The organism is Bradyrhizobium sp. STM 3843, assembly GCF_000239815.1.
Classification (GTDB): domain Bacteria; phylum Pseudomonadota; class Alphaproteobacteria; order Rhizobiales; family Xanthobacteraceae; genus Bradyrhizobium.
This window is the reverse complement of the sequence record NZ_CAFK01000007.1, coordinates 1-46,669: the sequence shown is the minus strand read 5'-3', so window position 1 is coordinate 46,669 and position 46,669 is coordinate 1. Positions and strand designations below refer to the sequence as shown.

General features: G+C 65.2%; 37 protein-coding genes and 1 pseudogene. 19 read left to right on the top strand and 19 right to left on the bottom strand.

What is annotated here, in order from left to right:
• From BRAS3843_RS01135 to BRAS3843_RS01100, 8 genes are all read left to right on the top strand, one after another.
• Positions 1 to 1,807: methyl-accepting chemotaxis protein (locus tag BRAS3843_RS01135; RefSeq protein WP_035980504.1), on the top strand; the 1,807-nt coding region annotated here is incomplete at its 5' end.
• Between the two features lie 79 nt (positions 1,808 to 1,886).
• Positions 1,887 to 2,378 carry a chemotaxis protein CheW gene (locus BRAS3843_RS01130; protein ID WP_008966836.1) on the top strand — a complete coding sequence of 164 codons (492 nt, stop codon included), beginning with the start codon at positions 1,887 to 1,889 and terminating at the stop codon, positions 2,376 to 2,378.
• A gap of 1 nt (position 2,379) precedes the next feature.
• A complete protein-coding gene (locus BRAS3843_RS01125; RefSeq protein WP_008966835.1) occupies positions 2,380 to 3,219 on the top strand; it encodes a protein-glutamate O-methyltransferase in 840 nt (279 codons plus the stop codon).
• A 13-nt stretch (positions 3,220 to 3,232) separates the two neighbouring features.
• Positions 3,233 to 4,327, top strand: a complete 1,095-nt coding sequence (locus BRAS3843_RS01120; RefSeq protein ID WP_035980510.1) for a chemotaxis response regulator protein-glutamate methylesterase — start codon at positions 3,233 to 3,235, stop codon at positions 4,325 to 4,327.
• Between the two features lie 4 nt (positions 4,328 to 4,331).
• Entirely contained in the window at positions 4,332 to 6,059 is a 1,728-nt protein-coding gene (locus BRAS3843_RS01115; protein WP_008966833.1) for a hypothetical protein, read from the top strand.
• Between the two features lie 132 nt (positions 6,060 to 6,191).
• Complete coding sequence (gene uraH, locus BRAS3843_RS01110; RefSeq protein WP_008966832.1) at positions 6,192 to 6,548, top strand: hydroxyisourate hydrolase; 357 nt, start codon at positions 6,192 to 6,194, stop codon at positions 6,546 to 6,548.
• 5 nt (positions 6,549 to 6,553) lie between these two features.
• The gene (puuE, locus tag BRAS3843_RS01105) at positions 6,554 to 8,002 is read left to right on the top strand and encodes an allantoinase PuuE (protein ID WP_008966831.1); all 1,449 of its coding nucleotides are present in this window, start codon (positions 6,554 to 6,556) and stop codon (positions 8,000 to 8,002) included.
• Positions 8,002 to 8,346 carry a hydroxyisourate hydrolase gene (locus BRAS3843_RS01100; RefSeq protein WP_008966830.1) on the top strand — a complete coding sequence of 115 codons (345 nt, stop codon included), beginning with the start codon at positions 8,002 to 8,004 and terminating at the stop codon, positions 8,344 to 8,346. The genes puuE and BRAS3843_RS01100 overlap by 1 nt, the downstream gene beginning before the upstream one ends.
• Before the next feature lie 7 nt (positions 8,347 to 8,353).
• Here BRAS3843_RS01100 and BRAS3843_RS01095 read toward each other — a convergent pair whose 3' ends face one another.
• The 5 genes from BRAS3843_RS01095 to BRAS3843_RS01075 all read right to left on the bottom strand — a co-directional run bounded on the left by BRAS3843_RS01095 (position 8,354) and on the right by BRAS3843_RS01075 (position 13,810).
• Positions 8,354 to 9,169, bottom strand: coding sequence for an ABC transporter permease (locus tag BRAS3843_RS01095; RefSeq protein WP_008966829.1), 816 nt, complete (start codon positions 9,167 to 9,169; stop codon positions 8,354 to 8,356).
• Positions 9,166 to 10,035 carry an ABC transporter permease gene (locus BRAS3843_RS01090; protein WP_008966828.1) on the bottom strand — a complete coding sequence of 290 codons (870 nt, stop codon included), beginning with the start codon at positions 10,033 to 10,035 and terminating at the stop codon, positions 9,166 to 9,168. The genes BRAS3843_RS01095 and BRAS3843_RS01090 overlap by 4 nt, the downstream gene beginning before the upstream one ends.
• 3 nt (positions 10,036 to 10,038) lie before the next feature.
• The gene (locus BRAS3843_RS01085; RefSeq protein WP_008966827.1) at positions 10,039 to 11,085 is read right to left on the bottom strand and encodes an ABC transporter substrate-binding protein; all 1,047 of its coding nucleotides are present in this window, start codon (positions 11,083 to 11,085) and stop codon (positions 10,039 to 10,041) included.
• 21 nt (positions 11,086 to 11,106) lie between these two features.
• Positions 11,107 to 12,192: an ABC transporter ATP-binding protein gene (locus BRAS3843_RS01080; protein WP_008966826.1), complete on the bottom strand. Its 1,086-nt coding sequence runs from the start codon at positions 12,190 to 12,192 to the stop codon at positions 11,107 to 11,109.
• Positions 12,193 to 12,334: 142 nt separating this feature from the next.
• Positions 12,335 to 13,810, bottom strand: a complete 1,476-nt coding sequence (locus BRAS3843_RS01075; RefSeq protein ID WP_008966825.1) for an amidase — start codon at positions 13,808 to 13,810, stop codon at positions 12,335 to 12,337.
• A 1,017-nt stretch (positions 13,811 to 14,827) separates the two neighbouring features.
• Here BRAS3843_RS01075 and thrC point away from each other — a divergent pair.
• The 4 genes from thrC to BRAS3843_RS01055 all read left to right on the top strand — a co-directional run bounded on the left by thrC (position 14,828) and on the right by BRAS3843_RS01055 (position 19,105).
• On the top strand, positions 14,828 to 16,243 hold the full coding sequence (thrC, locus tag BRAS3843_RS01070; protein ID WP_035980502.1) for a threonine synthase: 1,416 nt from the start codon (positions 14,828 to 14,830) through the stop codon (positions 16,241 to 16,243).
• Positions 16,244 to 16,246: 3 nt separating this feature from the next.
• Positions 16,247 to 17,536, top strand: coding sequence for a pitrilysin family protein (locus tag BRAS3843_RS01065; RefSeq protein ID WP_008966822.1), 1,290 nt, complete (start codon positions 16,247 to 16,249; stop codon positions 17,534 to 17,536).
• A gap of 101 nt (positions 17,537 to 17,637) precedes the next feature.
• On the top strand, positions 17,638 to 18,225 hold the full coding sequence (locus tag BRAS3843_RS01060; protein ID WP_008966821.1) for a GNAT family protein: 588 nt from the start codon (positions 17,638 to 17,640) through the stop codon (positions 18,223 to 18,225).
• Positions 18,226 to 18,484: 259 nt separating this feature from the next.
• Positions 18,485 to 19,105 (top strand): hypothetical protein, encoded by a 621-nt coding sequence (locus BRAS3843_RS01055; protein ID WP_008966820.1) that lies wholly within the window; start codon positions 18,485 to 18,487, stop codon positions 19,103 to 19,105.
• A 137-nt stretch (positions 19,106 to 19,242) separates the two neighbouring features.
• On the opposite strand, the gene BRAS3843_RS01050 is transcribed toward BRAS3843_RS01055, so the two are convergent.
• The 5 genes from BRAS3843_RS01050 to BRAS3843_RS01030 form a co-directional block, all read right to left on the bottom strand.
• On the bottom strand, positions 19,243 to 19,734 hold the full coding sequence (locus tag BRAS3843_RS01050) for a F0F1 ATP synthase subunit B (RefSeq protein ID WP_008966819.1): 492 nt from the start codon (positions 19,732 to 19,734) through the stop codon (positions 19,243 to 19,245).
• Positions 19,734 to 20,303 carry a F0F1 ATP synthase subunit B' gene (locus tag BRAS3843_RS01045; RefSeq protein ID WP_008966818.1) on the bottom strand — a complete coding sequence of 190 codons (570 nt, stop codon included), beginning with the start codon at positions 20,301 to 20,303 and terminating at the stop codon, positions 19,734 to 19,736. Before BRAS3843_RS01045 ends, BRAS3843_RS01050 begins: the two co-directional genes overlap by 1 nt.
• Before the next feature lie 27 nt (positions 20,304 to 20,330).
• Positions 20,331 to 20,558, bottom strand: a complete 228-nt coding sequence (locus BRAS3843_RS01040; RefSeq protein ID WP_006615622.1) for a F0F1 ATP synthase subunit C — start codon at positions 20,556 to 20,558, stop codon at positions 20,331 to 20,333.
• Positions 20,559 to 20,598: 40 nt separating this feature from the next.
• On the bottom strand, positions 20,599 to 21,342 hold the full coding sequence (locus BRAS3843_RS01035) for a F0F1 ATP synthase subunit A (protein ID WP_008966817.1): 744 nt from the start codon (positions 21,340 to 21,342) through the stop codon (positions 20,599 to 20,601).
• 72 nt (positions 21,343 to 21,414) lie between these two features.
• Complete coding sequence (locus tag BRAS3843_RS01030) at positions 21,415 to 21,792, bottom strand: AtpZ/AtpI family protein (RefSeq protein WP_008966816.1); 378 nt, start codon at positions 21,790 to 21,792, stop codon at positions 21,415 to 21,417.
• 390 nt (positions 21,793 to 22,182) lie between these two features.
• Between BRAS3843_RS01030 and BRAS3843_RS01025 the strand changes: the two genes are divergently transcribed.
• On the top strand, positions 22,183 to 22,752 hold the full coding sequence (locus BRAS3843_RS01025) for a hypothetical protein (RefSeq protein WP_008966815.1): 570 nt from the start codon (positions 22,183 to 22,185) through the stop codon (positions 22,750 to 22,752).
• Between the two features lie 45 nt (positions 22,753 to 22,797).
• Positions 22,798 to 23,265 carry a secondary thiamine-phosphate synthase enzyme YjbQ gene (locus BRAS3843_RS01020; RefSeq protein ID WP_008966814.1) on the top strand — a complete coding sequence of 156 codons (468 nt, stop codon included), beginning with the start codon at positions 22,798 to 22,800 and terminating at the stop codon, positions 23,263 to 23,265.
• An 83-nt stretch (positions 23,266 to 23,348) separates the two neighbouring features.
• Here the strand turns inward: BRAS3843_RS01020 and BRAS3843_RS01015 are convergent, their stop codons facing one another.
• On the bottom strand, positions 23,349 to 24,974 hold the full coding sequence (locus tag BRAS3843_RS01015) for an MFS transporter (RefSeq protein ID WP_244425087.1): 1,626 nt from the start codon (positions 24,972 to 24,974) through the stop codon (positions 23,349 to 23,351).
• Between the two features lie 401 nt (positions 24,975 to 25,375).
• Between BRAS3843_RS01015 and BRAS3843_RS01010 the strand changes: the two genes are divergently transcribed.
• From BRAS3843_RS01010 to BRAS3843_RS01000, 4 genes are all read left to right on the top strand, one after another.
• Complete coding sequence (locus tag BRAS3843_RS01010; protein WP_035980500.1) at positions 25,376 to 26,050, top strand: response regulator transcription factor; 675 nt, start codon at positions 25,376 to 25,378, stop codon at positions 26,048 to 26,050.
• A 267-nt stretch (positions 26,051 to 26,317) separates the two neighbouring features.
• Positions 26,318 to 26,635: a hypothetical protein gene (locus BRAS3843_RS40415; RefSeq protein WP_210161385.1), complete on the top strand. Its 318-nt coding sequence runs from the start codon at positions 26,318 to 26,320 to the stop codon at positions 26,633 to 26,635.
• A 115-nt stretch (positions 26,636 to 26,750) separates the two neighbouring features.
• Positions 26,751 to 27,977: an efflux RND transporter periplasmic adaptor subunit gene (locus BRAS3843_RS01005; protein WP_008966810.1), complete on the top strand. Its 1,227-nt coding sequence runs from the start codon at positions 26,751 to 26,753 to the stop codon at positions 27,975 to 27,977.
• Position 27,978: 1 nt separating this feature from the next.
• A complete protein-coding gene (locus BRAS3843_RS01000; RefSeq protein WP_008966809.1) occupies positions 27,979 to 31,212 on the top strand; it encodes a CusA/CzcA family heavy metal efflux RND transporter in 3,234 nt (1,077 codons plus the stop codon).
• Positions 31,213 to 31,267: 55 nt separating this feature from the next.
• Here the strand turns inward: BRAS3843_RS01000 and BRAS3843_RS00995 are convergent, their stop codons facing one another.
• The 6 genes from BRAS3843_RS00995 to BRAS3843_RS00970 all read right to left on the bottom strand — a co-directional run bounded on the left by BRAS3843_RS00995 (position 31,268) and on the right by BRAS3843_RS00970 (position 41,632).
• Positions 31,268 to 34,774 (bottom strand): PAS domain-containing hybrid sensor histidine kinase/response regulator, encoded by a 3,507-nt coding sequence (locus BRAS3843_RS00995; protein WP_008966808.1) that lies wholly within the window; start codon positions 34,772 to 34,774, stop codon positions 31,268 to 31,270.
• Positions 34,775 to 35,264: 490 nt separating this feature from the next.
• Complete coding sequence (gene hemA / locus BRAS3843_RS00990; RefSeq protein WP_008966807.1) at positions 35,265 to 36,494, bottom strand: 5-aminolevulinate synthase; 1,230 nt, start codon at positions 36,492 to 36,494, stop codon at positions 35,265 to 35,267.
• 225 nt (positions 36,495 to 36,719) lie between these two features.
• Entirely contained in the window at positions 36,720 to 37,781 is a 1,062-nt protein-coding gene (locus BRAS3843_RS00985) for an MBL fold metallo-hydrolase (RefSeq protein ID WP_035980498.1), read from the bottom strand.
• Between the two features lie 174 nt (positions 37,782 to 37,955).
• Positions 37,956 to 40,094 carry a methyl-accepting chemotaxis protein gene (locus BRAS3843_RS00980; RefSeq protein ID WP_008966805.1) on the bottom strand — a complete coding sequence of 713 codons (2,139 nt, stop codon included), beginning with the start codon at positions 40,092 to 40,094 and terminating at the stop codon, positions 37,956 to 37,958.
• Between the two features lie 279 nt (positions 40,095 to 40,373).
• The gene (locus BRAS3843_RS00975) at positions 40,374 to 41,108 is read right to left on the bottom strand and encodes an outer membrane beta-barrel protein (protein ID WP_008966804.1); all 735 of its coding nucleotides are present in this window, start codon (positions 41,106 to 41,108) and stop codon (positions 40,374 to 40,376) included.
• Between the two features lie 215 nt (positions 41,109 to 41,323).
• On the bottom strand, positions 41,324 to 41,632 hold the full coding sequence (locus BRAS3843_RS00970) for a hypothetical protein (RefSeq protein ID WP_008966803.1): 309 nt from the start codon (positions 41,630 to 41,632) through the stop codon (positions 41,324 to 41,326).
• Between the two features lie 281 nt (positions 41,633 to 41,913).
• On the opposite strand from BRAS3843_RS00970, the gene BRAS3843_RS00965 reads away from it, so the two are divergent.
• A complete protein-coding gene (locus BRAS3843_RS00965; protein WP_008966802.1) occupies positions 41,914 to 43,902 on the top strand; it encodes a methyl-accepting chemotaxis protein in 1,989 nt (662 codons plus the stop codon).
• 141 nt (positions 43,903 to 44,043) lie between these two features.
• Here BRAS3843_RS00965 and BRAS3843_RS00960 read toward each other — a convergent pair whose 3' ends face one another.
• Together BRAS3843_RS00960 and BRAS3843_RS00955 are read right to left on the bottom strand one after the other, a co-directional pair.
• Positions 44,044 to 46,311 (bottom strand): xanthine dehydrogenase family protein molybdopterin-binding subunit, encoded by a 2,268-nt coding sequence (locus BRAS3843_RS00960; RefSeq protein ID WP_008966801.1) that lies wholly within the window; start codon positions 46,309 to 46,311, stop codon positions 44,044 to 44,046.
• Positions 46,301 to 46,669: pseudogene (locus BRAS3843_RS00955) on the bottom strand (xanthine dehydrogenase family protein subunit M); the annotation flags it as partial. The pseudogene BRAS3843_RS00955 and the gene BRAS3843_RS00960, both read right to left, overlap by 11 nt.

Genomic DNA, 46,669 nt, shown 5'->3' with positions numbered 1-46,669 from the left:
TGTTAAAGCCAAGCTGGCGAGTGCGTTTGGCGTCGTCATTTTGTTATCGATGATTGCAGGTGCCGTTGGTTACCTCAAGCTGACCGAGATGGTCGCAACCTCCGAGAGCCTTGTCGCGCGCGCAGATCGCAGAGGCGAGGCGATCGAGATGGAAAAGGAGATGCTGTTCCAGGTTCGCGCCGAGAAGAACAGCATTCTGGCGCAAGGGGCCGAGGCCGAGCAGTACATTGCCGCGCTCGGCAAGGCGCGCGAGGAAGTCAAAGCGATCAAGGACAAGATCTACGTTGCGGCCAGCGAAGACGGCAAGAAGCTGCTCGATAGGTTTGGGTCGGCTTACGCCAAGATGAATGCGGTCGAGGACGAGACGCTCAAGCTGGCGAAAACGGACAAGGCGGCGGCAGCCGAAGCCTCGATGCATCAAGGCCTCGCGGCGACCACCGAAGCGCTCGAAGCGGCCGAGGCCTATGTCGCTATGGCAAAGAAGACCATGGCGGCGCAGGTGGTGGAGTCGAGGGAGACGGGGAGCCGCGCCGAAACGATCCTGATCACCCTGGTTCTTGCCTCTCTGTTCATTGCGGTCGCGGCGGCGGTATGGCTCGCGCTCAACATCAGCCGGGCGCTGGCGCGGGCTGTCGGGCTTGCCGATGCGGTCGCGATTGGCGATCTTAGCCAGAAGATCGACGTGACCAGCAACGATGAGATCGGTGACCTGATTAAGTCGCTGAATTCCATGACCGCCAACCTCAACGCCACCGCCGCGGTCGCCAACGAAATCGCGAACGGCAACCTCACTGTCGACGCCAAGCGGCTGTCGGAGAAGGATACGCTCGGCATCGCGCTGGAGCGGATGGTCGAGAAGCTGCGTCAGATCGTCTCGGAGGCCCTGACCGCCGCGCAGAACGTCTCCGCCGGCAGCCAGGAGCTCTCCGCGTCCGCTGAGCAGCTCTCGCAGGGCGCGACCGAGCAGGCGTCGTCTGCCGAGGAGGCCTCCTCCTCGATGGAGGAGATGGCGGCGAATGTGAAGCAGAACGCCGAGAATGCCAACCAGACCGAGAAGATTGCCGCGCAATCCGCCAAGGATGCCGAAGCGAGCGGTGCTGCGGTCGGTCGCGCGGTGCAGGCGATGCAGACCATCGCGGAGAAGATCACCATCGTGCAGGAGATCGCGCGCCAGACCGATCTGCTGGCACTGAACGCCGCGGTCGAAGCCGCGCGTGCCGGCGAGCATGGCAAGGGCTTTGCGGTGGTTGCTTCCGAGGTGCGCAAGCTTGCCGAGCGCAGCCAGGCGGCAGCGGCCGAGATCGGCCAGTTGTCCGGCGAGACCGTGAAGGTGGCGCAGGAGGCAGGCCAGATGCTTGGCAAGCTGGTGCCCGACATCAAGAAGACGGCGGAGCTGGTCGAAGAGATCACCGCCGCCTGCCGCGAGCAGGATGTCGGCTCGGCGCAGATCAACCAGGCGATCCAGCAGCTCGACAAGGTCGGCCAGCAGAATGCCAGCGCCTCCGAACAGGTCTCCTCGACTTCGGAGGAACTGGCCTCGCAGGCCGAGCAGCTGCAGGCCACGATCGCCTATTTCCGGATCGACGAGCCTGCGGCCGTGCACGCGAGAGCCACTGCCTCGGCGCCGATCGATCGCGCTGTCGGTCAGCTGCGCGTCAAGGCTGCGAGCATGGCTGCGATCGAGCGCGGGCCCAAGAAGCCGCAAAGCGCAGCGCCGCGTCGCGCCGCGAAGGCGGCCAATGGCGGCGGCTTTGCGTTCGCTCTCGAGGACAGCGGCGATGAGCGGGATGCTGATTTTCATCGCTGATGCCGATACCGGACGGTGCGGCGCGGCTTTCGGATAGTCACGCCGCATCGGGGTTTTCACAGGTGCAAGGAAGGTCACCATGGCCGCCATCTCGCAATATCTGACACTCGGCCTCGCCGGTGAGACATTCGGCATCAGCATCCGCAACGTCCGCGAGATCCTCGACATGAGGCCGATCTCGCGACTGCCGCATGCGCCGCATTTCCTGCTCGGCATGATCGATGTGCGCGGCAGCGGCTATCCGATCGTCGACCTTCGCCTGAAGCTCGATCTGCCGAGCGTGCCGCCGACCGACGCGACGCGGATCATCATCCTCGACGTGCCGATCGAGGACCGCATTGTCGGCGTCGGCTTCGTCGCGGATTGCGTCTTCGAAGTGACCGATATCGATGAGAGCACCACCGAGCCGGTGCCCTCCGTCGGCGGCCGCTGGCAGTCCGACTACATCGCGCGGATCGGCCGCAAGGGCGAGAAATTCATCATCATCTTCGATCTCGCCCGGCTGATGTCGGACGCGGAGATGCCCGCGGTCCGTCAGGGCGAGATGGAAGCGGCCAGTGTCGTATCATGAAATGATTTCCGCTGTTCCTGCGACCCAGCTATCGGACCGCCATTTCCGTTCGATTGCGCAGCTGATCGAGAGCCAGGTCGGCATCAAGCTGCCCGCGGCCAAGCGGCTGATGCTCGAAGGACGGCTGCACAAGCGCGTCCGCGCCCTGAATTTTTCCGGCATCGGCGAGTATGTCGATAACCTGTTCGAGCAGGGCCAGCTTGAGCTCGAGCTCACGCATCTGATCGATGTCGTCACCACCAACAAGACCGACTTCTTTCGCGAGCCGTCGCATTTCGTGTTCATGAAGGATGTCGCGGTGCCTGAGCTCTTGAAGGCGCGCGGACGCAAGGACCTCAAGGTCTGGAGCGCGGCCTGCTCGATGGGCATGGAAGCTTACACCGCGGCGATGGTGCTGGACGACATGACGCGCGGCAGGACATTCCAGTATCGCATCCTGGGGACCGATATTTCCACCGCGGTTCTCGCGCTCGCCAAGGCCGCGATCTACACCCGCGACGCGCTCGCGCCGGTTCCTGCGGAGTTCATCAAGCGCTATTTCCTGAGGTCGCGGGATCGGACCAGCACCGAGGTCCGCGTGGTGCCGGAGCTGCGCCGGATGACCAATTTCATGCGCATGAACCTGATGGATTCCAGCTATCCCGTCGATCGCGACGTGGACATCATCTTCTGCCGCAACGTGCTGATCTATTTCGAGCGGGAGACCCAACGCAAAGTGATCGAGCAGCTGTGCTCGCATTTGAGACCGGGTGGCTACCTGATGGTCGGCCATTCGGAATCGATGATCCACAGCGTCGTGCCGGGGCTGAAGCAGGTCCAGCCGACGATCTTTCGGGTCTAGAAGGGAGCATGTGGTGATCGAGCCAAAGATCCGGGTGCTGATCGTCGATGACTCCGCCTCGGTGCGCCAGATCCTGACGACGATCCTCAGCGAGGATCCCGATATTGAGATCATGGGCACGGCCGCGGATCCGTTTGCGGCGGCGCGCCGCCTGCAGGACGAGCTGCCCGACGTCATCCTGCTCGACATTGCGATGCCGCGGATGGACGGCATCACCTTCCTGCGCAAGATCATGGCGCAGCGCCCGATCCCCGTGATCATCTGCTCGTCGCTGACGGAAGACGGCTCGGAGCAGATGCTCGAGGCCCTGGAGGCCGGCGCGGTGGACATCGTGCCGAAACCCCGCATCGACACCAGGCAGGCCCTGTTCGAGAGCTCGGCCCGGCTGCGCGAAGCGGTGAAGGCGGCCGCGCGCGCGCGGGTGCGGCCGCGCCCGGCGCGCCGGACCCTGGTCGAGAAGAAGCTGACGGCGGATGCGATCATGCCGCCGCCGCTGGCCACCCGCTCGCGGCCGGTGACCGAGCGCATCGTCTGCATCGGCGCGTCGACCGGTGGCACCGAGGCGCTCGCCGACGTGCTCGAGGCGCTGCCGTCGCAATGTCCGGGGATCCTGATCGTGCAGCACATGCCGCAGGGTTTCACGGCCGCGTTTGCGAATCGGTTGAACGGCACCTGCCAGATCCAGGTCAAGGAAGCCGAAGACGGCGAGCTGGTGCAGTCGGGCTGCGCCTATATCGCGCCGGGCGCGCGCCACATGCTGCTGCAGCGGACCGGCGTGCGCTATCACATCGCGATCAAGGATGGTCCGCCGGTGTCGCGGCATCGCCCGTCGGTCGACGTTCTGTTCCGCTCTGCTGCGCAATATGCCGGGGCCAATGCGCTCGGCATCATCATGACCGGCATGGGCGACGACGGCGCGCGCGGGCTGTTGGAGATGCGCCGGCTCGGTGCGGCGACGCGGGCGCAGGACGAGGAAAGCTGCGTCGTGTTCGGCATGCCAAAAGAGGCGATTGCCAAGGGAGCCGCGGAGAAGGTCGTGGCGCTCCGCCAGATCCCGCGCGAGATCATGCTGTGGCAGCAGGCCGGCCAGGCCGCAGTGACGGATTGAGGCGGTGACCTCCGCGACCGACATGACGGATGCAGGCGCAGCGGCAATGGCCGCCATCGCCGACGTGTCCTCGCGAATCGAGGAGGCGTTCGCCGAGGTCGGCGATCGTCTCGGCCGCAGCCACGCGATCTTCAAGGAGCTCGAGGACGGGCTTTCGGTGCTGTCCCGCGAGCTGTCGGGCGGACGGATCGAAGGCGCCTCGCAGGCGCTGCAGGACATTGCGGACCGCCTCAATGCGGTGGCCGAGGCGTTGCCGGCCGAGGCCGCGCTGCTCGCCAGTATCGGCGAGGAGGCGAAGCAGGCCTCCGCGGTCCTCAAGCTGCTGTCCGGCCATATCCAGACCATCACCATCGTGGCGCGCAGCGCCAGGATCGAGGCCGCATCGTTCGATGGTGACCGCCAGAGCTTTCTCGATTTCACCCGCGAGGCGTTCGAGCTGGGGCAGGCCGCGCAGCGCTCCGTCGAGGCCTGCGCGCGTGACGGCATTCAGCTCGCCAAGGCTGTCGAGGCGGCGCTCGGGCGGCAGAAGGAGTTCGAGGGCCTGTATCGCAGCGAGCTGCTGTCGGTCGCGGCCGGATTGGTGGCGGCACGTTCCGACCTCATGGCGCAGCAGGCGAGCGGCGCCAGGCTGACCGAGACGGCCGCGACGGCGGCGAGCCGGATTGCATCGGCGATCACCGAAGCGGTCATGGCGCTGCAATCGGGCGATGCCACGCGCCAGCGGCTGGAGCATATTAGCGAGGCGTTGGGCCGCATGGCTCAGCCGACCCCGACGATCGCGCCGGACACGGTCGCAGCACCTGCGACCTGGCTGGTCGGCCAGCTGCAGGCCGAGCAGCTCAAGGACACCAAGCGCGCCTTCGATCAGGACCTCGCGCGCACGGTGAGCGCGTTGGGCGCCATCATCTGTGATGCCGGCGGCCTGGTCGCGCAGAGCCGCGCCATCTATGGCGGCGAGGCCGAGGACGCGTCCTCGTTCCTGACCCTGGTGAAGCAGCGATTGGCGCAGGCCTCGAAACTGATCGCGGCTTGCGAGCGATCCGGAGTCTCGGTCGACGAGGCGCTCACCGTCGTCACCGAAACGGTGAGCCGCTTCCGCGAGGCGATTTCCGGCCTCGGCGAAGCCGTCGGCGACATCATCCTGATCGGCATGAATGCGAGCCTACGGGCGGCCCGCGCGGGCGTCAAAGGCAATGCCTTCGTGGTGATCGCCAACGAGCTCAAGGCCGCAGCCGATCAGATGTCGGCCGGTGCCGTCAGGCTCAAGCCTGTGCTCGACCGGATCGAAAATTTCGTCGGCGAGCTGCGTGAGCACCGCGCCCAGGGCGATGCGGCTGAGCTTGCCCGGCTCGAGCCCGCGGTGCTGAATGCGCTGCAGGAGGCCGAGGCCGGCAATGAGCAGCTGGTCGGGCTGATGACCCGGCTGGCGCGCGAGAGCGCTGCGTTTGACGAACTGCTGGGCCGGGCGCGCGATCGCATCACCGCGCTCGACCAGGCCTCCGCCCGGCTTCCCGGCACCGCCGCTTCGATCGCCGCCGAGAATGTCGCGCCCAGGCAGGTTACGCTGCTGCCGGCCGACCAGTCGCTGCTGGACGAGCTGTTCGCCCGCTACACGATGGAGCGCGAACGCGAGGTCCACCGTGAGGTGCTGCAGCGGCTTGGGCTGGCTTCCGCGATTCCCGTCAGTGCGCCAGCGGTCGCGGAGGAAGACGACGGCGTTCTGCTGTTCTGAGGCGGACAAATCGAAAAGCCTCGAGCACGCCCACACTAGGCCAAATCCGACGATCGATATACGCTTGGTGCCGACAGGCAGCGACAGGCGTTCCGCCGGGCTGCCGGTGCGATCGGATGAGGACGGCAAGCGATGGGGCGATTGAGCACGCATGTGCTGGATACGGTGCGGGGCAAGCCCGCGGAAAATGTAGCCATCGAGCTTGATGTGCTCCGGCCCGACGGTTCGTGGCAGCGCCTGAAGCAGGTGATGACCAATGCCGACGGCCGCACCGATCAGCCGCTGCTCGCGGGCGATGAGCTGAGCGCCGGCACCTATATGCTGACCTTCCACATGGGTGCCTATTTCAAGGCCGTGGGTGTCGCCATGGCGGACCCGCCATTTCTCGACGTGGTGCCGCTGCGGTTTTCCGTCGCAGACGCCAGCGCGCATTACCACGTGCCGCTGCTCGCCACGCCCTGGAGCTATTCGACCTATCGCGGAAGCTGAACGACATGACCGCTGATATCTATCCGCGCGACCTGATCGGCTACGGCCGCACGCCGCCGCATCCGCGCTGGCCGAACGAGGCCCGCATCGCCGTGCAGTTCGTCATCAACTACGAGGAGGGAGGTGAGAACTGCATCCTGCATGGCGACGCCGCGTCGGAAGCGTTCCTGTCCGAGATCGTCGGTGCGCAGCCTTGGGCCGGCCAGCGTCACATGAACATGGAATCGATCTACGAGTTCGGCGCGCGTGCCGGCTTCTGGCGGCTGTGGCGGATGTTCACCGCGCGCAAACTGCCGGTCACGGTGTTTGCGATCGCAAGCGCCATGGCGCGCAATCCGGACGCGGTCGCAGCGATGAAAGAGGCGCAGTGGGAGATCGCGAGCCATGGCCTGAAATGGATCGACTACCGCGACTACACTGAAGAGGCCGAGCGCGCGCATGTCGAGGAGGCAATCCGGATCCACGCCGATCTGGTCGGCGAGCGGCCGCTCGGCTTCTACCAGGGCCGCACCTCGGAGCATTCGCTTGATATCGTTATGAAGGAGCAGGGCTTCCTCTACGGCGCCGATTCCTATGCCGATGAGCTACCCTACTGGGTCGAGGGTCCGCAGGGTCCGCAGCTGATCGTGCCCTATACTCTCGATGCCAACGACATGCGCTTTGCGACGCCGCAGGGCTTCAATTCCGGCGATCAGTTCTTCGCCTATCTGAAGGACAGTTTCGATGCGCTCTATGCCGAAGGCGTAGAGGCTCCGCGCATGCTGTCGGTCGGCCTGCATTGCCGGCTGGTCGGCCGTCCCGGACGCGCGGCCGCCTTGGCGCGTTTCCTCGACTACATCATGAGCCACGACAAGGTTTGGGTCGCGACACGGCTCGATATCGCGCGGCATTGGATCAGGACCCATCCGCCCGCGGGCGGCTACCGTCCGACGCATATGCCGCGCGCGCTGTTCGTAGAGCGCTTCGGCGACGTCTTCGAGCACACGCCCGAGATCGCTGAGCGCGCCCATCGCGCGGGCCTTGCGGCGCTCGACGACACGGCGGAGGGGCTGCACATCACGCTGATGGGCGTGGTCCGCGCCATGAGCCGCGACGAGAAGCTCGCTCTGATCCGCGCCCATCCCGAGCTCGCAGGACGAGAGGCCGTCGCGGGCGAGATGACGGCCGATTCGATCGGCGAGCAGGGCCGGCTCGGCTTCACTGCGCTGTCACGCGCCGAGTTCGATCGCGTGGCCGACATCAACCGCCGCTACCGCGAAAAATTCGCCATGCCCCTGATCGTGGCGCTGGCGCTGCATGATGATCGTGCCTCGGTGATCGCCGAGATGGAGCGGCGGATCGGCAATGACAGCGAGGCCGAGATCGCCAACGCGATCGACCAGATCGGCCACATCACCAAGGCAAGGCTGATCCGCAAATTCGAGGCGGCAGCGGCTTCGGACCGGAGTACCTGATGGCTGGCGGCATCTCGGTTCACGCGGTGGATGTCGCCAATGGGCGTCCAGCGCAGGGCTTGCGCGTGGAGATCTGGCGCATGACGCCGGATCGCACGTTGGTGGCCGACGGCCCGCTCGGTGCTGACGGCACCTTGTCGTCGCCGGTGGTGCAAGGCGACGGTGTCACGGCCGGTGACTACGAAGTGCTGTTTCACATCGGCGCGTTCTTCTCGGCCCACGGCGGCAACGCGACTTTTCTGACCATCGTCCCGTTCCGCTTTGGTATTCAGAACGCGGAGGAACATTTCCATCTACCGCTGAAATTCACGCCCTGGGGCTATTCGCTTTTCCGCGGAGCGTAAGCTGCCGTCAGCCGGCAAGTCGTTTCGAAAGTCCGGTCGTGCGCTCCATGAGCGCCATCAGCGCCACCGTTGCGATGATCAGGATGCTCGAGAGCGCGGCGATGGTGACGTCGAGCTTGCCCTCGAGATCCTGCCACATCCGGATCGGCAACATGTCGGTGGCCGCGTCGCGCAGGAACAGCGACACCGGCACGTTGTCGAATGAGGACATGAAGGCGATGAACGCGCCGGAGATGATGCCGGGGCGGATCAGCGGCAGCACGATGCGCCGGAACGTATAAAGACGGCTGGCACCGAGGATCGCCGAGCTTTCCAACAAGGTCGGCTCGAGCTGCGCCAGTGCCGCCACCGTGTTGCGCACCACATAAGGCACGCAGACGATGGTGTGGCCGATGATCAGCGTCAGCAGCGAGACGGGCAGTCCGATCAGCGAGAAGAACATCAGCGCGGCGAGCCCGAAGGCGAGCGCAGGCAGCACCAAAGGCGACATGAACAGCGAGTCCAGCACGCGCGCGGAAACGCTTTTGGAGCGGGAGATCGCCAGCGCCGCGGCGACGCCGAGCAGGATGGAGAGGCCGGTCGCCCAGAGCGCGACCACGAGGCTGTTGCGTGCGGCGAATTGCAGCTGCCAGGCGTTCCATAATTCGACATACCAGCGCAGTGAGTAGCCCGGCGGCGGGAATTTCAGCGAGAAGCCGGAGGTAAAGGAGACGATCACGACGACCAGGGACGGCGCGACGACCAGGGCAAGCGCGAGGACGGCGATGACCGTCATCGCGATGTGGAAGCTGAGCGCCTCGAGATTGTGCTGCTTCCGGCTCATGTGGCATCTCCATTGATGCGCGCGCGCCGGCCCAGCGTCGAGAACAAAGCGACAATGGCAAGCACCGCGACCAGGAAAATGATCGAGATCGCCGCCGCAAACGGCCAGTTCTGCAAGGTCGAGGCCTGCTGATAGAGGTACATCGGCATGAACAGCATCTGGCCGCCGCCGACCAGCGATTGGGTGATGAAGGCGGTGATGGCCGCCGCATAGGTCAGGGTGCATCCGGCGATGATGCCGGGCATCGACAGCGGCAGTATCACCCTGAAGAAGGTGCGCCAGTGGCCGGCGCCGAGCGAGGCCGACGCATCGGCCAGATTGGTGTCGATGCGGCCGATCGCGGTGATCAGCGGCAGCACCATCAAGGGCATCTGCACCTGTGCCAGGGCCACCACCAATCCGCCCTGGGTATAGAGCATCCGCAGCGGCGTGCTAATCAGCCCGAGCGACTGCAGGGTCGAATTGATGATGCCTTGACGTCCCAGGATCACGATCCAGGCGAAGGTGCGCACGACGACGCTGGTGAGTAGCGGCAACAGCACGATCAGGATGATCACCGTCTGCAGCCAGTGGCCTGCGCGCTGATGGAGCCAGGCGATGGGATAGCCGAGCACAAGGCAGAGCAAGGTCACCTCGGCGCCGAGCAGCAGCGTCGCGCCGAGCACGGACAGGCTGAACGGATCGGTCAGGAATTTGACGTATTGGCCGAGGCCCCAGACGGTCGCGACCGCATCATTGTGGAGCGACAGATAGAAGAGCTGCGCCAGTGGCGCGATGAAGAACACCGCGAACACCAGCGCGAGCGGCGCCGCAAGCCCCAACCCGTAGCGGGTCACGTCGCCCGGTGCGATCGCCGCGCTCTTCATGGACTAGATCTTGATGTCGCGGTTGAACTTCTCGATCCAGGATGCACGCTGCTGGTTGATCGTCTTCCAGTCCTGGAACACAAACTTCTTTTTCAGTTCATCGGTGTCCTTCGCCAGCACCTTCGCGATCTCGCCGGTCATCGCCACCTTGGCATTGGTCGGAACGATCAGGTAGGGCGGCTCCGTCAGCGTTGTCTGCACCTCCGGCGACAGCGCGGCCTCGATCAGCTTGAAGGCTAACTCCTTGTTCGGCGAGTTCTTGACGATGTGGATCGTGGTCTTGAACGCGATCGCGCCTTCCTTCGGCGCCACGAACTCGACCGGCACGCCGCGGGCCTTGAGGATTTGGATCGCGTTGAAATTGCCGGGAGAGATGTCGATCTGGCCCTGCTGATAGAGCGTGGCCAGCGCACCCGGATTGGCGGCGACCGCGGCGAGATTGGGCTTCAGCGCTTCGAGCGCCTTGAAGCCGGCATCGACATTGGCTTCCGAGCCGCCATGCATCCGCGCCACCTCGACCAGCCACCCGGTGCCGAGTGTCGAGTTGAGATTGGTGATGCCGACACGGCCTTTGTAATCCGGATTCCAAAGATCAGCCCAGGAGGTCGGCGGCGTCTTCACCGTATCAGGGTTGTAGGTCAGCCCGACCACCTGGAAGAACGGCGCCGGGCCGTTGGGATCCTGGGCTTCCGGAATCAGGTCCTTGTAGTAGGCGCTGTTCTCGACCGGAAACGGCTCGACCAGATCCTGGCCGATCGCGACCAGTGCCGGACCGGGATCATGGAGCATCACGTCGATCGGCGGGTTGGATTTCGCCGCATTGACCTTGGCGATCTGGTCGACCGACAGCATCGGGTCGAGCACAACTGGCGCATCGCCGCTGGCCTTGCGGAAGGCCGGCACCAGCACGGCCTTGTGTGCTTCCTCCCAGCTGCCGGTGAAGGTCGCAAACACCAGCGGTCGCGCATCCGCGTAGCTCAGTCCGGGGAAGGCGTGCATGGCGCCGAGCGTCAGTGCGCTGGTCAGAAGCCGTCGTCGATCGATCATCATGTTTCACTCCCTGTCTCAACACTATTCCGGAAAGATGGTCGCAAGCCCCGGGCCGAGCGGCGCGATGCGCACCGTTGCGCCGGCGTCACGCAGCGATGTATCGCCGGTGCGGGCTTGCGAGATCTTGATGCTCTGGCCGTCGCGCATCCTGATCTCGTGAACCACGGTCGCGCCGAGCGGCAGTGCCATGCCGATCTCGCCGGCAAAGCCGCTCTCGTCGCTGACGAAGTGCAGGTGTTCGGGACGGAGGCAGACGACGACCTTGTCGGAAGCACGCAACGGCTTTGGCGCACGGCCGATGATCTCGCCGCCGGCTTCGAGCTGCACGCGCGCGCCGGTCGGGCCGGCTGCGATCACCGTGCCCTTCATCCGGTTCGCGGTGCCGACGAATGTGTTCACGAACAGAGTCTGCGGATTGTCGTAGATCTCCGATGGCGTGCCGAACTGTTCGAGCTGGCCGTGGCTGAGCACCGCGACGCGGTCGGCCATCGACAGCGCCTCTTCCTGGTCGTGGGTCACGATCAATGTCGTGATCCCGGCCATGCGCTGCAGCCGCTTGACCTCGATCTGCATGTCGAGCCGCAGGTTCTTGTCGAGCGCGGCGAAGGGCTCGTCGAGCAACAGGATCGACGGCTTGATGGCGAGCGCGCGCGCCAGCGCGACGCGCTGCTGCTGGCCGCCGGAGAGCTGGCGCGGCAGTCGCGCGCCTAACGCGCCGAGCTGCACCATCTCCAGCAGCCGCTGCGCCTCGCCGCGGCGCGTTGCCTTGTCGACGCCGCGCGCTGCGAGGCCATAGCCGACATTCTCTGATATCGTCAGATGCGGAAACAGCGCGTAGTTCTGGAACACGATGCCGACGGCGCGACGATTGGGCGGCAGCGCATCGACAACATCCTTGCCGATGATGACGCGGCCCTCGCTCTGGCCGATGAAGCCGGCAATGATGCGCAGCAGCGTGGTCTTGCCGCAGCCGGATGGCCCGAGCAGCGCGATGATCTCGCCGCCTTTCACATCGAGGTTGATATCAGACACCGCAAGCGTGCCGCCGGCGAAGCGGTGGGTGATCCGATCCAATACCAGCGACTTGGCCTCTGCTCCGCCCGCCATGTGCTTTGTCCCGCGCAACGGCGAGAAAAAAGCAAGAAGCGTGCCGCCTTTTCAGGCACCGCATGTTGCGCGTGTACAGGCCGATCTCGGTCGTTACGGCAATGCTCCGCCTGCAATCGCAGCGCTCGGGCGCGAGCCGCGCTCAGGCCTTGGTCACATGCACCGCCGGCGTCTCGCCGGCGTTCCACCGGCCGTAGATCGCGCGTTCGATCTGGGCGGCGAGCTGCAGCAGCAGCCCGTCATCGGCCTGCTTCGCGATGGCCTGAATGCCAAGCGGCAGCCCGTGCTCGTTTTTCGCCAGCGGCAGCGAGATCGCGGGAATGCCGCACAGATTGGCGAGCGGCGTGAAGGCAAAATTGCGCCAGAGATTGCCGAACCAGTCGAGCACATCGCGATTGTCGCTGATGGTGAGATATTCTGATGTGCCGATCTTCGGCGTCGGCAGCGCGGTGATCGGGGTCAGGATGATGTCCCAATCCTCGAAGAACGCGCCGAAGCCGCGCGACGTCGTATTGAACACCGCCTGCATCGCCGCCCGTTCGGCGAAGCTGGTATCCTTGCCCGCTTCCCAGATGCGGATGTTGACCGGTTCGATCAGCCCGGCCGGCGGACGCGTGAGCCCGCGCTGGCTGAGCAGATTGTTGATGACCATCGCAAAGTTCGAAATGTAGCAGGTGGTCTGCGCCGCGAAGGCGGCCGTATAATCGATCTGCGGCTGCGCATAGGCGACCTCATGGCCGAGGCTTTCCAGGAAGCGGCCGATGCGCTCAAGCTCGGAGATGATCTGCGGCGTCGCACGATAGTCGCCCCATTGGTGCGACAGCGCGATCTTCAGACGGGTAGGATCGCGCTTGATCTGCTCGACATACGGCTCCGGCGCGGTCCAATAGGGCATGAACTCGCCCGGCGCGCCGCCGCGGCAGGCATCGACGAAGGCGGCGGTGTCGCGCACGCTGCGCGACTGACAGCCCTGGATCGAGACCAGGCCGCTAAGATCGGACAGATGCGGCGCGATCGAGAACACGCCGCGCGAGACTTTCAATCCGATATTGCCGTTGACGCCCGCCGGGATGCGGATCGAGCCGCCGCCGTCGGTTGCATGCGCGATCGGCACGGCGCCGGCCGCCACCATCGCGGCACTGCCCGCCGACGAGCCGCAGGTGGTGTAGTCGGTATTCCAGGGATTGCGCGTGACGTAGACCGCGGGATTTTCCGCCGAACTGCAAACGCCGAATTCGGGTGTCGTGGTACGGCCGATCAGATTGAGCCCGGCCTTGCGCATCCTGGTGGTCAGGAAGGTGTCGGCACTGGCGCGATTGCCGCGCATCAGCAGCGAGCCCATCTCCTGCAGGCGCCCGGCCATGGTCGGTCCGAGATCCTTCATCAGGAACGGCAGGCCGCCAAACGGGCCGTCAAGATTGGCGCCGGCTTTTGCGGGATCAGCGAGCGCATCGTCGAACAGTTCGACCACGGCTGACAAAGCGGGATCGACCTTGGCGATGGCGGCGGCGGCCTGAGCAGCCAATTCTGTCGCGGTCAGCTCGCCGCTTTTCACGCGTGCTGCGAGCGCCACGCCGTCATGCCGGGCCCATTCCTCCCAGCTCATCGCCAAAGTCATACGTCGATCCCTCTCGAAGATGCGTGCACCCTGGAGTTCGCAACACGGCAAGTCAATCAACCGCGACAGCATGCGCCGCATACGAGGCGGACATGCCGCGCCGGCTGGTCCCGTTATGAGGAACCCGAGCATGCACACATGTCCCGATCAAGCGTATCGGAGGCTCGCGCGGCGAACTCGGTGTGCTCCCTCTCCCCCTTTTTCGGCGCCGCGACGAGCTTCGCTCGCGCTGAGAGGGTTGGGTTGAGGGGCAGCGAGGTGGTTTGCCCGACAGGCTGGTTCGCGTGCTTGTGCAGCGCGGTGCTGAGCTTTCGGTGTGCATGGTCGCGTGCGCGGAAAAACCGAATTCGTTCGTGGCTTCAATCCGATCACCCCTGTCCAGACCTCGCGCGAAAAATATTCCCGTTTCGCGTTTTCAGAATTTGTGGTCTGTTCGTCGCGTCCCGCCTCGATGAGAGGGGCGCTTCGCGATCGTCACGAGCGTTGGGTGCGGGATGCGATGGACGTGCAAGGCGCAACTGACGAGTGCGGCCGGCGCGGACGGTCAAGTCGCATGGTCCTGGCATCCCGGTGCTGATGCCGCGCGGCGCGCAAGCGTCGTCGCAGACGGGGGCAAGAAAGCCGGTCCCCGGGGAGAGTGCGAAGCAGCCGTAAACCGTCGCGCAGGGAAGGCCGGGTCATCTCGGCTGAACCTGTGGTTCCTGCCCCGTGCATTCTTGCTCGCACGGGGGCCATGGGAATCAGCCAAGGCCCGGTCTTCCCTGCGCCCTCCGCCGATGAGGGGGCGAACTCACCGATCATCGCTCGGGCATGACCTGCCGCGAGGGCGCTCTCGCCTGTGCTGGTCGCGCGCGTCATGCCCTGGATGTCATCCGGGCGCGACCATTCACTGCGGCAACAACCGGTTTCCCCCCGCTGGCAAAACCATTATGGTGCCGAACCATGTTGCCGCCGAGCGATTGTGATGTTTAATGATTTCAACGTTTTAGGGCGGTCGATGCGGGTCTGGAGAACGGTTTGACGCGCTATTTGTCGACACGGGGCGAAGCCCCCGTGCTTTCCTTCTGCGATGTAATGCTGACCGGGCTCGCCCGCGATGGCGGACTGTACGTGCCTGAGACCTGGCCGCAGCTCGCCCCGGAGACCATCGCCCAGTTCTTCGGCCGGCCCTATTGGGAGGTCGCGGTCGAGGTCATCAAGCCATTCGTCGCCGGCGAGATCTCCGATGCCGAGCTCGGGCGGATGGCCAATGAGGCCTATGCGACCTTCCGCCACCCGACCGTGGTGCCGCTCGACCAGGTCGCGCCCCACCAGTTCGTGCTGGAACTGTTCCATGGTCCGACGCTCGCCTTCAAGGATGTGGCCATGCAGCTGATCTCGCGGCTGATGGACCATGTGCTGGCCAAGCGCGGCGAGCGCACCACGATTGTGGTCGCCACCTCGGGCGATACCGGCGGCGCGGCGGTCGAGGCCTTTGCCGGCCGCGACAATGCCGACCTGATCGTGCTGTTCCCGCATGGCCGCATCTCCGAGGTGCAGCGGCGGATGATGACGACGACGGCTGCGGCCAACGTGCATCCGCTCGCGATCGAAGGCACCTTCGATGATTGCCAGGCGATCGTGAAGGGCCTGTTCAATCACCACAGCTTCCGCGACCAGGTCGCGCTGTCCGGCGTCAACTCGATCAACTGGGCGCGCGTGGTCGCGCAGGTGGTCTATTACTTCACCTCGGCGGTTGCGATCGGCGCGCCGGCGCGCCAGGTCGATTTCACCGTCCCGACCGGCAATTTCGGTGACATCTTTGCCGGCTACGTCGCCAAGCGCATGGGTCTGCCGATCCGCACGCTGCGTATCGCGGCCAACGTCAATGACATCCTGCCGCGCACCTTGAAAACCGGCATCTATGAGGTGCGCGAGGTGCACGCGACGACGTCGCCGTCGATGGACATCCAGATCTCCTCGAATTTCGAACGGCTGTTGTTCGAGGCAGGTGGTCGCGATGCCGCCGCCGTGCGGCGGCTGATGGACAGCCTGAAACAGTCCGGCCGCTTCGTGCTGCCGGATGCGATGCTGGCGTCGATTCGTGCCGATTTCGATGCCGGCCGTGCCGACGAGACCGAAACGGCGGCGGCGATCCGCGCCGCGTTCCGGGAGGCCGGTGATCTGGTCGATCCGCACACCGCCGTCGCGCTCGCGGTGGCCGACCGCGACAGCGCCGATACGTCGGTGCCGAACATCGTGCTGTCGACCGCGCACCCGGCCAAATTCCCGGATGCCGTGGAGACCGCCTGCGGGGTCCGGCCGCATCTGCCGGTCTGGCTCGAAGGGCTGATGACCAAGCGCGAGGATATCAGAATCATGCGCAACGATCAGGCCGAGATCGAGAAATTCATCCTCTCGGTGAGCCGAGCGGCAAAGCAAGGAGTCGCTTGAACCATGGCGATCGAAGTCACCAAGCTTCCCTCGGGTCTGACGGTCGTCACCGATACGATGCCGCATCTGGAAACTGCCGCGCTCGGCGTCTGGGCCGGTGTCGGCGGCCGCGACGAGAAGCCGGATGAGCACGGCATCTCGCATCTGCTCGAGCACATGGCCTTCAAGGGCACCACCACCCGCAGCGCGCGTGAGATCGTGGAGGCGATCGAGGCAGTCGGCGGCGATCTCAACGCCGGCACCTCGACCGAGACCACCGCCTATTACGCGCGGGTGATGAAGGCGGACGTGCCGCTTGCGCTCGACGTGCTCGCCGACATTCTCGCCAATCCGTCCTTCGTGCCGGAGGAGCTGGAACGCGAGAAGAACGTCATCGTGCAGGAGATCGGTGCCGCCCAGGACACGCCCGATGACGTCGTGTTCGAGCATCTGAACGAGCTTTGCTATCCGGACCAGCCGATGGGTCGTTCGCTGCTCGGCACCGCCAAGACCTTGAAGACCTTCGATCGCGACAAGCTGCGCAGCTATCTGGCGACGCATTATCACGGGCCCGACATGGTGGTGGCGGCGGCCGGTGCGGTCGACCACAAGCGGGTGGTCGAGGAGGTGACGCAGCGCTTCGCGAGCTTCAACGGGTCGCCCGCGCCGCAGCCGCAGCCGGCGAATTTCGGCGCGGGCGGCTCGCGCGTGGTGCATCGCGATCTCGAGCAGGCGCATCTGACGCTGGCGCTCGAAGGCGTGCCGCAGAACGACCCGTCGCTGTTCTCGCTGCAGGTGTTCACCAACATCCTCGGCGGCGGCATGTCGTCCCGGCTGTTCCAGGAAGTGCGCGAAAACCGCGGCCTCTGCTATTCGATCTACTCCTTCCACGCGCCCTATACCGACACGGGCTTCTTCGGGCTCTACACCGGCACGGACCCGGCCGACGCGCCTGAGATGATGGAGGTCGTGGTCGACATCATCGGCGACGCGGTGGAAACGCTGACCGAGGCCGAGGTTGCACGGGCGAAGGCGCAGATGAAGGCGGGGCTGCTGATGGCGCTGGAAAGCTGCAGCGCCCGTGCCGAGCAGCTCGCGCGCCATATTTTGGCCTATGGCCGGCCGCAGACCTTGCAGGAGATGGTGGCCAAGATCGATGCCGTCAGCGTCGAGAGCACGCGCGATGCAGCCCGCGCCTTGCTCACGCGCAGCCGGCCGGCCGTGGTCGCGCTCGGCAGCGGCCGGGGTCTGGACACGGCGGTCACTTTCGCCGAAGGTTTGAGCGGATCGAAATCGAAGGCGCAGCTGCACTGATGCGGCGCGCCTTCGCCGATGTCAGGCGCAATGACGGGCCGGGGGGCCCGTTGACGGCGCGGATGCGGCGACCACGTTGAAGCGCAGGGGGAGCATCACAGGTGGCCCTGTTTCGTTTGCCATCCAGCGGTCCGACCGCACTCGCCCCGCGCGGTGTCGGGCTGTTGCTGCGTGCGCCGCAGATGGCCGACTATGCGCAATGGGCGCATCTGCGCGACGTCAGTCGCGAGTATCTGACGCCCTGGGAGCCGATCTGGCCGTCCGACGATCTCACCCGCTCCGGCTTTCGGCGCAGGCTGCGGCGCTATGCCGAGGATATCGCCGCCGATCGGTCGTATCCGTTCATGGTGTTTCGCGAGGCCGATGGCGCCATGATCGGCGGCATCACGCTGGCCAATGTGCGCCGCGGCATTGTTCAGGCCGGCACGATCGGCTATTGGATGGGGCAGCCTTTCGCCCACCGCGGCTATATGACGGCGGCGCTGCGGCTGCTGCTGCCGACGCTGTTCGGCGAACTCAACCTGCACCGGGTCGAGGCCGCCTGCATCCCGACCAATGCGCCCTCGATCCGGGTGCTGGAGAAATGCGGCTTCACCCGCGAGGGGCTGGCCCGGCGCTATCTCTGCATCAACGGGGTCTGGCAGGATCATTACCTCTACGGCCTCCTGAACGAGGATTTTCGCGGCTAGAGCATGATCCGGAAAAGTGGAAACCGGTTTTCCGAAAAGATCATGCTCAATCAAGGAGATGAGATCATGATGCGGTTTCTTCCAATCGCATCATGATCTGGCCTGTCGTCGGTCGCAGCGGCGGCTACCGGTGAATTTTAGGTGAGAAATAGGTGCCTTGGCCTTGCCGCGATCGCGCTGTTAAAGCAAAGGCGGTGGCCGGGCGATGATGAGCCAGGGACATCAAATGCATGACTTCCGCGTAATCAGGTTTGCGACGTTGGCCGCTGCGGGGCTGGCGCTGGGTGCGGCTGGCTGGCCGCCGCCGGCGGCCGCGCAATCGCTGACCGATCGCTTCAAGAGCCTGTTTGGCGGCTCGAGCGACAAGCCGGCCGAGCAGACTGCGCCGGTCACCGCAGGTCCGCCGGTGGACCCGACGGAAGGGCTGAGCTGTCCGCCGGTCTCGATTCGGTCCGGTGCCTCGACTTACGCGGTGGCGGCGCCCGGCAAGCAGGCGGTCGGCAACGACGTGCGCTTCCAGGCAACCATCACCAAGACGGCGCGCGAGTGCTCGCTCAACGGCGGAGAGATCACGGCCAAGATCGGCATCCAGGGCCGCGTCATCGCCGGCGCCGCCGGCGCGCCGTCCACGGTGGAAATTCCGATGCGCATCGCGGTGGTCGAGGGCGGCGTCGGCGAGAAGGTGATTGCGACCAAGGCGTACCGCACCACCGTGCAGATGGCGGAGGACGGCAGCGTGCCGTTCAGCCTGGTGGCCGAGGACATGGTGTATCCGGTGCCGCCGCCAGGCAGCAACCCCGACAACTACATCTTCTATATCGGGTTTGATCCGCAGTCTCTGGCACCCGAGCCGAAGTCGCGTGGCAAGAAAAGGAAATGAGCGGCTGGCGGCGCTGAACGAGGCGGGGACAGGCGGTGCTTCTCGCACCTGACGCCGGACCAAACCAAGCTCAAACAAAAAAGCCGGCGCGATCGTCTCGCGCCGGCTTTCGAGGATTTGGATCGGCCGTGTATGGCTCAGTTCAGCTTCTGACGGACTTCCGTGATGCCCTTGGCGATCAGGTCATCGGCGAGATCGCCCTTGACCGACTTCGACAGCACGGTCGCGGCGGCCTGGACCGCGGCATCGGCTGCAGCAGCCCGAACGTCCGCAAGCGCCTGAGCCTCGGCGAGCGCGATCTTGCTCTCGGCGGCCTTGGTGCGGCGGGCGACGAAGTCTTCCATCTTGGCCTTGGCATCCGCGGCGATGCGCTCGGCTTCCGCCTTGGCGCTGGTCACGATGTCTTCGGCCTCGCGTTCGGCGCTGGCGCGGCGGGTCTTGTATTCCGCCAGCACCTTCGCCGCCTCTTCCTTGAGGCGCTTGGCCTCGTCCAGCTCGGATCTGATGCGCTCGGCACGATGATCGAGCGCGCCCAAGAACATGCGGTGGACGCCGAGATAGCCGAACAGCCCTATCAGGATGATGAAGGCGATCGCGACCCAGGTTTCGGGATCAGCGAGCAGATGCATCAGGCCGCTCCCTTCAAGGACGCATCCACGGCGGCCTGGACGGACTTGCCGTTTGCGGCCTTGCCGGTGAGCTGTTGCACGATCGCACCGGCCGCATCCGCGGCGATGGTGCGGACGTTGCTCATTGCGGCGGTACGGGTCGTCGCAATGGACTTTTCGGCGGCGTCGAGCTTGGCCGCAAGACTGTCTTCCAGGCTCTTGCGTTCCGCATCCGAGGCGGCCGTGAGCTTCTCGCGGGCCTCGGCGCCGATCGCCTGGGCACGCGTCCGGGCTGCCGCGAGCTCGCTCTCATATGCTTTCAGCGCGGCTTCCGAGTCGTCCTTCAGCCGCTGCGCCTCGGCAAGATCGTTCTCGATCGCCTTTTGGCGGGCGTCGATGACGCCGCCCACCTTCGGCAACGCGAGACGTGACACGATCACGTATAGCGCGACGAAGGCGATCAGCAGCGAAACGAGCTGGGAGGGGAAGGTTCCCGTCTGGAACGGAGGGAAACCATGCCCGCCCTCGGCCTCGGTATGTGCCGTCGTGCCGTGGGCAGCCTCTTGGGGCCCGCCATGACTTTCAGCCACGGGCTTCTCCTGTCGGCTCGGGCCGTCTTAGACGGCGTACAGCAGCAGCAGCGCGATCAGCAGCGAGAAGATGCCGAGCGCTTCGGTCACCGCGAAGCCGAAGATCAGGTTGCCGAACTGGCCCTGAGCCGCGGACGGATTGCGCAACGCCGCAGAGAGATAGTTGCCGAAGATGATGCCGATGCCGGCGCCCGCGCCACCCATGCCGATGCAGGCAATGCCTGCGCCAATGTACTTCGCTGCGACCGGATCCATGAAACGAACTCCTTTGAGGGGTTTGGTAAGAGGGGCCGGATCAGTGGCCCGGATGGATAGCATCGTTGAGATAGATGCAGGTGAGGATGGTGAAGACGTAGGCTTGCAGGAACGCGACCATCAGCTCGAGCGCGGTCAGGGCAACGGTCAGTCCAAGCGGCAGCAGTGCGCCGACCTTGCCGACGAAACCGAGCGCGCCAAGCATGGTGACGAAGCTGGCGAAGACCTTCAGCGTGACGTGGCCGGCCAGCATGTTGGCGAACAGACGGACGCTGTGCGAGATCGGGCGGGAGAAGAAGGAGATGATTTCGATCAGCACCACCAGCGGCAGGATCACCACCGGAATGCCGGAGGGCACGAACAGCTTAAAGAACTTCAGGCCGTTCTTGTAGAAGCCGTAAAGAATGACCGTCAGGAACACCAGGATCGCCAGGGCGAAAGTGACGATGATGTGGCTGGAGACGGTGAAGGTGTAGGGAATGATGCCGACGATGTTCGAGACGAAGATGAACATGAACAGCGAGAACACCAGCGGGAAGAACTTCATGCCCTCGGCGCCGGCACTGGTTCTGATGGTGTTGGCGACGAACTCGTAGGACAGCTCCACCACCGACTGGAAGCGGCCCGGCACCAGCTGGCGGCCTGCGCCCAGCGTCATGATGGCGATGACCGCCACCGCGAGCAGCATGTAGGCGGTCGAATTGGTGAACGCGATCTCCTGATTGCCGATATGGCCGATCGTGAAGATCTTGGTGAGGTCGAATTGTTCGATCGGATCGATCATCCGCGCGGCGTCTCATTGTTCACCGGCCACGCCGGCGCCTTGGGCAAATCACTCGATGGCTTCCGCGTGGCCTTATCGGCGGGTTTGGTCCGGAGCCACGCCTGCAGATCTCACCACGTTCAACACGCCGGCGGCGAAGCCGAGCAGGAAAAACACGATAAAACCGAAGGGCGATGTCGACAGCAACCGGTCGAAGCCCCAGCCGAGCACCGCACCGACAACGACGCCGGCGATCAACTCGGAAGACAACCGAAGACCTCGCGCCATCGCCGAAGCCCTGGCCGCGGTATCCCCGATTCCGTCTCCCGGTTGGTCAGTCCCGACCCTGCGGCTGTCGCGAAATTCGGACAACCGCTGATCCAGACTTCCGAGCCTTGCGGAAAGCGCAGCCTCATCGGGCGACTTCTCGCGATCCCCGTGTCCGCCGCTCTCGTTGGTGCCTTCCGCCATGATGTGGAGACCCGACAAGCTGCCGCGGGTTTTAAGGAATTGCGCCCCATCGCCCTTTAAAGCCGCGCGGACCATACTGACCGCATCCTGCCAAGTCAAGATTGCGTGTGGATGCGTTAGCTCCCTGATTTTACTCATTTTCTTGAGCTTGCGCCAGATCAGTCGGCGTCTGTCACCGCGCTGCATCAACAGCGTTTCGCCGTGATGCCTGCGTGGACCAACTGCTTCGAGACTCGTGTTGATTTCCAGCGGCCTTGTTCCTACGTCCAGATGCAGCGAAGTGAGGCGCAATGTCGCGGTGTATGAGTTCCTTTTTGGAAAGCCCGAGCCCGACACAATTTCTGCGTTCGCACACTTTATCCCGGCCGCTTCACAAAGGCGGAGGTCAGCATGACCCTCATGACGTCGTCTCTGCGCAACCTTACCGCGTCGTTGATCGCCGCCGTCTGCCTGTCCGGACCTCTGAGCGCGGCCGAAGAGGCGGCGCCTGAGACTGAGAACGGCCGCTACACCATGTCGCCCACGGCCGATGGCGTGGTCCGGCTCGATACGCGCACCGGCGCGATCTCCACCTGCAACAACAGTGCGGGCGCCGGCTGGTCCTGCTACGCCGTGCCGGACGAGCGCGCGGCAATGGATACCGAGATCGGTCGTCTTCAGGCGGAGAACGAACGGTTGAAAGGCCAGTTGGCCGCGCGTGACCAGACCGTCACCGGCAAGATCGACGAACCGCTGCCGAAGGATCAGGCGCTGCCGAAATCCGATCAGTTGAAGAGAGCCGAGCCGAAGCCGGGTGCCAATCCCCCTGATCCCAGATCCGCCGACGGTTCGCGCAAGCTCGAGATTCCGCTGCCGAGCGACCAGGACATGGATCGGGCGATGGCCTTCCTGGAGCAGGCCTGGCGCCGGCTGATCGAGATGGCGATGCGGGTGCAGAAGGACGTTTCGGGCAAGATCTGAAAGCCCCTCGTCTGCTTGGATCATGCCCTTGTGAGCAAGTTGCCGATGCCACTCAGATCATTGTCCCGAAGCGCGCCGTCGACCGTCACCGTGAATACGGTGACGACGTCACTCCTGACCGTTCAGACCACCGGCCGTGGCTTTACCGATCTCACCGACAAGGTCGCGTCGTTCTTGCGCGACACCGGCGCCAAGGAGGGCGCGGTGACCGCGTTCGTCCGGCATACGTCGGCCTCGCTGACCATTCAGGAGAATGCCGATCCGTCCGTCCTGGAGGATCTCACCACGGCGCTGTCGCGGCTGGCGCCGGAGAATGCCGGCTGGGCCCACGACACCGAGGGGCCCGATGACATGCCGGCGCACATCAAGACGATGTTGAGCGGGACCTCGCTGCAGATTCCGGTCGCGGGTGGCGAGATGCTGCTCGGCACCTGGCAGGCGATCTACCTGATCGAGCATCGCGCCCGGCCGCACCGGCGCGAGGTCGTGCTGCAATTCATCGGCGCCGTCTGATCGAGCGCTCCAAAACAAAACGGCCGCGGAATGATCCGCGGCCGTTTGCCTGGGTGGTATCGATCCGCCGGATAAACAGGAGATCAGGTCGAGCGGATGTCGACGTCCTTGGTCTCCGGCAGGAAGATGAAGCCCACAACTGCCGTGATCAGCGCAAACACGATCGGGTACCAGAGGCCGGCATAGATATCGCCGGTCGAGGCCACGATCGCGAACGCGGTCGCGGGCAGCAGGCCGCCGAACCAGCCGTTGCCGATGTGATAGGGCAGCGACATCGAGGTGTAGCGGATCTTGGTCGGGAACAGCTCGACCAGCATCGCTGCGATCGGGCCATAGACCATGGTCACGAAGATCACGAGGATAAACAGGAGCCCGATGATCGCCGCCACCTGCGGACGGAAGATGTCGAACGGATGCGCCATCTTCACGATCGCCGGGTTGCCCGCCTTCGGGTAGCCGGCCTCCGCGATCGCCGCGGTCAGCGCCGGGTTGCCGCTCTTGGCGTCAGTGTAGGGCACTTCCTTGCCGTTGAAGGTCACCTTCACGCCGGAGCCGGCCGGGCCCGGTACGGTCGAGTACTTGACCGACGACTGGGCGAGGAAGGCGCGGGCGGTGTCGCAGGCGGCGGTGAAGACCCGGGTGCCGACCGGGTTGAACAGGTCGCCGCAGCCAGCGGGATCCGCCACGACCTCGACCTTGGTCGCTTCGATCGCCTTCTCCAGCGCCGGGTTGGCGTTGGTGGTGATCATCTTGAAGATCGGGAAGAAGGTCAGCGCCGCGATCAGGCAACCGCCCATGATGATCGGCTTGCGGCCGATCTTGTCGGAGAGGATGCCGAAAACCACGAAGAAGCCGGTGCCGAGCAGCAGCGACCAGGCGATCAGGAGGTTGGCGGTATAGCCGTCGACCTTCAGGATCGATTGCAGGAAGAACAGTGCATAGAACTGGCCCGTGTACCAGACCACGCCCTGGCCCATGGTGCCGCCGATCAGGGCGAGCAGCACGATCTTGGCGTTGCTCCAGTTGGCGAAAGCTTCCGTCAGCGGCGCCTTCGAGCTCTTGCCCTCATCCTTCATCTTCTGGAACACCGGCGACTCATTGAGCCGCAGACGGATCCAGACCGAGACGCCGAGCAGCAGCACCGAGACCAGGAACGGGATGCGCCAGGCCCATTGCGCGAACGCCTCTTCACCGGTCAGCGTGCGCGTGAACAGGATCACCAGCAGCGACAGGAACAGTCCCAGCGTCGCGGTGGTCTGGATGAAGGACGTGTAATAGCCGCGCTTGCCGTCCGGCGCGTGCTCGGCGACATAGGTCGCAGCACCGCCATATTCGCCGCCGAGCGCAAGGCCCTGCAGCAGCCGCAGGCCGATCAGGATCACCGGGGCCGCGAAGCCGATTGTTGCGGCGCTCGGCAGCAGGCCGACGATGAAGGTCGACAGACCCATGATCAGGATGGTGACGAGGAAGGTGTATTTGCGGCCGACGATGTCACCGATGCGGCCGAACACGATGGCGCCGAACGGGCGCACTAGGAAGCCGGCGGCGAAGGCGAGCAGCGCGAAGATGTCGCGCGTGGCCGGCGGATAGGCGCTGAAGAACTGGGCGCCGATGATCGAGGCCAGCGACCCGTAGAGGTAGAAGTCATACCACTCGAAGACGGTCCCGAGGGACGACGCCAGAATGACGAAGCGCTCGTCGCTCGTCATCCCTCGTGCTCGCGCTTGTGTGGCTACTATTGTTGACATCGGCATTCGCTCCCCAGATCGTTGGTTACTTTCGCTTCGCCCGAAACGCCGGGCCGCATGCGGCCGCGCGCGAAGGACATTGCCGCCTAAGTAACATCGCAGTGAAACCGGCCCCAATACGACTTTCGGCCCTGGCCGGCCGTGGCGTACAAAACATGGGGACATTGCGGCGGATCAAGATTGGCTGGCGGCGCTACGCTATCGATGCTGCGTCGCACAAGGGGCGGATTAACCGCCTTTTCTGCGTGTGGAATTGGGTGCTTGCATGCGACCATCGGTCGGGTGTGTATTTCCAGGACGGCTTGCGATCGTCGGGATCGGCGCATCGCCAGCTCTTTGAGAGGCTTGCAAGATTTCAAAATATGGCGGCTGCCAGCACCCATCTCGTCATCGCCGATGATCACCCGCTGTTCCGCAATGCGCTGCGGCAGGCAGTTGCAAGCGTGGTCAGCGACGCCGTCGTCGAGGAGGCCGGCTCGTTTGAGGATCTGACGGCGCTTCTGGAGCGGGATTCCGAAGTCGACCTGATCCTGCTCGATCTGACCATGCCCGGTATTTCGGGGTTTTCCGGCCTGATCTATCTGCGGGCGCAATATCCGGCGATTCCGGTGGTGATCGTCTCCGCCAGCGACGATGGCGCCACGATCCGCCGTTCGCTCGACTTCGGCGCCTCAGGTTTCATCCCGAAGCGGTTCGGCGTCGACGCGCTGCGCGATGCGCTGGTCAAGGTGATGGCAGGCGACGTCTGGGTGCCGCCCGACACCGATCTGTCGGCGCCAGCCGACCCGGACGTGACGAAATTGCGCGATCGCCTCGTGACCCTGACGCCACAGCAGGTGCGGGTCCTGATGATGCTGTCGCAAGGGCTGCTTAACAAGCAGATCGCCTATGAGCTCGGCGTCTCCGAGGCGACCATCAAGGCGCATGTCTCGGCAATCCTGCAGAAGCTCGGGGTCGAAAGCCGCACCCAGGCCGTGATCGCCGCGGCGAAGATCGCAGGCAGTGCCTGGCGGCAGGATGCACCGACGGGGAAGTGACGCGCTGTTCGACCGTTGACTCAAGCTGCCGCGATCCTGCGCTTGAAGCGCCGACATTTGGTTGTGGCCAAGTATTTCGGTTTAGCAGGATGCTTGCGGCCGCCTTTCCAGAAGCCTCCTGCGGGTGGTCTCTCATGACGAGGGCTGTGCCCCCCGAAAGATGGAACCGGCGCGTGATCCGCCAAGCTTGTCTTGATGGAGTGGGATTGTTACTTACGTGCAATGGCAGCGAGTTCCACACCTTGGCCAAAGCAGAGCCTGCGCAGCTTGCTCGCGGCGCTGATCTCGCTCGCCTTGGTGATGTCATTCTTCCATGGCTGGAGCCACGACGGCGAAGTTGCCGCGGCGACCGTCGTCTCCACGCCCGCGACCTGCAGCACACCCGCTACCTGCAACCCCTTGGGCAAGATTCACGCTGACGGCGGTGTCCCCCAGGGCGACCACTGCCTTTCTCACGTCATGTCCGTCGCGCCGCAGGAAGATGCCGTCGCCATAGCCTACGTCACCTGCATTCATCGCCTGGCCGCAGTGTCCTCGCCCAAGGCAACCGATCCCGCTTCTCCCTTCAAGCCACCCCGCGCCTGATCCGGCTCTCTTGGCCCCGGTGCGCTCGCTGCATTCACGCGGCGGGCACTCTCACCTTTGATCGATCAGGCATGCGCGCAGGCCCAAGCGGCCGACGCCGGCCGGAAAGGCGCAGATGAAGCGGATATTTGTCTTTGTTGCCGGCGCAGCGGCCGGCATTGCGGCGCTCGTTGGAGTGGCTGCACTCACGGGATGGCCGGCAGCGTTGATGGCCGACCACGAACATGTCGAGGCGGCGCGTACCGAATCGCACGCCGAAGACCATGGAAACGGCCCGCGCCGCCTTGACCTTGACGAGCCGCAGATCCGCGAGGGCGGAATCACGCTGGCGCAAGCTCAGGGCGGCACGTTGCGGCGCCACTTCCTTGCACCGGGCTCGCTGATCCCCGATGCCGACCACGTCGCGCGCGTTTCCGTTCGCGTGCTCGCCACCGTTGCCGAGCTGCGGAAGAAGCTGGGGGACAGCGTCGAACAAGGCGAGATCGTCGCCGCGATAGAGAGCCGGGACGTGGCGGAAGCCAAGAGCGAATATCTCGGTGCGCGCGTCACCAATGAGCTCAGGCAGACGCTGCTCAGCCGTCAAAGACCCCTGATCGAGAGCCACGCCGTCTCCGAAAACGAATTCCTGCGCACCCAGAACACCGCGAACGAAGCCCAGATCAGGCTCGACAGCGCGCGCCAGAAGCTGTTTGCGCTCGGACTATCGGAAAGCGAAATCGCCGATCTGCCGAACCAGCCGCCGGCAACGCTTCGCAAGCAGTTTTTGCGCGCGCCCATCTCGGGGCGCATTTCCGAGCGGCGCGTCGATTTGGGCGGCCTGATTGGCCGCGAAGGTCAGGAGAGCGAGCTTTTCGTCATCGTCAATCTCGACGACGTCTGGGTCGACCTCGCCGTCTCTCCGGAAGACATCGCTGCGGTGCGCGAGGGCGGCTCCGTGAGCATTCGCGCCATCGGTATCGACGAGGAGGTCAGCGCGAAGATCATCTTCGTCAGTCCCTTGCTGGACCGCGAGACGCGCAATGCACGTGTCATCGCGAGCCTGCCCAATCCGGACCATCGCTGGAGGCCCGGCACCTTCGTGACCGCGGAAATCCCGCTCGGTGATGCGCCATCCAGGGTCATCGTGCCCCGCGGCGCGCTGCAAACGATCAAGGGCACGCACGTGCTGTTCGTGCGCGATGCGAACGGCTTTGAAGCGCGTCAGGTGCGTACCGGACGCGAGGATGATGACAACGTCGAGATCGTCAGTGGGCTTGCGCCCGACGAGACGATCGCGGTCGCCAATACCTTCATCCTCAGGGCCGAGCTGGAAAAGGCCGACGCAGCGGGTGACGAGCACTGACATGATCGAAGCCATCATCGACCTCGCGATCCGCCGGCGCTGGATCGTCGTCACGCTGGCCGTCATCGCCGCCGCGGCCGGCATCTTCGCCATGACGAAACTGCCGATCGACGCCGTGCCCGACATCACCAACAAGCAGGTGCAGATCAATACGATCGCGCCGGCGCTGTCGCCCACCGAGATCGAGAAGCAGGTCACGTTTCCGATCGAGACGGCGCTCGCCGGGGCACCCGGTCTGGAAAGCACGCGCTCGCTGTCGCGCAACGGGTTTTCGCAGGTCACGGCGGTCTTCACCGAGCGGACCGACATCTATTTCGCGCGTCAGCAGATCGGCGAGCGCCTGAATGAAATCCGTGGCCGGCTGCCGCAGGGGATCGAACCGAGGATCGGGCCGATCTCGACCGGCCTTGGCGAGATCACCATGTGGACGGTGCACTTCTCCGCCCAGCCGGCAGAGCGTGACGGCATGCCCGGCCTGCAGCGCGATGGCCACTTTCTCACCCCCGATGGGGAGCTGCTCGACAGCGAGGTCGAGAAGAATGCGTATCTGCGCACGGTCCAGGACTGGATCGTCAAGCCGCAGATCAAGCAGGTCCCGGGGGTCGCCGGCGTCGACGCAATTGGTGGCTTTCTCAAGCAGTACCAGGTCAACCCGGATGCGGCAAAGCTGATCGCGCTCGGGCTGACATTCTCGGATGTCGCGAAGGCGATCGAGGCGAACAATGTCAGTCGCGGCGCGCGCTACATCGAGCGCAACGGCGAGGGCATCGTGGTTCGCTCCGGCGGCCGGCTGGAAAATATCGACGAGCTCGGCGCCGTCGTCGTCACCACGCGCGGCGGCGTTCCAGTGCGCGTGCACGATCTCGCCACGGTCTACATCGGCGGGGAGACCCGCACCGGCAGTGCGAGCGAGAACGGCCGCGAAGTCGTGGTCGGCACCGCGCTGATGCTGATCGGCGCCAACAGCCGGACGGTCTCGTCGGCCGTCGATGCCAGGTTGCGCACCATCGCGCCGACCCTGCCGCCGGGTGTCGAGATCTCCACCGTGCTCGACCGCACCACGCTCGTCGACGCCACCATCGGCACGGTTGCGAAGAACCTGACCGAGGGGGCCCTTCTCGTGATCGCGGTGCTGTTCATCCTGCTCGGCAATTTCCGCGCCGCGCTGATTACCGCGCTCGTCATTCCGCTGTCCGTGCTGATGACCGCGGTCGGTATGTGGCAGGGTCGCATCAGCGCCAATCTGATGAGCCTTGGCGCCCTCGACTTCGGCCTGATTGTTGACGGCGCCGTCATCATCACCGAGAACAGCCTTCGCCATCTTGCCGAGAGACAGCGCGAACTCGGCCGGCTGCTGACGCGTGACGAGCGGCTTGCCAGCATACGGGCCTCTGCAGCCGAGATGGTGAGGCCGAGTCTCTACGGACAGGCGATCATCCTCCTCGTCTATGTGCCGTTGCTCTCCTTCACCGGCGTCGAAGGCAAGATGTTCGAGCCGATGGCCCTGACGGTGATCCTGGCGCTCGCCGCCGCCTTCGTGCTGTCGCTGACGCTCGTTCCGGCCCTGATCGCCATTAGTCTTCGTGGTCCCGTGCAGGAAAGCGACAACCGTTTCGTCGCCGCCGCCAAGCGTGCCTACCGCCCGTTATTGCGGTTCGTCACCGCCGCTCCGCTGCCGGTGGTTTCGGCTGCCTTCGTGCTGTTTGCGGTGGCCCTGTTCGGCTTCACCAGGCTCGGCCAGGAGTTCATTCCATCGCTCGACGAGAAGAACATCGCCATGCATGCCATCCGAATTCCGGCTGCCGGGCTCAGTCAGTCCCAGGCGATGCAGCTGGCGGTGGAAAAGTCGGTCAGCCGGTTTCCACAGGTCGCTTTCGTCTTCTCCAAGACCGGCACCGCCGACCTCGCCAGCGATCCCATGCCGCCGAATGCTTCCGACACCTTCATCATCCTGAAGCCGAAACAGGCCTGGCCCGACCCGTCACTGACGAAGGACGAGCTGATCGAACAGATTTCGCAGGCCGTCAGCCGGCTGCCGGGCAACGCCTATGAGTTTACCCAGCCGATCCAGATGCGCTTCAACGAGTTGCTGGCCGGTGTGCGCGGCGATATCGCTGTGAAGGTGTTCGGCGACGAGTTCGAGCCGATGCTGCGGGCTGCGGACGAGATCGCAGCCAGCCTGCGCGCCGTGCGCGGCGCCGAGGATGTCAAGGTCGAGCAGGCCTCGGGTTTGCCCGTGCTGGAGATCAAGGTCGACAAGGCTGCGATTGCGCGGCGCGGCCTCAGCGTCTCGGCGGTGCATGACGTCATCGGGGCGGCGGTCGGCGGCCAGGAGGCTGGGGTGATCTTCGAGGGCGACCGCAGCTTCGAAATCATCGTGCGCTTGCCGGAGAGCGTCCGCGCCGATCTGGAAGCCCTGAGCAACCTGCCCGTGGCGCTGCCCAAGGCGACGCCCGCTTCGCCCGTGCAAAGCCTGCCTCTCAATCGCGTCGCAAGATTTTCCTTCGCGGAAGGCCCCAACCAGATCAGCCGCGAGAACGGCAAGCGCCGCATCGTCGTGACCGCAAATGTCCGCGGCCGCGATCTCGGCTCCGTCGTGGAGGAGGCCAGGCAGCGGATCGCCAGTCGTGTGAAGCTGCCTGCCGGCTATTGGATCAGCTGGGGCGGCCAGTCCGAAAATCTCGACGCGGCGAGGACACGTCTTGCCATCGTCGTGCCGGCCTGCTTCGTCATGATCTTTCTGCTGTTGTTCAGCGCCATGGGCTCGGTGCGAGAGGCGCTGCTGGTGTTCAGTGCGGTGCCGCTCGCGCTCACCGGCGGCGTCTTTGCGCTGTGGTTGCGCGGCATGCCGTTCTCCATACCGGCCGCGGTCGGCTTCATTGCCTTGTCAGGCGTCGCAGTGCTCAACGGCCTCGTGATGCTGAGCTACATACGCCAGCTCCGCGATCGCGGCCTGCCGATTGAGCAGGCCATTGAAGAGGGCGCGTTGACGCGCTTCCGGCCGGTCATCATGACGGCGCTTGTTGCTTCCCTGGGCTTCCTGCCGATGGCTTTCGCGACCGGCACCGGTGCCGAAGTGCAGAAGCCGCTTGCGACCGTCGTCATTGGCGGCCTGATCAGCGCCACGCTGCTGACGCTCGCGGTGCTGCCGGCGCTGTATGCCCGGTATGGCAAGGCGGCAGATGCAGCTGCTGCGGCAGGCACTGCGAAAGTTGTCTCAGGTACGACAACGTGAGATGCTTTCCGCGAGAACCTGGCTCCGACGAACACTCGTCCGCCAAGGTGTCTTCTTACTCCGCCGCCACCATCTGCTGAATTCGCCATTGCCCTAGCAGGGCGCGGAGCGAGGCCGGTTTCACCGGCTTGTTGAGCACGGCGACGTTCTCCTCGCGCGCGGCGGCGCGGACGTGCGGGCTGCGGTCGGCGGTGATCAGGATGGCGGGCAGCGTCTCGCCGAAGCGGCGGCGGATGTCGCGGATCGCGGCGATGCCGTTGCCGCGATCCAGGTGATAGTCGACCAGCAGTCCGGTGACGGGAGCACCGCGTGCTTCGATCACTTCGATGGCGGAGTCGGGATCGGGAACCGCAATCACCTCGGCGTGCCAGGCGGTCAGCAACGTCTTCATGCCGTCGAGAATGGCGGGGTCGTTCTCGATGCAGACGATCAGCGCGCCTGCGATCGGCGTCTTGGCGAGCGGCGTGGCGCTGGTCACCGCGGCGGTGTGGTTGACCGCCTTGGCAATCGGGACCGTGATCGAGAATACCGAGCCGCCGCCCGGTTGCGAGTCGAGCGCAATGCCGTGGTTGAGCACGCGCGCGATCCGCTCGACGATCGACAGTCCCAGCCCCAGCCCGCGCGCGATTCGAGCGCCCTGTTCGAGCCGGTGGAATTCCTTGAAGATCTCGCCGCGCTTCTGCGGCGGAATGCCGACGCCGGTGTCGTAGACGCCGATCTGCAGCGACTGGCCGCGCCGGCGGCAGCCGACCAGCACGCGGCCATGCGGGGTATATTTGATCGCGTTGGAGATGAAGTTCTGCAGCAGACGCCGCAGCAGCAGCCGGTCGGATTCGACCGGCAGCGAGCACGGCACGAAGGTGAGCTCGAGTCCCTTGGCGCGCGCGGCAGGCGCGAACTCGATCTCCAGCGAGCGCATCAGGTCCGCCATCTTGAAGCTCGAGATCGAAGGCGTCATCGCTCCCGCATCGAGGCGGGAAATATCGAGCAACGCGCCGAGGATTTCTTCGATCGCCTCCAGCGACTCATCGATATTCTCGACCAGCCGGGATTCTTCGCTCGCCTTCTGCCGCTCCACCAGGCTCGTGACATAGAGGCGCGCGGCGTTGAGCGGCTGCAGAATGTCGTGGCTGGCGGCGGCAAGGAAACGCGTCTTGGAGATGTTGGCGTCTTCCGCAGCGCTCTTGGCCAGCGCCAGCTCCGAGTTGAGCCGGGTCAGTTCCTCGGTGCGGTCACGCACGCGCTTTTCCAGGGAGGCGTTGGCGCGCTCCAGCGCCTCGGCTGCTTCGAAGGACGGGGTGACGTCGGTGAAGGTGATGACGAGGCCGCCGTCGGGCATGCGGTTGCTGCGCACCTCGATTACCATGTGGCGATCGGCCAGGCGCTCCAGATAGGGCTTGCCTTCCGTGGTGTAGGCGGCCAGCCGCAGCTCCAGCAGCGCCTCACCATCCTCGCCGGTCGGCGCGCCGATCGAGCCCATGAATTCGAGGATTTCCTTCAAGGGACTGCCGATCTGCACCAGATGCGGCGGCAGGCCGAGCAGGTCGACGAACTGCCGGTTGGAGCAGATCAGCTGCAGATCGGGGTCGAAGACGGCGATGCCCTGCCGCACATGGTTGAGCGCGGTCTGCAGGATCTCGCGGTTGAAATGCAGTGCGGCGTGGGAATCGTCGAGCAGCTTCAAGGCCGCCTTGGCGGAGACCGTGCGCTTGCGGAGCAGCAGCGACATCACGAGCCGTGAGGAGGCGGCGCCGATCGAGGAGGCGATCAGGCGCTCTGCATGGCGCAGCAGCTCGAAATCGGCAGGGGCTGCCGGATCGAGCACGGTGCGGTGGTTGGCGGCGAAGGCCGCAAAGGTGTCGCGTGCCCGGTCGGGCCCGAGATATTGCGCCACCGTGCTCTGGATGTCCTGCACCGTGACGGTGGAACGCCAGCGGCGGAAGCTCGGTGCGATCGGCGTGAGTTCGGCGGGTACGAACAGATCGGCCTGCAAGAGCTCGATCGACGATGGCTGGCGTGCCAGCGACAGCAGCACATAGACCAGGAAGTTGAGCGAGAGGCTCCAGAGTACGCCATGCAGCAGCGGCGGCAGATCGGTGCCGAGCAGCGCCTGCGGCCGCAGCGCGTCGATCCCGAACGGGCCGTGCTGCAGGAACAGGATGCCCGCGGTCGAGGTGTCGAGGAAGCTCGGGATGAACAGCGTGTAGAGCCAGACCGCGAAGCCCGTGATCATGCCGCCCATGGCGCCGCGCGCGGTGGCGCGCCGCCAGAACAGCCCGCCGAAGAACGCCGGCGCGAGCTGCGCGACGGCCGCAAAGGACAACAGCCCGATCGCGGCGAGCTGGGTGTTTCCGAGCGCGCGATAATAGAGATAGGCCATCACCATGATGGCAAAGATCGCGATCCGACGGGTGCCGAGCAGGAAGCCGGCAAAGCCGCGGGCTTCACGGGTGTCCTGCTGGCGCTGCAGCACCAGCGGCACCACGATGTCGTTGCAGACCATGATCGAGAGCGCGACGCATTCGACGATCACCATGGCGGTGGCCGCCGACAGGCCGCCGACGAAGACGAGGATCGAGAGTGTGGTCGCGTTGGCCTCGATCGGCAGCGCCAGCACGAACATGTCGCTGTCGACGGCACCGAACGGGAAGGTGATGAGCCCGGCGAGCGCGATCGGGATCACGAACAGGTTGATGGCGACGAGGTAGAGCGGGAACAGCCAGCGCGCCCGCGTCACCTCGGCATCACTGGCGTTCTCGACCACGCTGACATGGAATTGCCGCGGCAGCAGCATCGCCGCGCAGAACGACAGCAGCGTCATGGTCAGGAAATTGCCGATGCCGGGAATGTATTCGATGGTGCGCTCGGCTTCCGGCGATCGCATCGCGCGCTCGATCAATTCGTGCGGCGAGAACATGATGAAGGTGACGAAGACGCCGGCGGCGAGGAAGGCGACCAGCTTCACGATCGACTCGGTGGCGACCGCCAGCATCAACCCGTGCTGATGCTCGGTGGCGTCGGTCTGGCGGGTGCCGAACAGCACCGCGAAGGTCGCCATCGCGAGCGTCACCAGCAGCGCCATGTCGCCGACCAGCGGCATGCGCGAAAACGCCTGATCCTCGCTGAGGATGGTTTCGAGCGAGGAGGCGACTGCCTTGAGCTGCAGCGCGATATAGGGCACCGATCCGATGATCGCGATCAGCGCCACCGTCGCCGCCACCGCCTGGCTCTTGCCGTAGCGGGCGCCGATCAGGTCGGCGACCGAGGTGATGTTCTGCGATTTCGCCAAGTGAATGACGCGGCGCAGCAGCGGCGTGCAGCAGCCGACCATCAGCACCGGCCCGACATAGATCGCGAGGAAATCGATATTGGTGCGGGTGGCGAAGCCGACCGAGCCGAAGAAGGTCCAGGAGGTGCAGTAGATCGCCAGCGACAGCGGATAGATCAGCCGCGAGAGACGGCCGCGCCCGTCCGAAGGCCGCCGGTTGCCGTGACTGGCGACCAGGAACAGGAAGCCGATATAGCCGAAGGCGGCCGCGATCACGGCCCAGTCATGCAGCATCGCTTGCGTGTCTCCCGACGTCTCCTTCAGGCTTTCGGGATTGTCCCGTTAGTGCGGGAAATCTAGCGCTTTGCACGGGGCGAGGCGACAGCGATCTTGGCGCGGGCATCGCAGAACGTTGTTCATGCTTAGCGGCGGCCGTTGTTCGAGCGATGTCTGAAAAGGGGCAAGCTGGTTCCAAAACCCTGGGCGTCATGCCTGCGGAGGCGGGCATCCAGTACGCCGCGGCCTCTCGATTAGAACGGGCGTCTCGGAGTACTGGCTCGTCCGCCTGCGCGGACGATGACAGCGAAAATGACGCGGCCCGGTGCCCCTAATCAGCCGCGCTCCTGAACGGTCGGCTGGCTCTACGAGGCTCACAAACGAGCGCGTAGCCCGGATGAGCGAAGCGACATCCGGGACAATTGAGTCATATCTCCCGGGTGTCGCTGACGCTCACCCGGGCTACCCACCGAACCGGGCTACCCACCGAACCGGGCTACCCACCGAACTACTCCGCCGCCAGCGCCTTCTTGTTCAGCGGCAGGCCGAGCCGTTCCCAGACCTGCACCAGCGCTTCGGCGAGGCGGTCGATCAGGCCGTCATCGTGATAGGGCGAGGGCGTGATGCGCAGCCGCTCGGTGCCCTTGGCGACCGTCGGATAGTTGATCGGCTGGATATAGATGCCGTGCTCTTCGAGCAGCAGATCCGAGGCGAGCTTGCACTTCTCGGGATCGCCGACGAATAGCGGCACGATATGGGTGTCGCTCGACATCACCGGCAGGCCCGCGGCCGACAGGATGGCCTTGACCCGTGCCGCGCGGTCCTGGTGGCGCTCGCGCTCCCAGCTCGAGCTCTTCAGGTGGCGGATCGCAGCCGTGGCGGCCGAGCAGATCGGCGGCGGCAGCGCTGTCGTGAAGATGAAGCCCGGCGCATAGGAGCGCACGGCGTCGATGATCTCGCCCTTGGCCGCGATATAGCCGCCGAGACAGCCGAACGCCTTGGCGAGCGTGCCTTCGAGAATGTCGATCCGGTGCATCACGCCATCGCGCTCGGCGATGCCGCCGCCGCGCGGGCCATACATGCCGACCGCATGAACCTCGTCGACATAGGTCATCGCGTTGTAGCGCTCGGCGAGGTCGCAGATCGCAGCCAGCGGCGCCACGTCACCGTCCATCGAATAGAGGCTCTCGCAGGCGATCAGCTTGGGCCTGTCAGGGCCGGCCGCGATCAAAAGCTCCTCGAGATGCCCGACATCGTTGTGGCGCCAGATCTGGCGCTCGCAGCCGGACTGCCGCACGCCTTCGATCATCGAATTGTGGTTCAGTGCGTCCGACAGGATCAGGCAGTTCGGAATCAGCTTGGCGAGGGTGGCGATGCCGGTCTGGTTGGAGACATAGCCGGAGGTGAACAACAGCGCCGCCTCCTTGCCATGGAGGTCGGCGAGCTCGGCCTCGAGCTGCACCAGCGGGTGGTGCGTGCCAGCGATGTTGCGGGTGCCGCCGGCGCCGGTGCCAACCCGGGTCGCGGTCTCGACCATCGCGCCGACCACCTTCGGATGCTGGCCCATGCCGAGATAGTCGTTCGAGCACCAGATCACGACGTTGCGGGCGCCGCTCGGCGAATGCCAGAGCGCGTGCGGGAACCGGCCGGCGAGGCGCTCCAGATCCGCAAACACGCGGTAGCGGCGCTCGTCATGCAGGCGACCAAGGGCGGCACTGAAATACTGGCTGTAGTCCATCGCGAAACCTGACGTGGCGCGCTGCAATGCAGCATCTGGAACGGACCCTCGCGGCGGCGGGGGTTTGGAAGACTTATTAGAGCGTTTCCAGTCGGGCTGTCGAGTTGGAATCCCCGGGCCGGCCGTGGGCGATTTGTCCAAGGTAGGATGATTGCGACTGAACCGCGCTCGCATTGCGGCGGCGCTGCGGCGAGGTCGGAGCCGCCCGAGCCGCCGGTCCGCTGCTCAGGTTGTGCGATAGTGAAATACGCCGTCGATCGCTTCCGCGGTGAGGCGGCCTTCCACCAGCATGTAGTTGACATGCGCGATCAGCTCGCCAGCCGCGAAGCCCATCTGGTGCGGATCGAGCGCGTGCTTGTGGAACACCACCGGCACCAACTGCGCCGAGGTTTTGGGTTCTTGCAGGCAGGCTTCCGCAATCATCCGGCAGCGTTCCTCGTGATGGTCGGCCAGCTGCTTGATCCGTGTCTTCAGCCCGTAGAACGGCACGCCATGGCCGGGCAGCACCAGGGCATCATAGGGCAGGGTGGTGGTCAGGCTTGCCAGCGAGGCCAGATATTCACCCAGCGAGTTCTGGTCCGGCTCGACCGCCCAGACGCTGACATTCGGCGAGATCTTGCTCAGCACCTGATCGGCGGACAGGAACAGCTTGTCCGAGGCGCAATAGAGCATCACCTGGTCGAGCGCATGGCCGCCACCGGTGATCACCTTGAAGCGGCGGCTGCCGATCTGGATCTCGTCGCCATGGGAGATGCGCCGGTAGGACGGCGGCAGGATCGAGACCCGTTTCAGATAGTCCTGGCCGCGGCCGAGCAGCTTGTCGGTCAGGGTCTCATCCATGCCGTGGCGGCGGAAGAACTGGCGCTGCGCGTTCAGCCGCTCCTCGCTGCCGCGGTTCTGGTGATAGACCGACTGCAGGTACTCGACCTGCGACATCAGCAGCGGGCAGTTGAAGCGTTCGACGATCCACCCCGCAAGCCCGACATGGTCGGGGTGCGAATGGGTGACGATCAGCCGGGCGATCTTCACATGCTGCAGCGGCCCCTCGAGCAGCCTGGTCCAGGCTGCGATCGATTCCTCATTGCCGAAGCCGGAATCGACCGCGGTCCAGCCATCGCCATCGGCCAGCAGATAGATGTTCACGTGGTTGAGGCGGAACGGCAGCTTCAGCCGCAGCCAGAGCACGCCCGGCGCGACCTCGACGACCTGATCCTCCCCGGGGTGGCTTTCCCAGGGGTATCGCAATGCCTCCGCCGAGGAGTGCACGGGGTGTGTTTTGGAATGCATGCCATCGGCTTAAACGCCGTGGCGGGCGAGCGCCAGCCGAAAATTCGCGGGCGGGTAGCGGCTCGGCGCAAGGCTTGAACCACACACGACGTCCGGGGCGCTCGCAACGCGAGTGAGCCCGGAATCTCGAGATTCCGGGTTCGGTCCTCCGGACCGCCCCGGAATGACAGCGTCCTAAGCCGCCCTGATGTTGCTGAGGAAGGCGTCGATCTCCGCGCGCAGGCCGTCGGCCTCACGCCACAGCGCTTCCGATGCGTTCAGCACGTCGGCCGCCGAGCTGCCGGCCTTGGCCGCCGCGCTGGCGACGCCGGTGATGTTGCCGGAGACCTCGGTGGTGCCGCCTGCCGCCTGCTGGATGTTGCGGGCGATCTCGCGCGTGGCCGTGCCCTGCTGCTCGATCGCGGCGGCAATCGAGGTGGTGACATCGTTGATCTCGGCGATGGTCCCGCCGATGTTGCGGATCGCCGTGACCGCTGATGATGCGACCTGCTGCATGCGGGCGATCTGGCTGCGGATCTCGTCGGTGGCTTTCGCCGTCTGACTGGCGAGGCTCTTCACCTCGGAGGCCACCACGGCGAAGCCACGGCCGGCTTCGCCGGCGCGCGCCGCTTCGATGGTGGCATTGAGCGCAAGCAGGTTGGTCTGCGAGGCGATCACCTGGATCAGGTCGACCACCACGCTGATGCGGCTCGCATTGTCGGCCAGGCCCTGCATGGTGGCGTCGGTCGCGCCGGCCTCGGTCACCGCCTTCTTGGCGATCCCGGCCGAGGTCACGACCTGGCGGCTGATCTCGGCGATCGAGGACGACAGTTCCTCGGTGCCGGCCGAGACCGTCTGCACGTTCGTCGAGGTCTGTTCCGCCGCCGCTGCCACGGCGCTCACCAGTGAATTCGACTGCGCGGCGGTGTCCGACATGCCCTGCGCGGTGGTCTGCATCGCGCCGGCCGACCTCTGCAGATTGGCGAGCGTGCCGCGCACCGCGGCTTCGAATTCAGCGATCCGCGCCTCCATGCGGGCGGCGCGCTCGGCCTTCGCGGCGCGGTCCTTGTCCTGGGCGGCGGCGAGGGTGCGGGCACGGATCATGCTCTCGCGGAACACCTCCAGCGTTGCCGCCATCGCGCCGATTTCGTCGCTTCGGCCGGCGTGCCGGAGCTCGGTGTCGAGATCGCCGCTCGAGAGCCGCTGCATCGCCTGTTGCAGCCGGCTGATGCGGCGCAGGATGCTGCCGGCGACATAGAGCCAGACGAACAGCGCTGAGCCGATCAGCGTCGCAGCTCCCGCGCCAATCATGACAAGAGTTGCGAGCTTGATTTCCTGACCCGCGGTCGTGGTTGCGGTCGCGGTCGCATTGCGGACGCCCTCGACCAGCTGCTGCACGCTGATCTCGAGGCCGACATTGAGCTTGCGCGTCTCCTCCAGCACGGTCTGGCCGTAATCGAAGGCGTCGAGCTCCTTCTCGCGCAGCTTGAACACGCGTGTCTTGCCTTCGCCCAGCGCAGCAAGCTTTGTCGCGGCGTCGCGCAACGCCGCCGTGGTGCGCGTATTGGGCAGCAGCTCGAGATTCGATTGCAGCTGCGACACCGCCTGCTTGAACGCCTTCTCCGTCGCATCCAGCGCATCGGCGTCGTTCGCGGACAAGGCGGAGGCCAATTGGGCGGCGATCAGATTGCCGCTGGCGATGACGTTGCCGATCTGCTCGACGAAGCGCGCCGCCGCGGTGGCGTCGTCGACGGATATTTCGAGCGCGCCGACCACCGCATTCAGTCCGGCCTGGGCGTCCAGCATGGGCGCGCTTGCGGCTTCGGTGAAATCGGCCTGAGCCCGGCGCAGCGCGTCATATTGCCTGTTATGGGCTGCGACCGCCTTCAGCCGTTCGCGCGCAGCCGAGACCAGGCTCTGATTGGCGTCGTTGATGTTCTTGATGGTCTCGGCGAGCGGCCCCAGCACGCTCTTGTCGGCGCCGAGGCTTGCGATCTCGTTCAGCCGCTGTTCGGTGAGCTTCTGGATCTCCTGCATCTTCTTGAGGCGATCATTGAGCGCGTCGTTGTTCTGCGATCCCAACAGCGCAGGACCAAGGCTGGCGAGGCTCTGGCTCTGCGCCAGCAGCTGCAGGCTGGCGGTGAGGCGGGGGATGTCGCGGTCCGATAGATCGACCATGGTGGCGCCGACATGCCGCAGCGCCATGCCGGCGCCGACGCTGATCGCGATCGTCATGGCCGCGATCACGGCAAAAGCCGCAAACAAGCTGCCCTTGATGCCCGATTGCGGCCGCAGGTGGCCGAACATCCTGCCGATGCTGAAGCAAACCGCCATTCTGTTTCCCCCGCGACGCAACGATTGCGCGCCTGAATTTTGCGGGCAGTATCGCGGTGGCGAGTTAACAAATTCCGGGAAATCACGGGAGCGCAGCCGAGAATTTGCGTCGTTTCGCATTTCACCCGGCGGGATTTAACCGAAAAGCAACGGCTGCTTATTTCCGCGCAGCGCGACGATCGAGGTCGAGGCGCGGCAAACGCCTGCGTGACCGTTGCAAATTAAAAGGGCCGGCATTGCTGCCGGCCCCCGCCGCCCTGTTAAATGATTGGATGCAGCTCAGTAGCGCCCGACCACCGGAGCGCCCGCCCAGTTGAAGCGATAGTTCACGCCGGCCTTGAAGGTGTGGTCGTCGGTCGTGAAGCTGCCGGTCGCCACCAGCGCCGGCGGCGCGGTGAAGCTGGCGCTGCCGAAATTGTAGTAGTCATACTCGACCTTGGCCGACCAGCTCGGCGCGAACATGTATTCGAGGCCGGCGCCGACCGTGTAGCCGTTGCGATGATCGCCGGTGGTGCCGAAACCGACCGGCAGGCCGGCCAGCGTCACGCTCTCATTGTTGTCGGAATAGGCGTAGCCGCCCTTCACATAGACCAGGCCCGGGCCCCAGGTGTAACCGAAGCGGCCGGTGATCGAGCCGAGCCCGCGCTGGCTGTTCTTATAGGTGTAGCCGCCCGGAAACACGGCGCCGACGCTGCCGCCGACCCAGCTGTACTGGCCTTCGGCACCGATCACCCAGCTCGGGGCGAACTGCCAGTCAGCACCGACCTGCAGACCGCCGAGGAAGCGGCCGTTGGAATTGTTGCCGGTGGCAAGGCCGGAGAAATTGTTGTCGCTGGAAAACGCGCCGCCGATATGCGCGCCGACATAGAAGCCGGTCCAGTTGTAGATCGGCGCCATATAGGCCGGAGCCTTGGTCGCATAGGGATAGGAGCGGGCGCCGAGATCGGCGGCGCGAGCGGACTGAGCTCCGGCCAGGGCCGCGAGAGCGACAGTCGCGAGCAGGAACTTCTTCATCGTACATCTCCAACGCATACAAGCGCCACCTGCGGCGCAATCGATGCGTCAGCTGATAGATCGGTTTTGAATCAAATGCTGTCACTGCCGCAACACAGTGGCCTCCAACCCAACCTGTTGGCAGGCAAACGTTTTTTCGTGGTTAGCGGAGGTTTAACGATGCCTGAAGCGAGCGTTAAGATCGGCTCGCCTCGTGTCGCTTTGAGACATCAGGGTTAAGGTCCGTTAAGGGCCGCGTGAAGGGTTGCGACCGCATCAGCCAACTGATCACGGTGCAGGTCGTCTTTGGGAATCGCGCCTGCATCGGCGGCAATCTCGCGCAGGATCGCGGCCAGCAGTCCGTAGTTGAGATGCAGATGAACTGATTTGCGGACGTCCTCGGATCCCGGACGTTCCAAGGTCAGCGCCAACCCTGTCGGCTCAAGCCTGGCCTGGAAGCGGGACGAATGCTCGAAGGTGCCGACATAGAACTTGTCGGGATATTCGAGCGCGATCTCGGCCTTGTCGGGAACCGGTTTGGACATGATGCCCTCGTTGGAGGTCGCATCATCGCCGAGCCGCTTCGCTCCGCCTTGCGCCAGATCATGTCTGCTGGTTCGGCGCTTAGGCGCTCTCGCGTTTCTCCGCAATTCTACGGAATGAAATGTTTACCCTTCTGCAGACGGGTTGGGATGACAATCGAAGCCAGTATCGTGCGGCGATTCGGAAATGGCGGCTCGGCCGTCGTCGGCCGAATGGAAATGCCATTTTAGGAGCGAGGCCGGTTGCCGCATCGGCCGCTCCAAAATTGTGTTTGTGGTCCGCAATGAAAACCCGCCTGTCGATCTCCGCCGTCATCGCTGCATTCGGCCTGCTCGTGGCCGTCGGATTGGCAGCCGTGGTTCTGACCGGGGCCTATGCGCTCGGCGAGCTCAGGGTCGGGGGACCGCTTTACTCCGACATCAAGCTCGGCAACGATCTGGTCGCCGACATCCTGCCGCCGCCGGAATATGTGATCGAGGCCTATCTGGAATCCACCTTGGCGCTGCGCGAGCCGAAGAACCTTGAGGCGCACCAGACAAAGCTGGCCCAGCTGAGGAAGGATTACGACGAGCGCAAGGCGTATTGGACGTCGTCGGCATTGCAGCCATCCTTGAGATCGATGCTGGTCGAGACGTCGGATGCGCAGGTACGCAAGTTCTGGCAGACGCTCGACTCTGATCTGCTACCGGCGCTCCGTGCCGGGGACGGCGCGAAAGCCGAGGCCGCCTATGCCCGGCTGACGGAGGCTTACACGGCGCATCGCAGCGTGATCGACGACATCGTCACGCGCGCCAACAAGTTCAATGCGGACATGGAGACGACCGCGGCCGAGCGCGATCATTCGATGTCGTGGATCGTGTGGGGTGTCGCGGGTCTCGTCTTTGTGCTGGTGATCGGCGGTCTCGCCGGCTTGATCCGCGGCGTGGTGCGGCCGCTGACGCAAATGACCAGGACCATGCGCCAGCTCGCCGATGGTGATCTCGACGTGCAAATCCCGTTCGCTGAGCGCGGCGACGAGATCGGCGCGATGGCCGGAGCACTCGCCGTCTTCAAGACCAGTGCGATCGAGAATGCGCGGCTGCGGGAGCGCCAGGACAAGGATCGAAACGAGCTCGACGAGCAGAAGCGCCGTTCGATGCTCGACATGGCCGACGTGATCGAGAGCGAAACCGGCTCCTCGGTCGAAGCTGCCGCCGGCGCCTCGCGTGACGTCGAACAGGCTGCCTCGGGGCTGTCGGAGCTTGCCCGGACGTTGTCCTCGGAAGCCCAGGCGGTGGCGGCCGCGTCCAAGCAGTCGCTGTCCAATGCGCAAAGCGTCTCCGCGGCGGCCCAACAGATGGATTCGGCAATTCGCCAGATCTCGGGCCAAGTCGCCCGCGCCAGCGCGATCACCAAGAGCGCCGTTGCCGGCCGCGAGAAGGCCAGGACAACGATCGAGATGCTGTCGAGCGCGGTGGCCAAGATCGCGGAAGTCTCGAACATGATCGGCGGCATTGCCGAGCAGACCAACCTGCTGGCGCTCAACGCCACCATCGAGGCCGCGCGCGCCGGGGAGGCCGGACGCGGCTTTGCTGTGGTCGCAGCCGAGGTCAAATCATTGTCGGACCAGACCGCGAAGTCGACCGACGAGATCGCGCGGCTGATCTCGGAGGTGCAGAGCGCCACCAGCGCTGCGGTCAGTGCGGTCGAGGACATGGGCAGCCAGATCTCGGAGATCGACCAGGTCGCGGCATCGGTGTCGGCGGCGATGGAGGAGCAGCATGCGGCGACCTCCGAGATCAGTCGCTCGGTCACTGCGGCGGCCGCGGGCGCCGAGCAAGTCTCGGCCAAGATATCCAACGTCGGCCGGGACGCCGGGGCGGTCGATGCTCGCGCGACCGAGGTTCGTCAGGCAATCGGCCAGGTCGGCGCCAGCCTGTCCTCGTTGCGCTCGACCCTGACCAAGGTGGTGCGCACCACAACCGCCGAGGCCAATCGCCGCCAATGGCCGAGGTTCAAGTCGAATTTGCCGGTCGAGCTGAGCGGGTCCGGCACCGGCCGGATCAAGGCCGTGCTGATCGACATCTCCGAGGGCGGTGCCTGGATCCGTTGTCAGCACAATCCCGAGATCGGGGCGACGGGCACGATCCGTATTGACGGTTTCGACCGGCAGCTTCCTTACGTCGTGCGCGCCCGCGATCAGGACGCGCTGCATGTCGAGTTTGAACTCGGCGCCGAGCAGCTGGCGTATCAGAAATGGTTCGACGCCCACTTCAAGAAGCAGGCGGCGTGAGATCGCCGTTTTGTCGTCCGTCGGTGCAGCGCGGCTTCAAAGGAGCGGCGCTCTAAGTCGCCCGATGACAGGCTCCGGGGTAGCCGCTGCGGCAAAATGGCTTTGCCATGTTGTCGCGAGCGGCGTCCCGGAATTTTGCTGTTAGTCGGCCCGCCGGACCAGGTCGCTGATCCGAACCGGGAAGCGCCGGACCCGAACGCCGGTAGCGTGCCAGACCGCGTTGGCCACCGCGCCGGCCGAGCCGGTGATGCCGATCTCGCCGACCCCCTTGATGCCGAGCGGGTTGACGTATGGGTCATGCTCCTCGACCGTGAAGGCCTCCATCGCCGGGATGTCGGCATTCACGGGCACATGATATTCGCCGAGATTGGCGTTCATGATGCGCCCGGTGCGGTGATCGGTGATCGCTTCCTCATGCAGCGCCAGCGACACGCCCCAGATCATGCCGCCGAGCAGCTGGCTCTGCACCATCTTGGGGTTGATGATGCGGCCCGCAGCAAACGCGCCGACCATGCGGCTGACGCGCACCTGGCCGAGATCGGGATCGACCTTGACCTCGGCAAACACCGCGCCGTGCGAGTGCATGGCATATTGCTCATTGGCCGCCGCATCTGGCGCGCCGGTGCCGGAGGCGTCGATCTCGGCAAGGCCAGCGCGTGCGAGGATATCGCCATAGGCTTCGCCGCGGCTCTCGTCGTCGCGCCGGAACAGCCGCCCGTTGCGCGCGATCACGCCGGCATTGCCGGCCCCGAACAGCGGCGAGCGCTGGTCCGAGGTCGCAAGCTCGGCCAGCTTGGCGATGACCGCTGCACCCGCATTGTGGATCGCGGTGCCGACGGTCGCCGTATGCGCGGAGCCGCCGGCGATGCCGGCGTCCGGCAAGTCCGAGGTGCCGGCCTTGTACGCGACCTGGTCGATATCGAGCGCCAGCGCATCTGCGGCAATCTGTGCCAGCGCCGTCCAGGCGCCCTGGCCCATGTCATGCGAGCCGGTTTCCATGGCGCCGGTGCCGTCGCGGCGGATCACCGCACGCGCTTGGCCGGCGAACATCAGCGCATGGAAGGTCGCCGTCCCCATGCCCCAGCCGACCAGGAAGCCGTCCTTGTCGCGCATCATCCGCGGCTTCAGCGGCCGCTCCCACCAGCCAAAGCGCTGGGCACCTTGCGTGTAGCATTCGCGCAGGGCTTTCGAGGAGAACGGCTTGCCGGTGCCGGGCTCGATCTCGGCGTAGTTCTTGACGCGGAAGGCGAGCGGATCGAGGCCGCAGGCCTCTGCCATCTCGTCGACGGCGCTTTCCAGCGCGATCGATCCCGGCGCGATGCCGGGCGCACGCACGAACAGCGGCGTGCCGGTGTCGACCCGCACGGCGTCGTAGGTGGTCGCGATGGCCGGCGATGCGTAGAGTGTATGCGTCAGGTGCGCCGCGGATTCGTAGAAATCCTCGAAGCTGGAGGTGACAACCCTGGCGTGATGATGGATCGCCGAGAGCTGGCCTTCGGCATTCGCGCCCAGGCGCAGCGTCTGCCGCGTCGGCGAGCGGTGACCGAACGGGCCATAGAGCTGCTCGCGACGGACCACGAGCTTCACCGGGCGCCCCACTAGCTTCGCGGCGAGGATGCCGAGCACCTGCGGCCCCGCCATCAGGCCCTTGCCCCCGAAGCCGCCGCCGAGGAACGGGCTGCGGATCAGGATGTTCTCAGGCGGAATCCCGAACAGGGCGGCGATGCGCGCCTGCATCATCACGAGTCCCTGCGTCGGCGTGTCGATCACGAGCTTGTCGCCCTGCCATTCCGCCACGATCGCATGCGGCTCCATTGCGTTGTGGTAGTGCGGCGGCGTCTCGTAGACGGCCTCGATGGTCTTGTCGGCCGAGGCCAGCGCCGCATCGACGTCGCCGTGACGGCTTTCCGCGGGGAAGCCCATGCCGACGACCGGCGGGACGTAAGGTTTGTCGGCGTCCAGACCGATGCGCGCCGGCTCGGCCTCGTAACGGGGTGCGAGTAGCGCCGCGCCTTCGGTCGCGGCCTCCAGCGTCTCGGCGATCACGAGTGCGATCGGCTGGTTGGCATAGCGCACGCGATCGTTCTGCAGCGCCTCGAACCTGAAGGCGAACGGATTGGGCTTGCCGTCGGGATCGTCGGCGAGTGGCGGCCGGTTGGCCTGTGTCATCACCTCGACCACGCCGGGATGCGCTTTCGCGGCCTCGACATCGAGCGAGGCGACGCAGCCGCGCGCAATGCTGCTCACGGCGAGCACGGCATAGAGCAGGCCGCGCGGGTTGCTGTCAGCGGCGTAGCGTGCGGCGCCGGTGACCTTCAGCACGCCGTCGCGGCGGGAGATTGGCTGGCCGATATTCGAGCCGTGCCTGAGATGGGCGGGATCGCGGGAGAGATTGAGTTCAGGCGTCATGAAGAACTCCGGGAACGGAGGAGAAGGGCGAGGCGGGCAGCGCCGGCATGCGCGCGGGCGTGCCCTGGTGAGCGGCTTGCAGCGCACGCACGATCAGATTGCGCGCCAGCGGAATCTTGTAGGCGTTGTCTCCGGATGGCTTTGCGCCGGCGAGCGCGGCGTCGGCGGCGCGTTGGAACGCGCTCGCGTTAGCCGGCTGGCCGGCGAGCAGCGCTTCGGCTTCGCGCGGGCGCCACGGTTTCGCCGCGACGCCGCCGAGCGCGAGCCGTGCCTGCTTGATCGCGCCGTTCTCGATCACGAGGCCGGCCGCGACGGAGACCACGGCAAAGGCGTAGGAATTGCGCTCGCGCACTTTCAG

What these genes read in the sequence shown, in the direction of transcription:
- BRAS3843_RS01065 (WP_008966822.1), top strand. Translation starts at nt 16,247, where the DNA reads ATGGCGATCGAAGTCACCAAGCTTCCCTCGGGTCTGACGGTCGTCACC.
- BRAS3843_RS01075 (WP_008966825.1), bottom strand. Translation starts at nt 13,810, where the DNA reads ATGACTTTGGCGATGAGCTGGGAGGAATGGGCCCGGCATGACGGCGTG.
- BRAS3843_RS00970 (WP_008966803.1), bottom strand. Translation starts at nt 41,632, where the DNA reads ATGTCCAAACCGGTTCCCGACAAGGCCGAGATCGCGCTCGAATATCCC.
- BRAS3843_RS00960 (WP_008966801.1), bottom strand. Translation starts at nt 46,311, where the DNA reads ATGACGCCTGAACTCAATCTCTCCCGCGATCCCGCCCATCTCAGGCAC.
- BRAS3843_RS01040 (WP_006615622.1), bottom strand. Translation starts at nt 20,558, where the DNA reads ATGGATCCGGTCGCAGCGAAGTACATTGGCGCAGGCATTGCCTGCATC.
- BRAS3843_RS01030 (WP_008966816.1), bottom strand. Translation starts at nt 21,792, where the DNA reads ATGGCGGAAGGCACCAACGAGAGCGGCGGACACGGGGATCGCGAGAAG.
- BRAS3843_RS00985 (WP_035980498.1), bottom strand. Translation starts at nt 37,781, where the DNA reads ATGCATTCCAAAACACACCCCGTGCACTCCTCGGCGGAGGCATTGCGA.
- BRAS3843_RS01050 (WP_008966819.1), bottom strand. Translation starts at nt 19,734, where the DNA reads ATGCATCTGCTCGCTGATCCCGAAACCTGGGTCGCGATCGCCTTCATC.
- BRAS3843_RS00975 (WP_008966804.1), bottom strand. Translation starts at nt 41,108, where the DNA reads ATGAAGAAGTTCCTGCTCGCGACTGTCGCTCTCGCGGCCCTGGCCGGA.
- BRAS3843_RS01125 (WP_008966835.1), top strand. Translation starts at nt 2,380, where the DNA reads ATGATTTCCGCTGTTCCTGCGACCCAGCTATCGGACCGCCATTTCCGT.
- BRAS3843_RS01015 (WP_244425087.1), bottom strand. Translation starts at nt 24,974, where the DNA reads ATGACGAGCGACGAGCGCTTCGTCATTCTGGCGTCGTCCCTCGGGACC.
- puuE (WP_008966831.1), top strand. Translation starts at nt 6,554, where the DNA reads ATGACCGCTGATATCTATCCGCGCGACCTGATCGGCTACGGCCGCACG.
- BRAS3843_RS01010 (WP_035980500.1), top strand. Translation starts at nt 25,376, where the DNA reads ATGGCGGCTGCCAGCACCCATCTCGTCATCGCCGATGATCACCCGCTG.
- BRAS3843_RS01025 (WP_008966815.1), top strand. Translation starts at nt 22,183, where the DNA reads ATGACCCTCATGACGTCGTCTCTGCGCAACCTTACCGCGTCGTTGATC.
- BRAS3843_RS01020 (WP_008966814.1), top strand. Translation starts at nt 22,798, where the DNA reads ATGCCACTCAGATCATTGTCCCGAAGCGCGCCGTCGACCGTCACCGTG.
- BRAS3843_RS01130 (WP_008966836.1), top strand. Translation starts at nt 1,887, where the DNA reads ATGGCCGCCATCTCGCAATATCTGACACTCGGCCTCGCCGGTGAGACA.
- BRAS3843_RS01090 (WP_008966828.1), bottom strand. Translation starts at nt 10,035, where the DNA reads ATGAAGAGCGCGGCGATCGCACCGGGCGACGTGACCCGCTACGGGTTG.
- BRAS3843_RS01080 (WP_008966826.1), bottom strand. Translation starts at nt 12,192, where the DNA reads ATGGCGGGCGGAGCAGAGGCCAAGTCGCTGGTATTGGATCGGATCACC.
- BRAS3843_RS01095 (WP_008966829.1), bottom strand. Translation starts at nt 9,169, where the DNA reads ATGAGCCGGAAGCAGCACAATCTCGAGGCGCTCAGCTTCCACATCGCG.
- BRAS3843_RS00980 (WP_008966805.1), bottom strand. Translation starts at nt 40,094, where the DNA reads ATGGCGGTTTGCTTCAGCATCGGCAGGATGTTCGGCCACCTGCGGCCG.
- BRAS3843_RS01035 (WP_008966817.1), bottom strand. Translation starts at nt 21,342, where the DNA reads ATGATCGATCCGATCGAACAATTCGACCTCACCAAGATCTTCACGATC.
- hemA (WP_008966807.1), bottom strand. Translation starts at nt 36,494, where the DNA reads ATGGACTACAGCCAGTATTTCAGTGCCGCCCTTGGTCGCCTGCATGAC.
- BRAS3843_RS01085 (WP_008966827.1), bottom strand. Translation starts at nt 11,085, where the DNA reads ATGATGATCGATCGACGACGGCTTCTGACCAGCGCACTGACGCTCGGC.
- BRAS3843_RS01000 (WP_008966809.1), top strand. Translation starts at nt 27,979, where the DNA reads ATGATCGAAGCCATCATCGACCTCGCGATCCGCCGGCGCTGGATCGTC.
- BRAS3843_RS01005 (WP_008966810.1), top strand. Translation starts at nt 26,751, where the DNA reads ATGAAGCGGATATTTGTCTTTGTTGCCGGCGCAGCGGCCGGCATTGCG.
- BRAS3843_RS01100 (WP_008966830.1), top strand. Translation starts at nt 8,002, where the DNA reads ATGGCTGGCGGCATCTCGGTTCACGCGGTGGATGTCGCCAATGGGCGT.
- BRAS3843_RS00965 (WP_008966802.1), top strand. Translation starts at nt 41,914, where the DNA reads ATGAAAACCCGCCTGTCGATCTCCGCCGTCATCGCTGCATTCGGCCTG.
- uraH (WP_008966832.1), top strand. Translation starts at nt 6,192, where the DNA reads ATGGGGCGATTGAGCACGCATGTGCTGGATACGGTGCGGGGCAAGCCC.
- BRAS3843_RS00995 (WP_008966808.1), bottom strand. Translation starts at nt 34,774, where the DNA reads ATGCTGCATGACTGGGCCGTGATCGCGGCCGCCTTCGGCTATATCGGC.